This is a genomic window from Thermoproteota archaeon, from assembly GCA_030130125.1.
Lineage (GTDB): Archaea > Korarchaeota > Korarchaeia > Korarchaeales > Korarchaeaceae > Korarchaeum.
This window is the reverse complement of sequence record JARZZM010000013.1, coordinates 112,896-170,566: the sequence shown is the minus strand read 5'-3', so window position 1 is coordinate 170,566 and position 57,671 is coordinate 112,896. Positions and strand designations below refer to the sequence as shown.

Below are 57,671 nucleotides of genomic sequence, written 5' to 3'. Positions count from 1 at the left end.
ATCATCAGCTTCCTCTCGCTCTTACCCCTCTTCACTGCGTATAGATTCCCGAAAGGATCGGTGAACAGCTGATCGACGCTTTCCCTGAGTTCATCTATCAGGAGATCCCGAACCTCGTCCTCAAAGCCGGGAGGGCCAGCTGCGACCGACAGTTTCTCCAAAAGATCAATCCACTCCGACATCCTCATCACCTTAAAGGGTGCAGGACAGCAGACCCCCATCCACGGGTATAAGGGAGCCCGTTATGTAGCTCGCCCTCTCACTCACCAGAAAGGCGATCACATCGCCCAGCTCCTCAGGTCTGCCAAATCTGGCCAAAGGAATCTCCTTTGCCGCTTTAACCTCCATCTCCTCGAGTGACAGGCCCTTCTCAGCTGCCCTCGATCTGAGGAGATCCCGTTGCCTCTCCGTCATGAAATGACCGGGCATTACAGCATTAACGTTCACTTCGGGGGCTAGTTCCCTCGATAGGACCTTGACGAGACCAGCTAAGGAGAGCCTCACGCTGGTGGATAGGGGTATGTTCATGTTCACCTCCTTGATGGCCACTGAGGTGACCAGAACCATCCTGCCCCACCCCCTCTCCTTCATCCTGAAGCCGAACAGCCGGGCGAGCCTCACGACACTCATCACCAAGAGTTCGTAGGCGTGATACCAATCCCTGTCGTTTAGCTCGGGGAATCTGGCTATTCTTGGCCCTCCATAGCTGATCACAAGTATGTCAGCTCCACCCATCTCCTCGGATTTCCTGAAGAGGGACTCTATGTCATCCGGTTTTGTCAGGTCGGTCCTCAAGGCCTGCACCTCTCCCAGGCTAGATAGATCGCTCATAGCTCTCCTTAACCTCTCCTCCGTTCTTGAAGCAATCAGGACTCTTGCACCCTCCTTGAGTAGCGATACAGCGGCGGCCTTACCTAGGCCAGAGCTTCCTCCAGTTACAACAGCCAGCTTATCGGCCAATCCCAGTTCCATAGGCCATGGAGGACGGGATAAAAATAAAGAGTAGTAGGAGATCTCCCTTGAATCTCAGGATCTAGAGCGAACTCTCCAGAGGAGTAGAGCTATAATCATTATTGAGGTTACAAGCATCATAACCAAGAATCTCGCGTTAATCGAGGTGCTTTCGGCCACCAAAACGCCGTGGTTGTAAACCCTTAAAGTGTATGTAGGAAGCCACCCGGTATCCACCCGGACAGGGGGAACGTACCTCCTACCATCGACCTCAACCTCAAAGACCCCGTCTCCGGATATGCGAATATCTCCGAAGGGCGTAGCGGTCACGTTTAGCGGTCTCACTTCCACGATAAGGGAGACCTCTCCATAGAAACCCCTCAAGGTCACGTTGACGTCTCCCTCCACGGGGATCGGCACAAAGCTGTCAGAGCCGACTGGGATGGCTGTCCTGCCTTGGGGATGTTCCACCGTGAGCTCTCCGGACTTCAGCCAGCTGGGGACATCCCAGCTGATCAGCACACCACCGCTCTCCCCTCTGATATGCACCCTTCTGGCATCCACCACCACATGTATCCTCCCGTCTCCATCCCTAACAGCGACGATCTCCGGAATGGCATCTATCTCGTACCCCTCCATGCTCAGGGACTGAATCCTCCTCCCGTTCCTCGCGTTCAGTACTGCCAGCTCCTTCCCTTGGATCAGCACGAAGAGGTGATCACCGGACCTGTCGAGCTTGCCGGGGATGCAGCATTTGCATAGCTTGTTGGTCCAAGCCACGAAGGACTTGTCGTTTATCGCGTAGACCTCGCATCCCTTCATACACACGTAAGTGAGATCATCCGGCTCGGCATCGAAGAGCTGGGTGTTCATGTCCTTCCTCCATACTATAGAGCCGAAGGCATTCACGACGAGGAGCTCATCGCCGGATATTACCGAGAGTCTTGAGCCATCGTCGGACCATCTTATCGTGCCTCTCACCCTTAACCTCCTCTTCTCCCCACCCGAGATCAGCAGCAGGCCTTTGGAATCCACTATAGCGATCTTATCCCTGGAATAGGGATAGAAGGAGCATCTCTCGCATCCCATTACTCTCTCGAGGCCCTTAGCGGTGACTAGGTATAGAGCATTCCCTTCCTGAAGGAACACATCCCTCCCGGCTACGAGCTTTCCCTCACCCACCCTTATCGCCAGCCTCCCACGATCGCTCGTGATCACGAGAGTTCCGTTCTCACTAAGATATGCCATCAGTTCGCTGGATATCGCGACCTGTTTGGCCGAGGCGTCCTCGACCCACACCTCTATCAGGGGTAGAGCACCGCCGTGCAGCATCGGCAAGATGGTGAACGCAGCTAGGAGCAACAGGAGGGGGAGACCCTTCATCGCGCCCTCCGTCTGCGTAACTTTATAATGTTGAATCTATAACAATAGTTCTATAGGTGAAGGTAAAATAAGTCGCATTCGGTTAGACGGGAAGGTGTTCTGAAATGCTGAGACTTGAAGGGCTCAGGGTCCGCGTGGAGGACAGGGAGATAATCAAGGGGGCTGATCTGGAGGTTCAAGGGGGACAGGTTCATCTGATCATTGGCCCCAATGGGTCCGGGAAGTCCACCTTAGCCCTCGCTGTGGCGGGCCATCCGGCCTACGAGGTGGTGGGAGGGAAGATCCTCTTCGAGGGTAGGGACATCACATCACTCCCTCCAGACGAGAGAGCTAAGAGAGGTATCTTTCTAGCATTTCAGAATCCCGTGGAGATAGAGGGTCTAAAAATGGTCGATTACCTGGCGAAGCTCATCGAGAAGAGGACTGGAGAAAAGCCCCTGACCCCGCTGAGGGAGCATATGGTTGAGTTCGTGGTGGAGAAGATCGGACCCTACCTAGAGGCCCTCGGATTCAGTGAGGAATTCTTGGATAGGGAGATAAACGTGGGCTTCTCTGGAGGGGAGAAGAAGAAGTTTGAGATTCTGCAGATGTTCGCCCTCAGGCCCAAGCTTGCCATACTGGACGAGCCTGACTCGGGGGTTGATGTGGACTCCCTGAATGTCATTGGGAGGCTGCTCCATAGGGCACTGCAGGAGGGTATCACCCTCTTGCTCATAACCCACACGGGAGGACTGTACAGGCACTTGAAGGTGGACAGAGTCCATGTGATGTACGACGGTAGGATCGTGGCCAGTGGCGGAGGCGACCTCTTTGAGAGGATTCAGGAGAGCGGGTTCGAGGTGGTGATTAGGTGAGCCTGACGGAGGAGTTTCTGGTAAGTAAGGCTAGGCAGATATCCAAGGAGCTGGGGGAGCCTGACTGGTTGAGGGAGATGAGGGAGAGGTCGGCGAGGCTCTTCTTCAAGCTAGACATGCCAGAACACGCCAGACACGTGAAGGTGGATTTCGAGTCCTTGGAATACTTCTCCCCGGCGGAGAAGGCGGAGAAGCTGGAGGAGCTGCCGCAGGAGATCAGGGAGACTTTGGAGGCTCTGGGCATACCAGAGGAGGAAATGGAGATGTTGGCGGGGATGCAGGTTCAGGTGGACTCCTCCATCGTGTACCAGACTTTCTCCGATCAGCTAAAGTCCCTCGGTGTTATAGCCATGCCCATAGACAGGGCCATAAGGGAGCACGAGGATCTGGTGAGGAGTTACTTCGCCAGACTGGCTGGCCCTGAGGAGAACAAAATACTGGCCCTACACTACGCCCTCTGGGCCGGTGGCACATTCATATACGTGCCCGAGGGGGTTGAGGTCCCGTTTCCCGTAAGCGCCCTCTTCGTGATGAGGTCCCTTCCCATCGCCCAGGCCGATCACACGATTGTCGTGGCTGAGGAGGGAGCCAAGGTTCACTACATCGAGGGGTGCTCCGCCCCCTCCTACATAAGGGAGGCCCTGCATTACGGCGTTACTGAGGTCTGGGCCTATCCCGGCGCAGAGGTGAGGATAACGACCATGCAGAACTGGGCGAACCATGTGATCAACCTCCCCACTAAGAGGGGCGTTGCCATGAGCCGTGCGAAGATAGAGTGGGTTGAGTCGCTGATGGGGAGCAAGCACACTGCAGTAAGGCCGGTCATACACTTGAGGGGAGAGGGATCATCGGCTAGGAACGTCGGTCTCTCCTTCGTAAAGGGGGAGGAGAGGCACGATGCCGGTGTGGTGATAAGGCATCTAGCTCCAAACACCAAGAGTCAGGTCATTAGTAAAAGCGTGGCCAAGGACAGGGGCTCCACCAACTTCTATGGGAAGGTGGAGATCGTTCAGGGTGCCAAAGGATCCAGCGGATTTGTTCAATGCGACTCCCTGCTCCTGTCACCGGAAGCCTCGAGCGAGACTATACCGGCGTTGAGGAGCGATGAAATAGACTCCGAACTGGGCCACGAGGCCTACGTGGGGAAGGTGGCGGAGGACAAGCTCTTCTATCTGATGAGCAGGGGGCTCAACGAGGAGGAGGCCATCACCATGATAGTGCTGGGATTCTTCGAGCCCGTGGTGAGGGACATACCGTTCGAGTACGCCAATGAGATAAAGAGGCTCATCGAGCTGAGCATAAAGGGGATGTAGCCAAGCGACGCGTAAAGCTCTTTAAGTCGTGGCGGAGATGTGGTGGGATGAGATACGCAGCCGTCATTCTAATCGCTCTGCTTGCGCTACCAATGGCCTTGGCCTTCAACCAAGCGGTCGGTGGGAAGGCCCCTAAGGTGGCCATAATCAGCAACTATGCCGATATGCCCACCGCCCAGTTCATAGGGGAGATACTCACCAATTCGAGCGTGGAATACGAGATAATGGGGCCTAGCGACTTCAAAGAGGCACTGAAGAACTACGAGGTCATCCTGATCCTCGGCGGTCCCAAGGCGTACGATGGAGTCGGAAACATCTCCTCCAGCTATATACCCCCGCAGAACGCGACTGCCCTCATACAGGAACCTAGGACATTCTTAGTGTCCGTCTTTAAAGGTGGGAGGGACATCGTCGTTCTCGCCGGTCACACTAGGAAGGAGACCCTTGAGGCCTCGGCCTTCTTCTTCAAGGACCGAACCCTCCTAGGGATAACTCGCTTATGGATGAAGGCTGGCTACGGGATCGCTCTTAGCAATGGCTCTTTCGCTATATACTACGTCGAGAGGTATAACTACAACAAAGAGAAGAGGATATACCAGCCCATCCCTTGGGGAACTGATGAGTGGAGGGTATTAGGCCGAGTCGAGGAGAACGGAACCACCCTCTATAATGTGACTAGGACGAGGACCTACATGTATTTAGGCGTCAACTACACCACGGTGGAGGTCAACCTGCTCGATCACTTGGGAAGGCCTCATTTCTGCAGAACCGTTCAATTTATAGACGACAAAGTTAATGCGAGTATCGAGAAATGTCCTGAGCCAGGGAGAGCCAACCCTAAGGAGCCCTTAGTCTTTATTGCATTCAAGATGGAGTCGGTGGATAACAGGACCACTTGGAGGATCGGGGGTAAGGATATTCCTAGATCTATCGTCCATCCTGTAGGGAAGAGGTACGTGAAGGGCACTCTGGTCATAAAGTACGCGCTGAAGTATCCAGACTGGAAAATGGCCGTATCCGGGTTCACGGTAGAGTATGTGAATCCTGCGATACCGTTTGGTGGAGTGGTAGTGAGCGTAGATAACGAGATAATTGAGGGAGAGCCTGTAACTAGAGAGGTGGAGAAGCTCTACGCCTTCAGGCCCTGATCCCTCTCCCTATACTTCCTCTGGTTTGTGTCCGCTCTACGGCCCTTTTGACGGGGTTGGGTGATGCGACCTAATTCACAAAGTTATTAGGTGGGCATTTCACAACCTTCCGGTATGGAAGCGAGGGCCGTATCCAAGCTATCCAGCAGGATCTCTGACTATGTATGCCTGACTAAGCCCAAACAGACGTTTCTCTTGTTGCTGACCTCCGTATTCACTTACATAGGCGCTGGAGGCTACAGACTAGATATACTCACGCTTCTCACGGCAGCCATGGTCCTATCGATCTCCGGGACGACGGCTGTGAACATGGCCTTGGATGCGGACATAGACTCCATGATGGGGAGGACTAAGCAGCGACCCATCCCGGCTGGTAGGGTCGGCAGGGGCGAAGCACTGTCCTTCGGCATACTCTTGTTCCTGCTTGGAGTGGCCGTTGCGTATCTGATCAATGTCTGGACAGCCTTCTCCACCTCCCTAGGAGTCATGTTCGATCTCATCGTGTACACTCTCTGGACCAAGAGGAGGACGCCCCTATCCATAGTATTCGGTGGAGTAGCCGGTGCCGCTCCCTCTCTAGCTGGTTGGGCCGCAGCCAGAGGAATGCTGGAGCTTCCGGCTTTACTCATAGCCCTGATCACCATAACTTGGATCCCGGCACATATATGGTACATAGCCATCTATCACGTTGAGGACTACCGGGCAGCCGGAGTTCCCATGCTTCCAGTTGTGGTAGGAGTAGAGAGGACGGCTAAAATCATCGTGGCATCAGTGGTCGTCATGTTGGCCAGCGAACTGGCTCTCTTCATAGTGGGACCGTTCAGTCCGGCCTTCCTGATCATTTCCCTGCCCTCCACCCTACTGCTTCTGTACAGGTCCATCCTCTATGCCAAGAACCCGGTGATAGAGGGGGCCAAGAGAATGTACAAAACAGCCAGCCCTGTTGAGGGCATGGCGTTCCTAGGTATCGCCGTTGATGGCTTGTTCAGGATCCTCCTGTAATTTCTAGGGATCCTCAAACCTTTTATTCCTCCATAGGCCGTGATCAGCATGAGTTCAGAGGTTGAAGTAGAGGGGGAGCTCGTATTCAAGGATGAAGATCAGCTTAGGTCCTTTTTAGAGAGATTAGGTGCATCTATAGAGGAAGTAAAGGAGGGAAAGCTGGATCTGGATTTAGATGGATTCATGGTTGAGGGAGTGAAGACAGAGGATGGAAGATACCACCTCAAGTTCAGGGGGAGGGTGGACTGGCCCTCCAAGCTCGCCCCCCAAGGGGAGAACCCCCTAGACTGGCTCAAGACCCAAGTCTCTGGATTAGTTTGGGACGTTGGGGAACTCAAGACCCTAGAGATCTTCAGGTCATCTGACGATGTGAGGTTCGCCTTCTACTCGGATGAGGAGTTAGAGAGGAAGAAGGATGAGTATAACAGGTGGTGGATGGACTCCGCTAGCAACATTGTTGGTCTCTTCTGATCCGGCAATTCTCGAATCAAAAAGGACCCTCCCACCCCGACCATATGTTTTTATATATCACCCAGCGACGGAATAGCTTGGAATGGTTGCGTTCGACGAGAGATTGAGGGATCCCGTAACCGGCCTCCCGATCGAGCTTTTCTCTTGGGAGGAGGTCGAGAAGGAACTCAGACCCGTGAGAATAAGGACTGAGAGAAGGAGGGGAAGGGACGTCACCATAATCGAGAACCTACCTTTCTCCAAGGAGACCATGAAATCTTTCCTGAAGGAAATGAAGCGAATACTGGCGTGCGGCGGCACCTATAAGGATGGATACGTGCTGCTGCAGGGAGATCACAGGTACAAGGTGGCCAAGCTACTGAAGGAGAAGTGGGGGATACCTGAGGAACAGATAGAAGTGGAGTGAGACCTGCTTCGATCGATCCCGTGCGAAAGGGAGCCAAAGGACTCCCTCATTTTTGCAATAGCCAGTGCAGGATCGCTCTAGAAGGGAACAGAGGAAAAGGAGAATAGGGGAGGTTAAAAAGAGGTCACGGCGGGAAGAAAGCCACGAAAGTCAGAGCGACTATCGTGACTAGCTTGACGAATATGTGCAGCGACGGGCCAGCAGTATCCTTGAGCGGATCTCCCACTGTATCTCCGACCACAGCGGCCTTGTGAGCATCGGATCCCTTTCCTCCGAATAACCCTGATTCTATCAGCTTCTTTGCATTGTCCAAGGCTCCTCCGGCGTTTATCATGAAGATCGCTAGAAGTCCTCCTGCTATCGTCGCTCCAACGACGAAAGAACCTAACGGCTTCCTTCCGAAGAGGAGACCTATTACTATGGGAGCCAAGAATGTTATCAGTGTCGGGAAGATCATCTCCTTCAGTGCGTGCTTGGTGGATATGTCCACGGCCCTAGCATAGTCGGGCTTGGCCTTACCCTCCAGCAATCCGGGTATCTCCCTGAACTGCCTCCTGACCTCATCGACCATCTTATTAGCGGTCTTACCAACGGCCTGCATAGCCAGTGCGGAGAAGAGGTAGGCCAGCGTAGATCCAAGGATCACACCTACAAGTATGAGGGGATCCGCGAGCTCAACGCCGGTCTTAGCTGCGTTTATCACTTTATCGTGGAAGAGGTACGTCTTGAGTCCGGCAGCCGTTAGGTAGGCAGCAAACAGTACGAACGCGGAGAGAAGAGCACATGCCATCGCGTATCCCTTGGTTATGGCCTTAGTGGTGTTACCGACGGCATCCAGTAGGTCCAATCCCTCTCTTACCTCTTTGCTCAGACCTGACATCTCTGCTATTCCCGCAGCGTTATCAGAGATGGGCCCGAAGGTGTCAGCCGCCATTATTATCCCGGTGGTGGAGAGTATGCCGGCAGTGGCTGCTGCTATACCGTACAGTCCATCTATCACGAAGGCTAGGGATACAACAGCGCCTATCACTATCAGGGGTAGGAATGCGCTCTCCAGACCCACTGCAAGTCCAGCTATCACGTCCAAGGCTGGACCGAACTTGGCAGACTCCGCTATATATTTGACCGGTCTATATTCGGTTCCCGTGTAGTACTGGATCAGCACGCCCACCACCAAGCTGGCCACCAAGCCCAGTACTGCCGCGTAGAATACCTCTATCCTGCCCAAGTAGTTCACGGCCAGTACGTAGAAGAATAGGAGGTTAAGTACGCCGGCCACGAGTAGAGAGAAGTTTATGGCGGTTATCGGGTTCTTCACATTCTCCCTTATGAGGAATATCGCCACTATGGTTGAGATGACCCCCAAGGATTCCGCCAGCAGGGGGAACATTATCCCCTTGAACCCGTATAGGGCGTAGAAAGCCACTCCCAAGATCATCATGCCGATTATGTTGTCGGAGAAGGACTCGAAGAGATCCGCACCTCTGCCGGCGCAGTCTCCCACGTTGTCACCCACCTGATCCGCGATGACGGCCGGGTTCCTAGGATCGTCCTCCGGAATCCCGGCCTCGACCTTGCCCACCAAGTCAGCAGCTATGTCGGCGGCCTTGGTGTAGATACCTCCCCCCAGTTGCGCGAACAGGGCGGCCAAACTGGCTCCCATGCCGAAGGGAACTATCGTGTGGAGGGCCGCTTCCAGCTGCTCGGGAGCTGTGGTGGGGAAGAAGGCCCTTATCGCCAAGTAGAGGAGGCCTATTCCAAGGACGCTCAGACTCACCACGGACAGTCCCATGATTGAGCCGCCCCAGAAGGCTATCTTCAGCGCTTTCTTGGGGGATGTCCTCGCTGCATTCGTGGTCCTCACGTTAGCCCTCACCGCAGCGTTCATCCCTATGTACGCGGCTATGAGGGAGAGCACTGCTCCAGCTATGAACGAGGCCGCGGGTACTGCTCCCTGCAAAATTCCCAAGATGGCAGCTATTATCACTATGAACACTATTATCGTGTAGAACTGCCTCTTAAGGTAGGCGTTCGCACCCTCCTGTATGTAGGAAGCTAGGGCAACCATCTCAGGGGTTCCCGGATCCTCTTTCGTGACTAGATAGTAAATCAAGGCAACAAAGACCATTCCCACTATGCCTATGACGGAGGGGACGAGTTCTACGACCTCCACTTGATCACCTCCGTTGAGCATCACAAATTCGTTGGAAGATTTTGAGGTTCCCTCGAATGGAACTTAAAAAGATACTTCAGAGATGCGAGGCACTCCATCGACAATCTGGCATATTTAGTGGATGGTAACACCCTGATCTCCAAGTGCTACTGGAATCCACGGGTCTCAGCGTCCATCCCCTCCAGTTTATCTCCTCTAGAGAGAGAATATCAGAGTCATGCGTGTATATGACCGGTATGCGATTGGAAATGAAATTGGCCAAGATGAGCGAGTCTCTACCCCCCAGTCCATACTTGACAGCTAACCTCAAACCTATTGAAGTAATTTCCTTTGTTTGATTCAGGAATTTCACGTATGGATGCTTTAGCAGTAGGCCGAGCCTCCTAGAGGCCTCCCTTGGAACCCATTTCTGACCGAAGACTAAGGCATGATAAGTCTCGTGAATCACCGTAGGGTTCACAGCTACTAGATTATCTGGAGAGAGATTCAGCAGCAGGTCCTTAACGAAACTATGCTCGGGATATGCGGGATCTAGGGAGTAGCATAGGATGTTCGAATCCAGCCCCACGATCACTCGCTCACCCATATACCCTTAATCTTGGAGGGTGGCCAGTTCTCGGGTTTTCCCTCACGTGGAGGCTCCGATGAAATCACCTCTTTGAACTCTTCTAAGAAGGATCCCTTACCCTTCCTGAGGATGTACCCTTCATCCGTTTTCTCGATCACAATAACATCTCCCAGCTCCTCTCTGACTTCCTTGGGGAGGAGGATCCTCCCTTTGGAGTCCACCCTTACCTCCACCTTCATCCCACTGTGCTAGGTGGGAAAGATAGATAAAGTTTCTCGGGAGTCAGCAGGGCTCTATCGTGCTTGGAGGTTTGGTCGTGATCGCGTAAGTCACCATGGTGACTTCCGATATCTCCGAGGTTATCCTCCTAGCTATCTCGTTTAAAACATCGGGAGGCAACTTCAGCCAGTCAGCGGTCATCGCGTCCTCGCTCTCCACGATTCTCACTGTGACGATGTAACCCTCTACCCTAGCGTCTCCCTTCACCCCAACCCACCTATCATCTCCTACTACAGCGAACGCCTGCCAGGCCTTTGAGTAGAGCTCCCTCTCCCTCAAGACATCCTCCACTATGACTGAAGCCTCCCTAACAACCCTCAACTTGTCCTCGGTCACCTCGCCAATTATTCTTACCCCCAAACCTGGTCCGGGGAACGGATGCCTCTCGGCGATCCAATCAGGTAATCCAAGGTGCCTAGAGAGAGATCGAACCTCGTCCTTGTAGAGGTACCTCAGGGGTTCCACCACCTTAGCTTCGAGCCACTCCGGTAGGGCTGCAACGTTATGATGGCTCTTTATCCTATCAGCTCCTACCTCTCCACCGCTCTCTATGACGTCGGGATAGAGGGTCCCCTGCACCAAGCAATCAAATCTCCTACCCTCAAGCGCCCTAGAGAAGACCTCCACGAATTTCTCCCCGATTATCCTCCTCTTCGTCTCGCAGTCCTCTACACCCCTCAGGGCAGAGAGGAACTCTTGGGATGCATCCACGTATATAGGATTTATTCCAAGATCCCTTAGCAGGTTGAGGACCTCTTTCTCCTCGTTTTTCCGCAAAAGCCCGTGATTCACGAATATGGAGGTCAGACGATCACCTGCTATTCTACTGACTAGTACCGTGGCCACGGTGGAGTCAACCCCACCGCTCACGGCAGAGAGAATGTTATTACAATCAGCTAGCTCTCTCCTCAGGTACTCATCTATCAGCTGAATCATCCTCTCGGGACTCCAGTTCTTCTCGGCCCTCGACATTGCCGCGAAGTTCTCGAGGAGGAGTTTACCCTTGGGAGTGTGCTTGACCTCCGGGTGAAACTGGACCCCATATATGGGCTTTTCCTCGTGCCTGAAGGCCGCCACGTATCCGTTCTCAGACAATGCGGTCACCACAAATCCCTCAGGAACTCTAGCAACGTGATCAGAGTGACTCATCCAGACAAGCTCCTCCTCTCCCCAGCCAGCGAACAGCCCTCCCCTCTCCAGAACCTTCACCTTGGTGGGGCCGTACTCGCCCGTGGAGCGCCTCACTTCTCCCCCCATCATGTGGGCTATCAGCTGGAACCCGTAGCATATCCCTAAGACCGGGATATCCATCTCCAAGACCCAGCTCCCTATCCTAGGAGCTGAAGGCCCGTAAACGCTGCTAGGACCCCCTGACAGGATGAGAGCCTTTGGTTTCTTCTCCTCTATGGTGGATGGGGAGATCTCCGTGTAGGGAATTATCTCGGCGTAGACGCCTATGTCCCTTATCCTCCGGGTGATTAGGTGGGCGTACTGCCCACCGAAGTTCACCACCAGAATCATCAGGCACCCGGACCCGCTACCTTGATCTTCACCCTGACGGAGCCGCCCTTGAATCCCATTAAAGTCTCCACATCATCACCTACAGCGTCCATGGTCTTCAGGAAGTCCTCGATCCGGAAGCCCATGCTGGTCTGCCTCAGTGACTTTGTCACCTCCCCGTTCTCTATGAGGAAGGCCGTCTCCGCCATCCCGCTGAACTCCCCGGTGGACAGGTTGGGAGTGTCCATGGTGTAGACCACTAGTACCCCTCTCTTTACGTCAAGCAACTCATCCTTCTTCATCTGCAGGGACGGGGCCTCGATACTTACCGTGTGGGATGAGATCGCCGGTGGCCTAGTGTGATCTCTGGAAGCGTTGCCCGTGCTCTCCACACCCTCCTTCATAGCTGTGTACCAGTTGTGTATCGGCGACTTGAAGACACCATTCTCTATGACGTAAGTCCTTCCGGTGGGGATCCCCTCCGCGTCGAAGCTCGAGCTGCCGGGGAGCCAAGGGATGCGCCCGTCGTCGACTATGCTTACCTCCTCCCTTGCTATCTGATCTCCTATCCTGTTGGTTAAGAAGCTCCTGCCGTACTGCAGGTTCTCGGCGTTAGCCGCCTGACCCACCAAGAAGGGGATCAGGGTGAACTGGGCCTTTGGCTGGAATACCACAGGCAGCTCCTCCACTCCTATGGTGGTGGCATCCAGAGTCCTGATGGCCAGATCTCCGGCCTCCGTACCCACCTTCTCGGGATCGAACATGTCCAACCTCCTTCCATCGGCGAAGCCGAAGCCTGATCCCCTCCTATCACCGTCCTTGCTGGCTGCTTCGATGTAGGCGGTTAGGTATGTCCTCTCCTCGGAGACATCGATGCCCTTGGAGCTGAACACCGCCACCTTGGAGAAGGACACCTCCAGTTTGCCGGAGACTGAGATCACCTTGTCCGAGAGACGAGCTGACTCCACAGCCGCGAGGAACAGGTCAGCGGCGTCGTTCAGATCCAAGTCCCTGAGCTTCGGATCCATGATCTCGCTGAGGTAGTCCACCTTCCTGGCATCTGGGAGTCCCCTGAAATCCGGATCCTCTGGAGCTGCTTTAGCGCTCTCGGCCGCCTCCCTCCCAACCTCCCCGCCTGAAGCGGGGTTCGTGGCGAATGCAAAGCCCAGCTTCTGCCCCATGGCTGCCCTCACTCCTAGACCCACCATCCTGACCGAACTGGCCGTCTTGACCTTCCCCTTTTCCACGTGTATGGAGATCTCGCGAGTAAAGAGCTCGAAAGCCTCCGCCTCCTCAGCTCCGGAGGAGAGAGCGGCCTTAACTGCTTCTTCCCTCAGCATCTTACCTCCCCCCGAACACCAGGTTGCTCACCCTAACATGGGGCGCTCCAGTGGTTACGGGAACCCACTGGCCCATCTTCCCGCACATCCCTGGATCGTGAGATAAGTCCTTCCCGACCGCATCTATGTTGTTCAGGACCTCGAGGGTCATACCGGTTATGGCCACCTCCCTCAACCTCTGCTTGAGCTCTCCGTTCTCAATCAGCCAGCCTCCCTCGGCCTTGAACATGAACTGTCCCTTAGCCGGATCGGTGTATCCGTAAAGGGACCCGAACGCGTATATTCCTTGCTTCATATCGGACACCATCTCCTCGAACGTCCAATCCCCCCTGTCTATGAACGTGTTGGACATCCTCACAATAGGTGGATTGCTGTAATCCATCGAGCGAGCGTTTCCGGTAGGTTCGAGCCCGAGCTTGGAAGCGGTCTCCAAGTTGGTCATGTAGCCGGAAAGTATGCCTCCCTTGACTATGTACTTGCGCCTGGACTCGGTCCCCTCGTCATCGTACCTGTAGAACCCGTATAACCCTTCTATGGTGGGATCGTCGACGACGCTGACCACCTCGGAGCCCACCCTTTCACCCAGCTTTCCTGTGAGGATGCTCTCGTTGTTAACTACCGCGTCTCCCTCGGCCGCGTGACCGAAAGCCTCGTGTATGAACACACCAGCCAGCTTCGGATCCAGTATCGCGGGATGGGGCCCAGGAGGGGCTGGTTTGGCCGATAGAGCTTCCACGGCCCTTTTGGCTGCCTCCTCCGCGATCCCAGTCCCCTCAATCACCTCCAGTCCTCCTATCCCTCCCCTCGATTCGAACGCGCTTTCCGTCACTCCCGCCTCGTGAGCAAATATGTAGGCGGCCAGCCTGACCCTAGGCAGTGTCTGCCTGATGTCAGTTCCCAAGGAGTTGATTACTCTGGTCTCCCTGAGCGTGTCTCCCATCATTATGTTCCTGTTGGTCACCTTATCAATTGATTTGGCGAGTCGATCCTGCTCATCGACTATCCCTATCTTCTCCTCTATCGGAATCTGCCACGCGGGCTTCCTCCCTTTAACCTCGTAGCTTCCCTTGAAGGAGGGCCAATTCACTTCTATCGGCTCTGCCCACCTAGATGAGAGTTTAGCTAGGCTCACTGCATCTTTAACCGCGTCGGCTATCTCATTAGGGGAGTTAGCTATGCCGAAGCCCCATCCACCTCTGTATAGGGCCCGGACACTTATCCTGAACTCCCTTCCCCTAGTCAACTCCCTCACTACTCCATCGATCATCCTGATCATGGTCATGTAGGTTCTCTCTTCCCTGACCTCGATGAAGTCAGCCCCTTCATCGAGACCTAGGGATACTGCGTCCTCCAAATCCATACGGAATTTTAATGGAGAGACCGATATAACCCTGATGATATGTCCCGAGGGGTGCCACCTCTGCTGCCTTGAGACCGAGATGATCCTCACTGAAAGCGACATAAGGAGACTTGAGTCCCTAGGATATAGAAGAGGGGATTTCTCCGAGCTTAGAGGAGGATTCATCAGGCTCAAGAACGTTGATGGAAAGTGCTACTTCCTAAAGAACGGGATGTGTTCCGTCTACGAGCATAGGCCTCTGGGATGCAGGGCCTATCCCGTGATCTACGATCTCGACGCTGGGAAGTGCGTACTGGATGAGTACTGTCCTGCCACTCATACTGTGAGCGAGCAGGAGTTCAGGGAAAAGTGCAATCTAGCTGTTAAGGTGGTTGGGGAGTTAGGGCTCATCTAGAGTGCATGCACTTAATATTGAGCACCAAGGGTGTCTCCTAAATGCAAGATGAACTGAGGAGGGTGTGTGAAAGGTCCGTCGTCCGCTGGAGAGGTACGCAGATGGCTGCCGACTTCAGGTACGAGGTGGAGTGGGTGGATGGCCGAAAGGTAGGGAGCTTCTTCGCTAGCCCAAATATGATCGAGGAGGCAGTAATAGGTTACTTGCTGATGAAGGGGATTACAAGGGATGTCAGGGTGGAGGAAATAAGACTGAGCGACCTAGAGTATCTGCTGAGGATCACTGACGAGGGGGAATTGAGTCCCCCTAGATGGAGGGACGAGCCAGTCGAATGGAGCACGATCCTGAGCCTGATGTCCGATGCATCCAAATCCATTCCCAAGAGCATATGCCCCTTCGCCTTTCACGTCACCGGGCTATACGCCCTAAAGGGATCCTCCGTAGTTCAAAAGATGCTGCTTGTCGATATAAGTAGGCACACCGCTGCGATGAAGATTGCTGGTTGGATAATGAAGCGCAGTGACGATCTCAAGGAGCTTACACCAGTTATGATTAGCACCGGGAGGATCTCGGGCGACATCATAAAGCTCCTGTCTCTGACGGGGATAAGGATCGTTGCTAGCATGAGGCACGTTTTAGTTAGTGGAGCGGCATCAGCAGATCAGAGGGGGATAACCCTCATATCAAAAGACTTCACTAGGGAGTTGAAAGTCTTCACTTATCCGGAGAGGGTGAGGGGAGGTCCCATGGTGTCCAAGGGGGGACCCCTAGTGAGATGGCATGGGAAGGAGGCAGACAGCCCTCTCTGCTGACCTCAGCTCTTTATGTCACCTTCCTCGTCTTCTGATGATCTCTCCTTGCTGAGCTTGGAGGCCAGCTCATCTAGTTCAAAGGTCCATACTGGATAGAGTTCCCTAGGAACGTTCTTACCAGCTAGTTCCTCGTCGACCACCTTCCAGTATTCTCCGCAACTTTCGCATACGTAAAGGCGGAACTTATTGTCGTTTAGAGAGTAGAAACCCAACTTCTTCTCATCTTCGTTACCACAGAAGGGACATTTCAACCTGAGGAAGGGCCACTCCATCCCGCATATCTCGCATTTGAGGTGTAGCTTCCTACCCTCCCCTTCCATGAATCCGGTCCTCGTGTAGCTTCCGCAGACCGGACAATAGCCTCTCAACCAGTTGTTAGCATCTATCTTCCTTTCGGCGATCCTCCTCAGGGCAATGAGGAGGGGCTGTATTGTCCATAGGGCAATTGCGTTCACTAAGTCCAAGTCCACATCAAGTCCGGCAGCCACCCCCCTAGCGTAATTCGGATCCCCTTTTAGGGAGTAGGTGGCTAGGTCGCGTATACTAAAGGAACCACCTTCCGACGCCTCTAATAGCTTATTTAGATCTTCCGTTAGCTCCTCCCGGTGATCTCTCACTATTGATACAACTGATTCGAGTATCCTTTGCCATATCCCTGCGGATACGGGTATTGTACCGAGTAAATTCAGGAGCGGAGATCCCTCCTCGCTGACCCTCTTGGCGAGCTCTTCAATAAGCTCCCTTCTATCCTCCAGCTCCAATACAACCTCATCGGATAACTCGTTCAATAGAGAGATCATATCAGCGTAGAATAGGAGGGAAGGCCTCAGCTCGGGGGTTTCAATCGAAATCAGGTCCACTGCCCGCTTGAACTTGCTCGACGCGTCCGACACTATGAACTCACCTATCCGAGAGACATCGGAGGGCATAAAAAAGTGGGGTGGGGATCAGCCTTCCTTCTCGATCTTCTCGTGCCACTTGGGATGGTGCTCCTTAACGTACTCCTCAGTCAATCTACCCGTTCTGAACATGGCCCTGACGAAAGGCCTATGTTCTGGAATCAACAGGGCCATGTACACGTGAATTATGAGGCCTATGGCTGCTATGAAGAACCCTATATCGTGGAGGAGATGGGCCACCTCCCAAGCGCTGGGCGGGAAGAGGTCCCTCAGCCACATCACGGTTCCAGTTACGTACATTATCACCATCCCTACTATTACGGTCCAGATCCATCCCTTCTGTCCCACATTATACTTGGGGAATGTCACCTTCTTCCTGTGCACGTAGAAATCTATCATGTCCTCGAAACCTTTCTTGAAGCAGGAAAAGCTCCAGCATTCGGGCCATATCTCCATACGCCTGAGCTCTCCCAGCATTTTGAGGAGGAAAGGTACCAGCACTAGAGCCAGCCCTATGGCCGAGATCCTGTGTATGAACCTGGCCACCTGTATGCCGAGGCTGTAGGGATCGTAGCTCCCTATCACAGTGGAAAGCGGATAGCCGAAGACGAAAGCAAGCCAGCCGAACCACTCTCTGCTAATTAAGGGTAAGCCTGTGATGAGGAAGAACAGGGTGAAGTGTATCAGATGCTTGTGTACCCATATCTGGGCCTCGCTGAACGCCTTCACTGCCTCGCACTTGCTCCTCCACTCCGCAAGGCTCACATACTCCTCGGCCATTCACTCACCTCCCTTCTCACCTTCAGATTCGGACTTCTCCTCGATCCTCTTGGTCCTCCAGTAGATGAAGTGGCCGGCTGCGGCCAGTAAAGTGAGACCAATAAGGCCCCAGCCGACAGGTTCTACCACGTTGGTTCCGACCTGTACTGACGCCTTTCTCGGATCCTTCTTCAGCCTCTCACCGAAGTACTTGGGGTCGGTCAGCTTGCCCTTGAATTTCCTAGTGACGTAGATGTAGTGGGTCCTACCCACGTAGTCGTTGACCGAGTCACCATACACCTCAAAGCCCTGAGACCTGTACCTGTTGACCAGTTCATCGTAATCGCCGAATACCAAGGCATCAGTGGGGCATGCAGCGACGCAAGCGGGCTCCAAGCCGTTCTGTATCCTGTCTATGCAGAAAGTACACTTGTACACCTTCTCACTACTCTCATCGTACTTGGGGACATCGTAGGGACATGCCTCTATGCAGAACCTGCATCCGGTACACTTGTCCTCTCTTATTACGACAGCCCCCTCCGGATGGATCTCTATGGCATTTACTGGACAAGCTTTAGCGCAGGGGGCCTCGCTGCAGTGCATGCATTGCCTCTTGAGGAATAGCCAGTGGAATTCATCTCCCTCCACTACCTCCTTAGCCTCCATCACCATCCAGACGTTAGGCAGAAGATCTGGGGGATTCGTCAATGTAGGGGAAAATTCAGTTACTTGGGGTCTAGTGTTGTTCCACACGTGGCAGGCAACCTGACATGCCCTGCAGAAGATACAGTTATCCACATTGAAGGCTATTGCCATCTCTCCCATAACATCACCCCCATCACGGCCTTATCCCCGGTAAATTCTCCTCCTTTGCCCTGTAGTCGTATTTCTCGATGGGAGCCTTCCTAACGTAGGCCAGGAACGCCTTGGTCTCCTGCATAGTGGTGACCACGTCCATGTACACGTCCGTTATCGTATTCACCACCGCATAGGTGCTGTGAGCCCCGGCCCATCCCCAGTGCCATGGCAGGTTTATCACGTAGACCTCCTTACCATTGACTGATAGCTTGGGGACCCTGTGGGTAACCATCGCCCTCACGTAAATCACGTTCCTCTTGTTTCCCACCTCGACGATATCTCCGGGCTTTATTCCGAGCTTATCCGCTAGGGGCTTAGGTATCTCAGCGAACGGCTCCGGGACGAGCTCCGCTAGGAGAGGGACATTCCTAGTGAGCTGACCGGTGTGGAAATGCTCCGTCATCCTGTTCGTGGTCACCACAACTACCTCAGCACCCTCGGGCGGTGACATATCCTCCGGGATCATGGTGACCGTATCCTTGAGGTGCTCGAATCCCTTAGGTGGTTCCAAGAATCTGTAATTCTCTGCTCTCCTCCAAGCCATCGCTGGATACTTGGTGGCCAGCTCGAAGTCTGGAGACTCCACAGGTTCGTAGTGGATCGGGTACCTCATATCCCAAGCTAGGATCTCACCGGAATTGCTCGGATTAGGATAGGCGTACCACTCGCCGTACTTCTCCTTCATGCTCTTGACCGCTTCTCTTATGCCCAAGGACTTGGCTAGACTCCTAAACTCCTCGGAGAACTTGTCTCTCACCTTCTTCCAGTCATAGAATCCCACGTACTTTATCTTCTTCCCTTTGTAGTCCTTCGTCCCCTTGAAATAGGGCTTCTTGTAGTTCGCCTTACCGACATTTATCACGTCCTCATCGTAGTAGAAGCTCTCGCAGAGGGGACACTTGATGCCCAGATCCTCGTAGGTGGTCACGGTGTGGGATTCCCCGCTGAATATCACGAACTTCCCCATCACCTTCCCATACCATAGGAGGTCCTTCGCCGTAACGGCGCCGGTCAGCAGGTCGGTCATGCCGGACCACAGCCTCTTGTACATCTTGCCGACCACGAAGTTATGGCCGGGTATGAAAGCTGGCCTCCACTTACCGCTCTTTGCGTCCCTGATCTCTCCGGTTTCTCCAGTTATGGACACAGTCTTACCATTAAGCGTGTCCCCAACGGAATATTCGCCGGGAGTGAAGGTGAACTGGAAGGTCCTCCCCAAGGTCTTGGAGAGAGTCCAGAGGTCATAGAGTATCCTCACATTCTTGGGCCATGTCCACGCCCAGTCCTTGTACATCAGGAACTCCCTGTCCAGAATGCCATCTATGTCTGACTCAGTCCTCAGCAGGGGCTTCCTCCTCTTCGCCAGTATCTTCCCGTCAACCCAATCATACATCCCGTTGTACAGATCAACTGCCAAGTCTATCTCCTTGTATATCAGCTCGGGATCAGCATATGCGTAGTCAGGATCAGCGAATCTGCCGGTCGCGTAGTCCATGAAGGGCTCTATCTTCCTCTCGTAAAGCTCGACCATCTCTCCTGTATTGGGATTCTTTATGGAGACCTTCTCCTCCCTCTTGCCGTATATCTGGCTTGGAAGCCTCACAATCCCGTAGCTCTTGAAGTAGTCCCAGAGTTTGAGCATTATCCAGAGATCGGGTTTGGCATCGCCTGCTGGTGGCACGACCCTGTCCTGCCACTGGACCCAGCGGTTGCTGTTCGTTATCGACCCGTACTTCTCGTACTGGAATGCGCCAGGTAGGAGGACATCAGCGAAAGTTGCTGTCTCAGTCTCCCACAGGTCAACCACAACAAGCAGCTTGAGCGATGCTAGGGCTATATAGGTAGTTATCGCATCCCCGTCGCTGACAGCTATGTTCTCCGCCATTATGATCGCGGCCTTCAGCACATCGTCGAAGAGGACTCCCTGCCACCAGGTGTTCTCTGTGTATCCCTTTCCGAATGGGAAGTCGCTTATCACGGTCCCGTTCTTCGGATCCGATTCAGGATCTGTACCGACGAAGATGCCCCAAGTCAACTCGAACCTCCTCCAGTTCTGGAACCACCACGACCAGAGCACCTTGGTCGAGTTCACCTTACCCCTCTCATTGGGACCGAAGCTGCTGCCAGCCCAATCGGGGATCTCCCAGTGCCAGGCGTCGGGGAAGCCCTGATTCTTCCAGTCCTGATAAACCCTTATCTGGAGAGGGCTGGAGGGTTGCTTTATGTAACCCGGCAGTATGTGCGAGAGTATGCACATGTCGGTGGTCCCCTGCACGTTGCTGTGGCCCCTGTACGGATTCAGGCCTCCGCCCGGGAATCCCATGTTTCCCAAGGTCAGCTGCACGAGGGTGCTGAGCCTCGTGATCTGGGTCCCCACATGGTGCTGGGTCTGCCCCATTGCCCACTGGATGGAACCGAACCTCTTGAAGTTGGTAGTCACTCCACTGTTTTCCACGTAGAGTTCTGCTATCTTCCTGAGTTTGTCCACCGGTATTCCCGTTATCCTCGAAACCTCCTCAGCCGTGTAATCCTTGGTTATCTCCTTGAACTCCTTTATCTCCTCCAGATCCACGTTAAACCTGGTGACGAACTCCTTGAAAGTGTCCAGTTGATCCACCGGTGGATTCCTCTCCCAGAAGGCGTAGTGAAGGATGTATAGGAGGAACGCTAGGTCCGAGCCCGGTCTGAAGAAGGCGAACACGTCAGCCTGGGAGGCGGTCCTATTGTATCTGGGATCAACGACCACCAGCTTGAGGGTCCCCCTCTCCTTACCTTTGAGGGTATGCCTCATGCTGACCGGATGATTCTCCGCGGGATTGCCGCCGAAGATCAGATAAGTGGAGATGAACTGGGTATCTATGAAGCTCTGAGTCTGGGCCCCGAAGCCAACCGTCCCGGCCAAACCGGCCACGGTGGTGGAGTGGCACCTCCTAGCGTCGTGGTCTATGTTGTAGCTTCCCAGCATGGTGGCGATCTTCTTTATTATGTAGGCCTCCTCGTTGGTGAGCTTGGCGCCCGCCTCTATCCACAACGGGAACTTCTTGCCTAAGTGGTAGTAGCCGTCCTCCTTCCTCGGATCCCATCCTACCTCATCAAGGATCTCCCTCATCCTCTCGGCTATGTACCTGAAGGCCTCATCCCAAGTGGCGGGTCTCCATATCGGCTTGTATTTATCCAAGATGGCCCTGAGTTCATCTTGCGTTTTAACCTTCTTGAGCTCTTCGGCTGGAGGCTTGGGGTTAACCCTTATAAGCGGCGTCCTAAGTCTCCTCGGATTATGCTGCCCGAACAGCTCCAGAGAGGCCTCTCCCTTAGAACAGAGCTTGCCCTCGTTCAACGGATTGTCCGGGTCGCCCTCTAGGTGGATCACCTTGTCGCCTGTCCTATAGAAGATTATGCCGCAGCCCACAGAGCAGTAGCCGCAGACCCCCCTGACTTCCCTAGTGAGCTGCAGATCCTTGCCTCCTATCTCCCCCAGCCTGTATCTCTTGGGCTTGGGCACTCCCAAGACCTTTCGGATTGAGCCGGAGAAGAGTAGTGAGAAGGTGCCTAGGCCCGCCATCTTTAGAAAGGTTCTTCTCGATATTCTGGGACTTTGCATCAAAAATATCACCCCCTAGGGGGGAACGGAGCACTAGCTCCAGCAGAAATGCATCAGGGTTATTTTATAAGGAATGCTGTTTATTATCTTAATTATCAATGAATTGTATAACGAAGATCCATTTTCGTTATATTTAACGGAGATAACCTCAACTTATTTTAGTATGATCCTAACATATGATACAGTATAAATATTTAAAGATTTCTGGGAGGAGCCTAGCGACCGCGATCTTTTATAAGCTTTCCCGTTGAGTTGAGATCGATGAAAGAATCGGATGAGGACCTTGAGAATGGAGATGAGAGCTTCGTAGAAGAGATCCCAGAGGACGAGTTCGCTTACGAAGAAATGCTATACCCGGTGAGGTCCAAATGCAGGAAGAGAGGGGCCAAAAAGAGGGATAAATTCGTAAGTAGGTAGAGTTCAGCATATTCTGGGAACGATAACACCTGATGGAGGTTCTAATATCCTCAATCCGCCTGTAATTGCTTTAATGACTACCATCCCGCCGTACCTCTCGGACTCCCTAACCTCACCTATGATAGATGCTTCCTCAAAACTCAAGTCCCTCACCATGCTGAGGATGTCCTCGGCCTCGTCCCCGGACACCCCCAAGACGGCCTTCCCCTCGCACGCTAAGGTAAGAGGATCCACACCGAGCATTTCTGTGAAGGCTCTCACCTTCTCCCTCACCGGTATTTTATCCTCCTCCACTGTGATCAGGTAGCCGGTTTTGGATGCCCATTCATTGAGGGCCTGAGCCAATCCCCCTCTGGTGGGATCTTGGGCGGCGTGTATGGCGGGGCCGTATTCCTCTATAAGGGGCATCATGAGATCGTGCAGGGGTGCCACATCACTCTCTATCCCTCCCTCCACCTCCAGACCCTCCTGAGCCGCTAGTATAGCGGCGCCATGATCTCCTACCGTACCGCTGACTATGATCTTGTCCCCCGGCTTGAGATTGGAGTCCACTATTATCCTCTCGGCTAAACCGAGACCAGCAGTTGTGATCACTATACCGTCGAGTCCACCCTTGGGGATTACCTTCAAATCACCGCCCACGAGCTTGACGCCGACTCGCTTAAGCGTGTCCACCATGCTCCCCGTTATCCTCCTCAAATCTTCTAGGGGGAATCCCTCCTCAACGACTATCGAGTCGAGTATCGCCAAGGGCTTGGCGCCCATCATCAGCAGATCGTTTATCGTGCCCGAGGCAGCCAACTCACCTATATCGCCTCCCGGGAAGAAGTATGGTTTCACGGTGTAGGAATCTACCGTGATGACTGCGTATCCGCCCGGGATGGGTATCGCGGCTCCGTCATCCAGCTCGTCGGTGCCGACGCCTCCTTTCACCTTCTTCATATCCTCCCCCAATAAAGAGAGGATCACCTCGTTCAGGAGCCCCTGCGTCTCTTTACCACCGGATCCGTGGGCTAGCCTGACCTCTTCCGTCACTGGGATCCCTCTAGCGCCTTTATCATCTCTTCCCAAGCTTCTATCGTCTCCCTAGCCGTTTCGGGATCCATCCTCGAGATTATCACTCCCACGTGGACTATCACATAGTCTCCCGGATTCACCTCCTCTAGAGTCGCGTCTACCTCCCTGAGCACCCCGCCGAAGTCCACTATGGCGGTCCTCTCCCTGATCTCAACCACCTTCCCCGGTATTCCCAAGCACATCACATCATCACCTCTATCTTCGAGGCTATAGCCGAGATGGACTCCATTACCTCCCTAGAGGCCTTGTGCAGTGGTCTTCCTGAGGCAAGCGCTTCCTCAACAGCTGGATCCAAGGGGAGACTTCCCAACACCTCAGTACCGAGTGAGGAGTAGTCTAAGGAACCGAAGGGCCTCACAACGTCCTCACCGCATCTGATGTAGGCCATATTTTCTATTATCCCCAAGACCCTCACGCCCTCGTCCCTCAGCAGGTCCAGAGCCCGTTTGACGACGGAGAGCGAGAGCCTCGAGGGAAGCGTGATGAGGACCGTGCCAGACCTAGGATGCTTCTTGAGGGCTCTGATCGCCAGTGTCATTTCATCCCCGGTTCCCGGAGGTAGATCGACCACTAAATAGTCCAGGGGGCTCCAATTGGTCAGGGCTATCATCATCTTCAGGAGAGACATCTTGTCCTCGCCCCTGAGCGGGACGGGAGAGTCCCCAACTATGTAGCCCAGTGACATGAGCTCGAGTCCATCTATCCTCAGGGGCTCGAGCCCATGCCTCGTCGCCTTAATGAGGAGCTCGGATCGGAATATTTGGGGAATCGAGGGCCCGTGCACGTCCAAATCCAGCAGGCCCACCTTCCTCCCCATCTCCGACAGAGTGGAGGCGAGTGCCATGGATATAAGGCTCTTACCAACGCCTCCTTTTCCTGAGGCCACCATGAGAAGCCTCTTCGCCCTTGAGACCCTCCTAAGGGCCTCGTCCTGTAGTACATCGGGGATCCGCATCATGCCACCACCTTGGACACCCTAAGGTCCTTGCCGCTGATCAGGTCGAAATCCCTGCTGCCGCACTTGGGGCACTTTAGAAGAGTCCTAGCCAGATCCGGAAGAAAGTGAAGCGGGCTTTCCTTCACACCTGCCGGTTCCTCCAATATCTCGAACTCCCTCGAGAGTATTTCGTCAGCGGTCTTGAAGTCCCACTCCGCACCGCAGGAGTTGCACCTGAAGTACGCCTTTTCCTCCATGAGAACCAGTTTCGCTCCCTCCAGCGGAGTCCCCTTGGATAACTCGTAGAAGGCCTGCTCGAATATACCGGTATCGAGCTCCAATATCTCCCCCCAGGTGACCTCTACCTCCTTAATCGAGCTCAGTCCCTCCGAGGCCATAAATCCCAAGAGCGATCTGACGACGGCATCCGCCAGCGACCACTCGTGCATGCGATCACCTCAACAGTTGATCTCAGGACATATCTCCCTTAACCTTTCCTTAAAACGGTGATCGTCAACCGGGAGATGGAAATCCCTACCGAGGAGCGTTTCCCTGAGTATGTGGAGGGCTTTTAAACAACCTCGGGCCGCTGGTACGGTTATCCCCTCCCCCAGATCGATGAGGCAGGGTACTATTCCGAGCACATACGACTCCTCGGGAAGGTAGCCCATGGCATCTGCAGCTGCCACGAGCAGCTCCGGAACTACTCCGTGGCTCCCAGCCTCAACCAGCATTCTAACCGCTTCAGTCGGCTCGACTGCCTTGGGATTCACTTTAAAGAGCCTCACCTCACCCGGTTCTCCATCTCGTGGGTCGAGGGCATCTACTAAGAAGAGGATCTCCTTCCCCTCCATGTAGTCTATCAAATTTAGCCCCCCCAAGCCCCCGTCGACCACCTCTATCCACTTGGGGAGATCGAAGGTAGATAGAGCCTCGGCGAAGCAGGATCCCACGCCTTCATCGGTGAGGAGCCTGTTCCCTATTCCCAAGATTAGAATCCTAGCTCCCTTATTAGCTTCTCCAGACTCCTCTGCAGATCCTCCGAGCACTTCCTGCCCACCTCTGAGACACCATCACCCTCCACGTGAGGTGATAAGCACACGACCTTCCAGATCTCCCTAGATCCCATCATAGCGATGAGAGCGGAGGCGAGGGACTCGGGATCGTTGACTCCCAACAGGGGAGGGGCAATCATATCACTAGCTTTTAAGCGATCTGTTGGGACCTCCAATTCCATGCGCTCCATCACGAGCGACATCCCCTCGCCGCGCTCGACCGAGACTATCACCACCACGTCAGGATCGAACTCCACGACCTCTTGGATAGTGGCTAAAGGATAGGAGCTCGCGTCGAATTTCTTGGCATTTCCCCTCACCTCCAGCCTCTCCATTATCTTCAGGGGTATCGACCTGTCGCCCTCAAATTCGTTACCCGAGAAAATGACCGCTAACCTCCTCCCGCCCATTCTGATCCTGCGCCTCTTCTCCGCACTAAAGGCATTTCTTATAGCTTCTTCCAGCGAATCTCCACCTAAAGCCCTCTTGACCTCCTCCTCCAATTCGTTGACGTCCTCTCTCTCGGCATCTGGCATGTTGTAGAGGAGGAGCTTATCAACCTCCAGCCTCCTCATGAGGGCCTGCTTCACCGATTCTTCCAGCTCGTTCACTTGACCTACCAGACCTCCCAAGAACCTTGCCAAGCCCTTCAGATCCATACAGATCACTAAAAATGGGGGGAGGGGGGTCAGGTCACCTCGATTTTATCTAGGAGGTACTGAACGATGTGAACGGCCTGGAAGTCCCTGTCGTAAAGGGTCGCTCCCTTGTTTATGTTGTATATGCAGGTCGAGCACCCGGTAACCACGATGTTGGCGTTTATCTCGGAGATCTCGTCTACCTTCTGCTTTATGGCCTTCTTGTAGTCCTCCTCAAGTGGAGGACAGAATCTCTCCTCCCATTCAGCCGGTTTTATCTTCTCCCCTGTGAACTCTTCCACCAGCTTCCTACCATCGCAAGTTATGAGGGCGATGCCCGTGCCACCTCCACAGCAGTGTGAGTACATTCCCGTGCCACGGGGCAGGTCCTCGTAGTTCGAGGTGGACGCCTTGACCAATATCCTAGGCTGCTCTACCACACCACTTCCCCTAGCCAGCTTGCAAGGATCGTGCCACGTCACCTTTCCGTTCTCCTCCCTTCTTATCCTGATCTTCCCCTTCTCGTACAGGTCAGCTAGGTACTCGGTCACATGGATCACATCGTAAGAAGGCCTCTCATTCATCACGAAGGGCATTTCGAACCTCATTTCCATGTACGGCGTCCCACCATGTGATATGAGCGCCTTCTTCCCACTCACCTTAGCCATGTAGGAGTTGATCCTCCTGAACACCTTCCTCTCGGACTCCCTGTCCCCTACGATCACGCCCATCGGGGGTTCGAATCCGAGGGGCTCGGAGGGCATGGTCCAGTTCTCGCCGACCATGTCCAAGATTTTTATCGTGGAAACTATCACTTCAGGGGTGAGTAAAGCCTCCACGAGCCACGGGAGATAGACTATCTCAGCCCCCTGCTTATCGAGGGGAAGATCCTTTCCTATCGCCTCCTTAGCCTCCTTCAATATTCCCTCCCACTTCTCTCTGACCTTATCATTGATCAGTACACTATCAGAGAGCTCGATGGACTGGAGGTACTTGAGGGTTGAGGGGGTCCTGCCCACCTTGTCAAGGATCCTCCTCAGCATTATGACCAGTTTGCCGCTGTATATCCCGAAGGCGCAGGTCTGGTAGCAGTACCTGCAGTTGACGCATCTGTAGGCCATGTTAATCATTCTATCCAAGTCCTTCTCGTCTTTGGGGTACTTAGCCCCCACTAGAGGACCTAGGACCTTGCCAGCTATCGTCATCTTCTTCCTGTATATATACCTCATCTCCTCCGCCTTGTCCGCTGGCTCATAAATCGGGCCAGCTATTGTGTAGGGACAGAACGGTGCGCAGATGCCGCAGGAGACACATGACTCCAAGAAGTGTAACGTGACCGAGTCCAGATCGGAGAGCACAGTATCAATGGCCTTCTCAATTCCCTCTATCATAACCCTCTCCTCCACAGATCATAAGCCTCGTGGAGCTTCCCGTACCAGAAGCTGAACACGAAGTGGAAGAACTTTGTGAATGGCAGCAGTAACACGAGGATCTCGGCGGTGAGGATGTGCAGGCCCAGCATGAACTTGTAGGTCTCTATATCTCCAGAGGGGAGGTGATGGGTCGCCATGTACCCGCTTATCAATATGGCCAGCAGGAGCAGGAGGGCGACGAAGTCCCCCAGCCTCACCCTAGCGAGCTTCTCCTTGAACTTCTCGGGTATCTTCTCCAATAGCTTGAAGGTCGTCCCTATAATTGCCAAGATCGCCAAGACGTCCCCGTTGAGTACCACAGTCAACGGGCCCCAAATGGTGTTGACGAAGCCATGGGACATCCCCGTCACAGGCGAGAACGGTGCAGTGACCGTCAGGGCCGAGGAGGTTGCGCTCGTGGGTATCGCGAGGGGATTCAGGATGCTGTACGGCGGGAAGTAGTAGGACCACCAGACGATGTGATGGGAGAGCAGGAAGAGGATTGGAATGACTCCAAAGAAGTGTAAGAGGAAGATTCCAGAGACGAAGGTCACCTTAGATCTCTTTATTGCGGCCACTATCGCGTGTACGAAGGCGTCTATGAGCAGATAGATCTTGTGAGATATGGATGTCTTCCTCCACATCGGCTGAGCTGCCCTCTTGTATAGGAACACGTACCTAGATAGTCTGTAGACCATGCCGAACGCGAAGATAGCTACGGTCGGTACGAACATATCGTAGACCGCGAACTCATAGAGTCCCATTCCTACCCCCTCATACGCTGCAGACGGGGGTGATGAGCTTCTCTATTCTCCTGTTTCCAACGAATACGTGCACTGAGCACGCTATGCACGGGTCGAAGCTCCTTATGGCCCTGACCAAGTCTAATCCGGTCCACTGATCCTCGGGTACTTCCTCAGTTATTGCGGTACCTATCACCGACTCCTCGTAGGGTCCGGTCTTGCCCCACCTGCCCTTGGGTGATAGGTTCGCCGTCGTGGGAGCGTGTATCTGGTAGTTCTTTATCCTATAGTTCTCCACGACCATCCAGTGCCTCACGCTTCCCCTCGGTGCCTCGTCGAATCCGAAGGCCACGGAGAACGAGGGCTTCTTCCAAGGCCTTGACGTCTCTGTCTTACCGGCCTTAGCTAGCTCTAAGCCCATCAGGAGGTTGTGCCATGCTGCTGCCACATCGAGGGCGACGTTGTAGGCCCTAGCCCTCATCCTCTCTATGGTCGTGGAGGCACCGACCTTCGGAAGGTTCCACTCAAAGGTGATAGCATCCCAAGTGCCCGAGGGCAGCTCGAGAACGCCGTTCGTGCGTGGGAGTTCTATCTTGACCTTCCCGCCGTTGTGGAGGGCGTGAGCCCACATCCTAGCAATGGGACCGACCTCTATCGGGTAGATATTCCCCCTCCAGACGAACCTGACCGTCCCGGTCCAAGTGTACTTGGACTGCCAGTCCTGAGCCTTCGGGTTGGGGATAGTGGTCTTGTTCCACGGGTGGTACTTCGCCAGTTCGGCGTTGCCCCAGACGACTGGATTGCCCATCGGATCCTTGTCCACGAAGGTCGTGTCCCAGTCCTTGTAGAAGCCCCTATCAACCAGCTCGATCGTGCCCAAGTTCATGTCGGTCAGCTTGTCCGTGACTAGCTCTCCGTCCAGTATGAGACCCGGTTTTATGAACCTCTTCCTTCCGGCCTCATCTATATTAGCGTATATCTCGTCCGGGCTCTCTCCAAGTGACGAGTAGACCTCTGGATCCTCGAATATTCCGACGCTGAGGAGGTTGGGCTTCTCATAGGTCATTCCCTGCTTCTCGTACCCTATGGAGTTGTAGAAGTTCGCTATATCCTCCCAGACCGCAACTACCATCTTGACCCACGCTGTGAGCTTGGTAAGGCGGTAAGAGTACTCGATCAGGTTCTCGGTAGTAACGGTAGCCCCTATGCCTCCAGGAATGAGGGTTCTCGGGTGCGGGTGGGTGCCATAAAATAGGACTCCAGCTTGCCTGGCTATCCTCTGCATCTTCAAAGCAAGGATGTAGATCTTCCCTTGGAGGGGATTCAGGCCATCCAGCAGGTCAGCAATAGTGGAGAAACCGTGTATGTCGGAGTTCTCGGCCTTCGTGGCCTTGGCCTCCTCGTAAACGGAGGGCGTCAACTTGGAAACTACCATCCCGCTGTAGTCGGGACCAGCCAGTATGTTCAGGTGAGTCGGGTGGTCGTACATGTGGTCTGTGGCAGCCCAAGCGAGGTTCCTGATCACCACGCCGAAGGGCTTGGGCACAGCCCCAAGCGCCATGTCGTTGGCCCTCACCGACGCGTTGGCGTGAGAAGCCGCGCAGACCCCGCATATCCTGCTGGTCAGGTGAACCGCATCTGGCGGCTCCCTGCCCCTGAGGAAGACCTCGAACCCCCTGAACATAGCGGAAAAGGCCCAAGCTTCCTTCACCACCTTGGTGGCTGTATCGACCACAGCATTCAAACCCAGATGACCCTCAATCCTAGTTATGGGGTCTATGAATATGGTCCTCTCCCCCATCTAACCACCTCCCCCCTCTTTCTCCCCCTTTCCACCCTTCCTAGCCGGTTCGCTCATTATGTAGCCAGCAGCCAGCCCCACCGCAGCAGCTCCAGCGGTTATGCCGGTCAGAGTTACTGTGTCAGGCATGGAGGGAGCCTGCAGAGGTTTGTAGAAGGGTTCGAACCTGTCTGGGAACCCTGGCATGGTGCATCCAATGCAGACGCCTCCCGTTCTGGTAGGGCCACCGATCCCGTCTATCCATCCAACTCTGTTCCACGGGCAGTTGCTCACCGGTCCCTTGCATCCCACTTGGAAGAGACACTTGAAATCGTTGTCTCCAGGGTTCTCCCTGAAGTCTCCGGCAGCATAGAAGCCTGCCCTAGGACATTGCTCGTGCGTGGTCCTCCCAAATATGTAAACGGGCCTCCAGTACTCGTCCAGCTCTGGCAAGGGGAGCAGGCCGTCAACCGCGAGGATCAAGTGTCCCAGCACCCTGAGTATCGCGTTGCCATTAGCTGGGCATCCGGGGATGGCAACGGCAGGTCTCGCCTCCCCGGTAGGAGATACCTCAAGCTTGCCCTTTCCCTCTATGAAGTTTAAGAAGGGCCTAGCTTCTGGCCACCTGCTCACCGCCCCCTTTATTCCCTTAAGCGGATCATCAAAGAAACCGAAAGCTCCCGTGGGGCTCCACCCATCGGCGGAATAGCTGGTGCTATCCAGCACCTGACTGGCGACGATGCCGCCGTAACACGCGCAATTGCCTACTGCGACCACGGCCACAGCCCTCTTGAGGAGGCGTCTGACCCATTCATTCCCCGTGATGGGTCTCCCGTCCTCCTCCCCAAGAACGAACCACCAGCCACCCGTCTTAGCGGCGGCGTCCTCATCCGGGAAGGAACCCTCCAAGACGAGCACGTAGGGATCGAGTTCCCCGGCTTCTGCCTTGTGGAGATATTCTATAGCTGCTTCACCCCACTCGGGCATTATGGTCTCATGGAACACTACTCTGACCTTCCCGGGACCTATCGCTGGGTTCTCCCCGACCAGCACTTGTATCAGATCGGGAGCGCTACCCTCAATCATCGAGATCGTGTTACCAGCGCAGTCCTGGGACTCAAACCAGATCAGATTAACGGATCCCTGTTTAAGCGTCTCAGCAGCTGCCTTTTGGAGTTTCTGAAAGTCTGCTAAAAGTAGTGAAGCGGCTGCAGAGAGTTTCAGAAAGTCCCTTCTAGTAAGGGAGATAGAAGCTAGTGAACCTCCCTCTCGATGCTTCATCCCAAAAACACCTCGCATGTACATGTGCGCCACTGTAGTAGTGAACCGGTATACCTATAAATTTTGTTAAATGTTCAGCTATAAGTCTGGAAATATGATTGTATTTTAAGATAAAAAAGGCGAATTGGGAGAATAGGACGTTATATTCACTTATTTTGATACTTAACGTGGGGTTCAAATTAAAAGATTAAAAAAATCAAAAAATTTAATATAATGTATAACGGCAACATATTTCAAGATTAACTGAGGTAATTCACCGTTATTCATTCAAATATTTGTAAAAATGGTCCTGCTAGGAAGCCGTCGTCCCGCTTATTAGATTCCACTGGGGTTACCTCCTTGGTGCATTCGAGGGGTTCACGGACTGCTGCGATGCTCAGAGTGAGTGGCATAGTGCAAGGAGTCGGTTTCAGGCCTTTCATATACAGGATCGCTACGAGAACAGGGTTGATGGGCCATATAAGGAACATGGGTGGGAGCGAGGTGGAGATTTTCATTGAGGGCAGTTATGAGAGCATTGCTGACTTTCTCAAGCTTATATTCGTTGAGAAACCGCCTCCAGCCAAGATAGAAGAGTTGGAGTTCAGAGTAGTCCCTCCTGCTGGCTACTCGGATTTCCGCATACTTCCAAGTGGTGAGGAGAAGCACGTTTACTCAATGATACCTCCAGACATAGCTGTTTGTGACCATTGCCTTGAGGAAGTGTACGATCCCACGGATAGGCACTACAGGTACGCCTTCAACAGCTGCGCCTGGTGCGGCCCTAGGTTCTCCATGATGATGGACGTGCCCTACGATAGACACAACACTACAATGGTTGATTTCCCACTATGCAATGATTGTAGGGAGGAGTACGGGGATCCTTCCAACCTGAGAAGGTTCCACGCTCAGGGAATCTCGTGCCCGCGATGCGGTCCAGGCCTCTGGCTTGAGGACTCCGATGGGAGAAGGATAGAAGCGGAGGATCCCATAGAAGAGGCTGCAAGGATCATAGACGAGGGAGGGATAGTTGCAATAAAGGGGTTGGGGGGCTATCACATCGCTTGCCTAGCCACGGACGACGATACTGTTTCGGAACTCAGGAGGAGGAAGAGGCGGAAGGAGAAGCCCTTCGCTCTCATGGCTCTAGACTTGAATATCGCTCGCTCACACTTTTACCTAGATCGAATCGCTGAGAGTATCCTCACAAGTCCGGAGAGGCCTATCTTACTTGTTCCCAAGAAAAAAGGAAGCCTCATATCGGAACAGGTGGCTCCCGGACTGGCGACGATAGGTGTGATGCTCCCCTACACACCTCTCCACCACATGTTGCTCAATAGCACGAGAGACAAGATCTTGGTGATGACGAGCGGAAACGAGCACAATAAACCAATGTGCACCACAATCGAGTGCGCTAGGAAGCGGTTGAGGGGCATTGCTGATTACTTCCTGCATCACAACAGGCGCATAGTTAACAGGGTGGACGATAGCGTCGTCAGGTTCACGGCCGGAAGGGTAACCATGCTGAGGAGGGGAAGGGGGTACGCTCCCGCTTGGATAAGGCTTCCCTCTCAGCTGGATCGGCCTGTCATAGCGTTCGGGGCCGAGTTGCAGACCAGCGGTGCCGTGGGATTCTCCGATAAAGTTGTGCTCACCCAGTACATAGGGGATACAGATGAATTGGAGAACCTAGAGTTTCTAGAGAGGATGCTCAGGTTCTTCACGGGAATTTACGGGATAGATCCGGAGGAGGCGATACTGGTAGCGGATATGCATCCCAGCTACACCACGAGAAAGTTGGCTGAGAGATGGGCTAACCTCTACCGGTCCGAACTCAAGCTCGTGCAGCATCATCATGCTCATATAACCTCTGTGATGTCCGAGATGAGGGTCAGACCTGGAGAGGAGGTCGTAGGGATAGCGATCGATGGGCTGGGTTACGGAGATGACGGTACGCTTTGGGGGGGAGAGGTTCTCGTTGCGAGCTATGAAGGATATAGGAGGATCGGACATCTCAGACCCCAGCCCATGCCCGGAGGAGACAGGGCTTCCAAGTACCCGGTCAGGATGCTGGTAGGAATGTTGAGCACGTTCCTCTCTGAGTCAGAGATACGGGAGGTCCTGAGAGAAAAACACTTGATGGATAAGCTTCCTGGTGGAGAGATGGAGGTGGAATTGGCACTGAGACAGTGTTCCAAGGCTCCTCTCATATCGAGCGTCGGGAGGGTCTTGGATTCTGTGTCGGCTCTGCTTGGAGTTTGCTTTGAGAGGACTTATGAGGGAGAGCCAGCAATGAAACTCGAGGCCTTCGCTGAAAAGGGATCTCTCGTTCGGAACTTGGATATCCCCGTGGAAGGAGGTGTAGTGGACACCAGCGAGCTTCTGAAGCGGATCCTCTACAACGAGGATGGAAGCAGGAGGGATCTGGCGTACACATCGATTTACCTGCTAGGAAGGGCCTTAGGTGAGGTTGCCCTTAGAGCTCTGAATAGGACGGATTCCGAGATAGTGATGGTATCCGGAGGGGCGGCCGTCAACACCTTACTGATCAGGGGTATAGAAGATGCGCTTGGTAGGGAGGGAGTTCAACTCGTTCTGAACTCTAAGGTACCTCCAGGTGATGGTGGAATCGCCTTGGGTCAGGTTGCAGCTCAATTGGGTGATGGATGATGGAGATCTCCAGCCCCTATAGGGATCCTAAGATCTCCCGATTGATCGTGGGTGAGATTGCCAAGATAGCTAGCGAGCTGGAAGATCATGTTAAGATAATGGACTTCTGCGGAACTCACGAGTGGACCATCACCCATTACGGTATAAGGTCCCTGATGCCCCAGAACGTTGAGCTCGTCGCTGGCCCCGGATGCCCGGTTTGCATCACACCGGGATACTATGTGGACATCGCCGTCAAGTTTGCCATGGAGGGAGTGAGGGTTTTCACATTCGGAGACGTATACAGGTTACCGGGAAGCTCTAGAGGCGCTCCTAAGAACTTAGAGGAGGCTAGATCGGAGGGAGCTGACGTTAAAATAGTTTACAGTGTGACTGATGCAATAAAGCTGTCTGGAGACGGTAAGGAATCCGTTTTCCTCGCCGTCGGTTTCGAGACCACAGCTCCTGCTACTTTAGGCCCCATCCACAGAGGAGTTATTCCGGATAACCTGAGCTTCATCATCGTCCATAGGCTGACCCCGCCCATAACCAAGTACGTCCTAGAGAACTATCCTCAATCGCCTATAAGGGGGATAATAGCTCCCGGGCATGTTTCGGCCATAACTGGTGCATCAGAGTGGGAGTTCGTGGCCAAGGACTACGGAATTCCAGTTGTAGTGTCAGGTTTTGAGCCGGTGGATGTGCTCCTCTCTATACTGGAGATATTGAGGCAGATAAGGGAAGGTCGCGCTGAGTTGGTCAACGAGTACTCGAGAGTGGTTAGGTGGGAAGGGAACCTGAGGGCTAAGGAGGTCATGAAATCTACCTGCGAGGTGGTCGACGCTGGATGGAGGGGGATAGGCTTTGTTCCCGATAGCGGCCTCCAATTGAAGGATGCTTACAAGAGGTACGATGCTCTACTCAAGTACGGTATACCAGAGCTATCTGAGGAGAGGTGGATGGAGGACCTCCCACCCGGGTGCAGGTGTGCTGAGGTCACTCTAGGCATGGCCAAACCCACCGATTGTCCTCTATTCAAGAAAATATGCACTCCTGAGAGGCCTTATGGTCCCTGCATGGTCTCATCGGAGGGTACGTGTCTCATATGGGCAAAGTACGGTGGTGATGAGCTGCTCAGGGGGCTCAGGGAAGAGTTCTCTCAACCTTAAAGTAACACTATAACATCCGTTTAGTAATACTTATGAGTGATCCTTGGAGCTGTACGGGGGATGCGCCGTGCACATACCTGACGGATTCCTGAGCCCCCTAGTAGCCCTGTCCTTCTACATCATCTCCCTACTTGTGGTCGCGTACTCGGGAAGGAGGTATTTCAATGAGGGAGGTGATATCTACTACTTATCGGTGATGGCAGCAGGCATCTTCGCTGCCCAGATGCTGAACTGGCCGATACCCGGAGGAACCTCCGCGCACCTAGTGGGAGGAGCTCTTGCTGGCATTCTATTGGGCCCATTCGGTGGATGTTTGGCCATGTTCATGAACCTACTTGTCCAGTGCATCCTCATGGGTGATGGGGGGATCACCGCGCTGGGCGCGAACGCATTCAACATGGCCGTGGTGGATGTATTCCTAGGCTACCTCATTTACAGGATGGTGATGCGCATATCTGGTGGGAAGAAATTCGTAGCCGGTTTCCTCGCGGGTTGGCTGGCCATAGCCGCAGCTGCCGTCGTCTGTGGGGTGGAGATAGGGCTCTCTCCTCAGTTCGGCTATCCGCTGAGCGTGACCGTTCCCGTTATGGGGACTTGGCACCTCCTCCTAGGACTGGTGGAGGGGGTGGCCACTGGGTTCATCGTCAGCCGGGTGGAGGTGATCGGTAAGTGAGCAGATCCTATCTCTTGATACTTATATTGGTCCTCGTGAGCCCCATCTTCGGGGTAATCGGGGCAGAGATTGTAGGATACCATGAGCCACTGGATGTAGCCGCGGAACTGATCGGACTTGGCGAGAGTGAACCTATCTGGACGGGGATCTTCCCGGACTACACGGTACCTGGCGTACCGGATGTGATAGGATATGTGATATCGGGGTTTGTTGGTGTAGGGGTCCTCCTCCTGCCCGCCTTGCTGAGGGGTAGAAGAGATTGATGTGGTTGGAAAAGACCTTCACCGATTTGACGAGGGGGCTGGGAGACTGGGTAACCTCCTTCGAACTGCTTATAGGAAAGGCACACGTCTCCCCAATTCTATCCCTCCTCATAACCGTTTTTCTGGTGTCCATCCCCTCATTCTCCTCCGATGCGATCCAGCTCGCGTACCTCTCCATTGTATCCACCCTATGGGGATTCTGGTTCGTTGGCCGCGCGTGGACGAGGTTCCTGAAGATCTCGATGATGTGGGCGATCTTCACCTCGGTGATAATGCTCCCCAAGGTGTACCTGTCCGGGTCCCTAGACCCCCTAATGACGCCTCTCAGGGTCCTGTCCAGTCTACTAGTCCTAGAAGCTTCCGCGACCCTCTTCGGTACCAAGTCGATATTTGAGGGGCTTGCATTGATAGCTCCCCAGCTCCCCGAATCTTTAGACATAATGCTCGGGCAGATCTCGTACTACTTGAGGAATATAGGCTGGCTGATAATTGCAAAGGGATCTAGGAACTTCGATGAGAGTCCTTCCATGAGGTATGAGGTTATATCACTCGCGGCCTCTGAACTGCTCAACCGCGGGAGGGAGAGAGCTTTCTCCATCTCCTTGGCCAAGAGATCGAGAACATGGAACTCCATACCCGATAGTTCCCTTGAGAAGAGGGATATCATTCTGATGTTGGTATTCCTCCTGTCTATGTCCCTGTCCTGCGCGAGGTGGGTCCTGTGATACTCTCCCTTAGGAATGTCAGCTACTCCTATCCAGACGGAACGCCTGCTCTAAGGGATGTGAACTTAGAGGTCAGGTCGGGAGAGATAGCATTCGTTATGGGACCTAACGGCTCGGGAAAGACCACTCTGCTCCTCTTGATGGCTGGCCTCCTGACTCCAACCGAAGGGGGGGTGACCTTCTATGGAAAGCCCCTAGGAAATTGGTTCAGAAAACACTGCGGAATACTGTTTCAAGATCCTAGAGATCAGCTCCTAGCTCCAACTGTGTGGGAGGATGTAGCTCTGGCGCCCAAGCAGCTTGGATTGGATGAGGGAGAGGTGATGAGCAGGGTCGAGGAGGCCCTCCGGTACTTCGGGATAGAGGACCTAGCGTCCAGATCTCCACTGAGATTGAGCAGGGGACAGGCCGCCAAGGTGATCTTAGCGGGGCTCCTCGCCCACGATCCCGAGGTCCTTCTTCTGGATGAACCTTGGTCTTCTCTCGATGCAGAAGGAACGGAGCATCTCCTCGAGCTTATAAAGCTCTTCAAGGAGAGGAATAGAATCGTAGTAATCAGTTCCCAGAACTCCGACATGGCCGCCGAGATCTCCGATACAGTCCACATTCTGAAGAATGGCGAGCTGGTCATGAGTGGCTTAGCTTCCGACCTGCTGGTGAGAGTGGAAGAGCTTCGTGAGATTGGGATAAGGCCTCCACTGGTCCCTTCAGTTTCTAGGATGATCTTCCCCGCCGATCCTCCCGTGCTGAGGTTTGAGGATCTCCTAGATAGACTCGAACGTACGAATTCTAGGAGCAGTCGTCCCTAGCTTAGAGATCCCGTGGTTATTGGTAGCGTGAATAGTGTTTCACGCGTGTCATTATCCTCACCACTAGAATTATTAGAAATCCCTGTAGGCTGTCCCGAATAATGATGGAAACGGAACTGAGAAAGAAGCTGAGGGAGATAAGGGTTCGCAAAGATGTGATGCTGCTATATAGAGGACATGTAATTTTGGATGCGAGACTCGCCAAGATACTCGAAGAGGTCGAGAGGAGGGGATCCCTTCTCGCTGCCGCTAGATCCCAAGGTATATCCTATTCTTGGGTCTGGAGCAAAATCAATAGGGTAGAGGAACTGTTGGGGGAGAAGCTAATATCAGTGAGGCGAGGAGGATCGAAGGGTGGCGGCGCAGTCCTGACAGATGTAGGAAAGGAGCTCCTCAACCTCTACATGGAGAATCTAATCGAAGGCAGGACGGAACCTAGGAAGGAGTCCACCTTAGCTGGAGGGTACGATCCTCTGTTGGAAAAGGTCGTGGAAACCCTCAGGGATAGAATAGATCTCACATGGAGCGGTTCTCTCGGAGGAATAGCTAAACTCATCACGGGCGAGGCAGACATAGCGGCCGTTCACCTTTACGACCCCGAAAGTGGTGACTTCAACAAACCGTTCATAGGCAGGTTCTGGCTGTCAAAAACGGTGGCATTAATCAGGGGGTACGACAGGGAGCTAGGGATCATGTTCAGGAAGGATGCAGGACTGGAGTGCATATCTGACATCATAAAGAGGGGGTTAAGGTACATCAACATGTCTCCCGGATCAGCCACTAGGTTGCTGGCAGACAGGATATTGATAATGGAGATGAGGAGGATGGGTCTCGAGGAGACCGACCTGTCTAAGTTCGTGAAGGGATACAATGTTCAGGTCAGAACTCACGTGGGAGTGGCCAAGAAAATAGTCAAGGGTGAGGCTGACGTTGGGTTCGGCATAAGGGAGGTGGCGGAATCTTTCGGTTTGGGATTCCTGCGGGTCATGTGGGAGAGTTACGATTTCGTCGTACGGAAAGAATCGTTCAAGAAACCCTCTATAAAGAAGTTCATCGACAAACTCAAATCGGAAGATGTGAGGAGGTCCTCCTCTGAGCTGAGGGGTTACCGGATCCCCGATAACGTGGGAGAGGTCATCTCATGACCGCCCCCCGGTTTGTAAAAGATTTTAGCTATGAACAGAGTATTTCTAGCGGAGGTGGGATATTGCCGCTCTTGAGGAGAAAGAGGCACCTCCCCCTGAGGGTGGAGGATGTGATGAGCACCCCTCCCATAACGGTGGATAAGGAAACCCCTATAGAGCAGGCCGCCAAGGTGATGGACGACAACAGGATCAGCAGCGTGATGGTCGTGGATAAGGACGGTAAGCTTGTGGGCATATTCACCGACAGGGATCTGAGGTTCGCCGTGGCTGAGGGCAAGGTGGGGAAGGGACTTCCAATTCATATGCTCATGACCGAGAATCCAATAACCATCTCGCCCAGCGATCTGGTGATCGATGCCATGAAGAAGATGAGAGATGCTGACATTAAGCACCTACCGGTGGTGGACGGGGAAGGCAAGCCTATCGGCATGATCACGATGAGAGACATAATAGACGTTGCTTGGTTGCTGCTGGAGGTGCTCGCTCCCTCCTAATTCTCTATTTTTACTCGGGAAACATGTCCTCGATTTGATTCGTCTTGGGGTTCCAAACCTTCAGCTTCATACCTTTCTTCTCCTTGGGCTCTATCAGGAGTTGACGGTGTGGCGTCCTAGTTGGGATTACGAAGTACTCATCTACTCTTCCGTCGTCGTGGTAGAGGACCAGTTTGTACTTGTCCTCCGTTCTCTCCTTGGTTATCGGATCCCTGTACTCTATCAGAGCGAACCTTCCCCTAGAAACGATTGTCCTAATCTCCCTCCTACCCTTTTTGCTTACGGTTATAGCTTCCTCTATCGACATCGATTAGATTGGACGGTGATCCGTTAAAACAGTTCCCTTTAATCAGTACTCCATGCCGCTGTCCGGGGAGAATGTCCTGACCTCCCCTTTCTTCATGGTGAGCTTCAACATATCTCCTACGGTAGGTCTGCCGAGAGTCTCGTACTCGTCTATCGTGAGGGTTATTGTAACGGTGGGCATCTGCACTTGGCCCATGGGCAGGGGGATTTTCATGTACTTCTCCATGGCCCTGACTACCTGGAACATCATAGCCTCCTCCTCGCTCTCCGGAGGTGGGACCTCCTCCACGCCTCGAGGCCTGCTGAGGGAGAGGACTATCCCAGAGGGAGTCTTCCTGACCTCGGTCACCTCCAAGTAGAGTTCCAGCATGGTTTATCATACAACCCCCTAGCTCAAAATACTTAAGGTTTGCAGTTGTGGGAAAAGTCTGAAGGCGACTGCGGCGAAGAAGGCCATGATGGAGTAGAATAGAAGTCCATCTACCAATCCGCCCGTTTTTAAGGGCCTTTCGCCCTCCTGCCTAGGAGAAGCACGTCAACACCGGACCTAGTTACCGAATCCGAGAGCCTGTACAGGTGGAGCATATACATCGTGATCAATAGGGCCCAAATGTTGCGGAGGGTCTTCCTATGCTCAACTATGGGGAGGCTCCTCAAGTAGTAATCCAGATCTGGGAAGAGGGACGCAACTAGACAGGCTGTGAATGGAAGCGGATCCGGTCTCCACTTGAGTAGCAGCGAGGCCCAATGGAGAACGAATGCTGTGAAAGATTATATGGATCCTCATCAAGGGGGTTCCCCTGCTCGGTGCTCAGGCCTTCCTCACTCTAGGCTGGATGAGCCTCCTCCTCATTCCCTCCTCTACTATAGCATTTGCCAGCTCATCCGGTGTGGAGTACCCCCCAAGATAGTCCCTTCTCTCGGAGTACACTCCTACTACTGGAGGGGCGATCTCGGCAAGTAGGGACTCGGCTTCCTTGGTGCTCCAAACAGCTAAGGCTTTTAGAACCCTCTCATCGTCTCGCACCAACTTCTGGAATCCGAGTAGGATGAGGACATCGGGATCCACAGGTGCAAGGCAGCCCACCATCTTGCTGATCTCATCCAAGGCGTCTGGCACGTACGTCGTCGATAGGACCACCCTGTTGGTTGAATGTGCCACTATCAGACCGGCTCCTGCTTCAGCCAGCTCCCTCATCTCCTTGGCGAGTTCGACCTTCCTCAGCTGAACGGCCGCAGCGACCCTGTATCCGGAGCTGGCCAGCATGTTAACCAGCGGTTTATAGAGTAGATCCCTCCTACCTCCTAAGAGAGCCACGATCATCATGCTATCATCCCGGCCACCTGTCACCTGCGATGAACTTCGCTAGGGCCATCAGCACGCCGTGTGTGTACAGATCGGTCCTGCTCACCACGCCCCTGGTGAAGTAGCCTATCGCCCCCTCCTCCCTCTTTATCTCGGCCTTCCCGCTTATCCTTGCCATGAGGTCCCCGAGCTCCACTCCGGTGAGCAAGCTAGCTGTGAAACTCTTTGGGCATTCGAACCACCCGCTGGTGCCTGTGCCGTAAGCGCCATCCTTCCTCTCCACCCAGACGAAGCCGGCGCAGTAGTACCGGCCACCCAAGTGAAAGACGCCTCCCTCTATGCCCACGCCGAAATCCGCGTTCAGAGTGGCCATCGCTTTTCTAGCTCTGTTCATTGCACCTATAATGGCCTCCTGACCTATTGGCTCTGGAGAGACACCGCTGTTCACTTCCACGCCCCTCACTTTGACCTCCCAGACCGAGGAGAAGGCCCTCCTAACTGCTTCGATCTTCACGGGATTGGTCGAGCCCACTGCCACGAGCATCTCTATCGCCCCGACAGTATAGGCATACTTATTATTGCTCACTGTGGGTCATAGTGGTGATCTTCTGTCTGTAGAAGTGGAATCTCAGATAGAGGAATTCCTCAACGGAATGGGTGTGAAGTATCAGAAGGAGGGGGGTGTCATAGCCTCCCTCTGGAAGGTCGGGGACGGTGAGTACTGGGTGTTCGTCCTCGTAGGTGACGACTGGGTGGCTATAAGGACCACCATACTGGAGAGTGAGAAGGTACCGGAAAGCGCGGAGTTCTACAGGGCCCTGCTCAACGCCCACTATACGCTAGCGGAAGTAAGGTACGATGTGGATGAGGAGGGCAACTTGGGATCCAGCAAGACCATTCCTGTCTCGGGAATGAACAAAGAAATTTTCGCCAGCGAGTTCAACTCGGTTGTCTTCGCGATAGACTACTTCAGACAGGAAATAGCTCCTAAGTTCGGGATAGAGCCCTGAGCGGTGTTAATCTAGTCAGCTCCTCTTAAGCCCCTCGTTTCTCTTTACCTCTCTTCTATGAACTCGTTCACTGCCATCCCAAAGTGCCTCGCCTTCTTCTCCTCCACGTACGCTAAGACCTGATCCCCTGGCTTCACCTCACTGACCGGTATGGGGGTCCCGTCAGGTTTCATGAGGGGTACCGTTTCAGCAAGCTGCAGCACTGCCCATCCCTCGGCATCCTGAGACCTAGCTCGCACCAGCACCAAGGGCCTCCTCTCCACCTTGGCCCTTCCGACGCTCACCGCCCTCCTCTTACCGTCCTTCGTGACGGCAAGCACTTCAGTCCCGGACTTGACCTCCGACAGGTACTTGGTCCTACCGCCGGGCACCAAGATGTAGTTGGAGACCGCTCCCGCGTTCACCCTGAATTCTCTAGGTGAGGTGAACGGGGATTCTACGTTCTCACTGTGGACCAGCAGGAAGAAGGAGGCTGACCCCCCTACAAGCATCCCTTCGCCCTTGGAGAGGATTGATGTGGTATCCACGCAAACTCTATCTCCCATCCCGACCTCTTTGACCTCTGTGACCTCGGCCACGACCAGTTGAAGGGGAGAGGCTTCCTCCAACATTCTCCTTACGTCTTTCAACTCGCTGGGATCCTTCAGCGGCATCACAACGCCTTTTATTCCCACTTCCAGCACTCCCAGCAGGGATCTGGCCTCATCCAATGTTTCAGCAATCGCGTATATCCTGTCGCCTCCCCCCAGACTAGCTATCAGGTTCTCTAGGGGGATTATCTTCCACCCCTCGCTATCTATAAGCACCTTGCCTGTAGAGGCTGTCTCCTCGACCACCGACATGTCTTCGGGCCCCTTTATCCTCACTAGGGTGATCTCTCCCTTAGAGGGCCACTCCTCAACTCTCACGATGTGCGCCGGATCCACGAGGTCTTTGACCTTCTCCTTAGCTCCCGAGGATAGAGCAACTATCTTAAAGCCCATCTCACTAGCTTTCCTGATCACGTCATCCGGAGAACCATCAGCCAATAGGAAGAACTCCTTGGAGCTCGCTGGCATTGCTCTAGGGGGCTATCCAACTAATTTAAGTTAAAGTGCGATTCGCTCCGCACATCATGGAGTAGGAGCTACAGTCTCAGTGCAGCCTTCTCGTAAACGGGATCCAAGAACTCATAGTCCTTGATGAGGCTTAGCCTCTCCAGCCTCTTGATTGTTCTGGACAGGGAGGATTTAGGTATTACGGCTCCTTCCTTCTCCTCTATCAGCTCTCTTACTTGGCTCCAGCCCCTCGCCCCCCTGGCAACGGCCTTGAGGACGAGTTTCTCCCTAGGATCGAGTTTCATCAATTCGGTGATGGCCATCCCAATGGCCATCTCCGCTATGGCCTCGAAGCCCCCTTTACCCTCTGAGTAGGATTTACCGAAAATGACGAGCCACCCCACTATCCCGTCGAAGAATTCCACGGCCTTCTCCACTTCCTCCATCGGCGGTTCCATTCCTACTTCTCTGAATCCCCTCACCAAGAACTCCTTAGATTGCTCCTTGGTGAACCTTCTCACCTCGACCTCATATGCGTACCTCCCATAGAGGGGGGAAGATGGATCTTCGAGTCTGAGGAACCTTCTGAGCATGCCTATCTCCGAGCCCGTGAGGATGAGGGTCACATTGTCCAGATTGTCGTAGGCGTAGGCTATCATCTCCCTCACCTCGGACATGAGGGGTTGCCTCAGATGCTGGACCTCGTCCAAGATCACAACGAACTCGTCCAGCTTGTTCAATTCTGTCAGAAGACCTGCGAGGCTCAGGGAATCCATTCCTCTCCACTGGATCTCAACCTCAGCGCCTGCTATCTTAATGCCCCTTATACCCCTCAGGAACCTTCTCATCTTGCTTAATGATTCCTCAAGTCCCCTAGCCACCCTCTCGTAGAGATCAGCCCGCCGGACGACACCTCTCATGTCAACTAAGAATCCCCTCTTCCCCTCTAAGAAGCACCAAGCCACACTGGTCTTACCTATCCTCCTAATACCCAGTAGTAGGATGAGAGGATATCTGCCAGAGGCTCTTTCCAGCTCCTCTAGCTCCCATTCCCTATCGAAGAGGTCTTTCCTAGATTTCTTGGGCCTCAGGTCGAATAGCATCAGTCCCCCCCCGGAACTTAGTTCCGCCCCGGAACTATTAAAGGCTGCCGGATGAAGGATCAGGAGGGGGCCCCCTCAGGTACGTTCCCTCTATGAAGGCTTCACTAAATTCAGGGTCTCTGGCCAGATCCACATAAGTGACCATGGAGTACAGCTCGTTGAACTTAGTGAACGCATCCTCACTCAGTATTAAGAGTTTAGCCCCTGATAACGCTGTGTTACCTAGGGAGACTACCGTTTCCGGATCAACTGGTGGGATGAGGCCTATCTCGATGGCATCCGACGGATCCACGTGACTCCCGAAGGTACCGGCGAGGTAGACCCCTTTTAAGTCCTCATGGCTCAAGCCTTTCCTCCGCATGAGGATCCTCCAAGCCGAGTACACCGCAGCCACCGCCTTCTGGACCTCTCTCACATCCCTCTGCGTCACCTCTATCCTCGGGGAGTCCACTAGCCTGAGCTTCCCCCCAAGCTCCCTAGACATCCTCCCGTTCTCTGAGAGGAGACCCCATCTCAGCATCTCAGCCACGGCTGAGATGAGTCCTGAGCCGCTCAGGCCCACGGGTCTACCCTCTACCTCCACCTCGATTCCCTCCTCGGTGATTCTCACCCTGTTTATTGTCCCCCGAACGCCACCCACCCCCGACGGGACGTTAGATTCAAAGGCAGAGCCTGCTGGTGCGCTGGTCGCCAGCACATCGTCCGTCACTAGCATCACCTCCGTGTTCGTTCCCAAGTCGATCAGGAGGTAGGGCCTCTCCAGCTCAAGCATCTCCGCAACTACAAGGTCGGATAAGGCGTCGGAGCCAACGAAGCCTGCCAAGGGCGGGGGAACCAAGAGCCAGCTCTCGGAGAGCCTCTCAAATCCGGCCTCATCCGCTGGCCCTGAGACCCACATCTTGAGGGGGGGCTCGAACGGCGCTGCAGATAGGGAATCGACGGGCAATCCAAGAAGGAGAGCATGCATCACCGAGTTTCCGACTACCGAGACTATGGATACATCCTCCTCCCTGACATCTACAGCTTTGCAGAGTTTCGAGGACAGATCCTCTATGCCTTGAATCGCCATGTTCCTCAACGCCTCCCTCTCACCTTCCAAGGCCTTCTCCATCCTAGTGATCACATCAGCTCCCCTCGACACTTGGGGGTTCCTCACGAAACCCTCGACCAGAGGTCTCCCGTTCCTCAGGTCGAGCAGCGATCCGGATATGTTGGTAGTCCCAAGATCCACCGCAAGTCCGATTTCTCCCCCTCCGGAGCGGAAGGCGATTCCTTTGAAGCTGAATGAGGGTTGAGGGAGAGATCTGGGGAGGGCCATATCTCCAAGTCCGGATTTCCTGATCAGAGGGCTCAGCTCGAATCGGGGCATCATTCCCGAGACTGTGGCCACAGGGGCTATTCTGGGGACCTCGACAGCTACATTCCCCATCACTTTAGTCCTGCAAGCTAGCCTCATCTCCCTCTCTATCACACCGGTCAGTCGCTCTTCCCTAGTAGGAGGGGTCACCTTTCCCTCGAGCACTCTCACGGCGCATCCTCCGCAGTACCCAGCGCCTCCACACGGCAGGGGGAATGATACGGTTCTGCTGAGTATATCGGATAGTAGCTCGCCCTTGTCCGCCTCGACCTCCACGCCAGCGGGTAGGATCTTCACCCGCACTCGCTCTGTAGGGATGTGACCACCTCCACTATTACTCTGAGCTTACTTATGGCCACTTCATACGCTCGGGGTCCAGCGGCCTTCAATCCACCGAACCCACAATCCCCGCTGATCAAGTCTATTCTCTCAGCCCCGAACCTCTCCATCAACTCCTTGAGGAGCCCGCTTACCACCTCTCTCCTCTCCACCTCCATGCTCTGCGCGCTCACCACACCGGGGGAGATAACCTTGTCAGCATCCTCCAGCTTCTGTCGGGAGAACCTCTCGAGATTAGATCTGGAGTCGAAGAACTCGTGGCTCAGATACCTCACGGGAACCTTCATCAGCAATTCCGAGAGCTTGGGAGATAATTTCCCGCATATATGGGTGCCTTTCTCGGCCTTTACGCTGGAGAAGACCCGCTCATATGATTCTATTATGTCCTCCTCCCTGTAATCGAAGAGGATCCTCCTCCCCACCAAGAGCCCTATGACCGGCTCATCGACGAAGATGTATCCGAACCCAACGGAATCCATTCTCTCGGCTATCTTTGACACGTAGGGGACGAAGAAGTCGAATAGAGCTTTCTTGTCCGCCAAGAGTGAGTTAAAGACCCCGCCATCCCCTACCTCTACCCTGCTCGCCAGTGTGAAGGGGCCCGTTAGGGGGAGCCTGACTGTGGACAAGTCGAAGTTCATCTCGTTGGCAAGTTCGAGGAACCATTCTACCTCATCCAACTTGGGTAGTTCAGGCTCGCCGTGAAGGTCGATGGGCCTATACTTGCCGCCCCCTATGGGCTCGAGTTGACCCATCTCCGCCAAAGGTTCCAAGTACATGTCCGTGAAAGGTCTGAGCTGGGGAACTGGTGGGACAGTAATTCCTGCATCTACCGTGTCGAGGAACGCCCTTCTCAGATTATCCGGGGAGTGGTCCAAGGGGTAGCTGCCCACGTGGGAGGTCCTCATAGACACCCAGCCAGTGAGTGAGTTGAGGAATTAAGTCTTCTCATCTGCTGGCAGGGACGCACTCATCCCTTAAAAGGAGGGACGGATTCTATGATGGGATGAGGATAGACTCGAGTACGAGGCTCACATGCCTTCTCGGGCATCCGGTGCACCACTCGATCTCACCGGCCATCCACAACGCCTCCTATGAGAGGATGGGGATAAATGCCATCTACTTGGCCTTCGATGTGCTCGATTTCCCTAAGGCCTTGGATGGGTTGAGGGCTCTGGGGACCGTTGGCTGTAATGTGACGATCCCGTATAAGGAGATGGCTCACGACTCCGTTGACTGGTTGAGCGATGAGGCCAAACTAGTAGGTGCTGTGAACACGATAAGATTCGAGGAGAAGGCATTGGGCTATAACACGGATGTCAGCGGCGTCCTCCATAGCCTAGAAATTCTAGGGATACGCAGCATTGAGAACGCGCTGCTTCTAGGTGCCGGTGGCGCCGCCCGTTCCGTCCTCGTGGGGCTTTCTGGAAGGGTTGAAAGGGTCTACGTAACCTCTAGGAGGATCGAGCGGGTGAAGAGGGTCCTCCCTCTATGCGATAAGCTTGGGTTCGATGCTGTGGCCGTGGAATGGGAAGAGAGATCTCGAGTCGCTGAAAAAGCTGACCTCCTGATCAACGCCACCCCTCTAGGCACGCTAGGTGAGGGGATTCCATTGGATCCCGGCTACTTGAAGCCGAGTTGTTACGTGTTCGATCTCGTGTACAACCCTCCTGAGACTGTACTTGTGAGGGAGGCCAAGAGGAGGGGTTGCAAGGCTGTCGGTGGTCTCCCCATGCTCGTGAGACAGGCGGCCGAGGCTGAGAGGATATGGTTCGGCATCGATCCAGATGAGAATCTGATGATGGAGGTGGCTGAGTCTCTCCTAGGTGGTGGAAATGGTTGAGGTTCGGGTGAATGGAGCTATAACCGTCGTTAATGCGATAGCCAGCTGGAAGGGGGCAGCTATCTCGATTGATTTCGAAGTGAGGGCTCGAGCCGAACCTTCCAACGAATTGGAGGTGGAACCCGGGGACCCTCTCGTCAGGGAAGCAGCACTTCTAGCCCTGAAAGAGGTGGGTGGTGATGGGGTAAGGGTTCGGGTGGACTCGGAGATCCCAGCGGGCTGGGGTTTGAAGAGCAGTAGTGCCGTGGCCAACGCTGTTGTACTATCCGTCATGGCTCTTCACGGCAGGAGGGACCTCTTTGAGGCCTTGAAAATTTCAGTTAAAGCTGCTAGGTCGGCGGGAGTTACCATCACCGGTGCTCTAGATGACGCGGCCGCTTCCATGCTGGGAGGATTCGTTATGACCGATAACTCGAGGGATGAGCTGGTCATGAGGGCTCCCATAAAAGAGATGGAAGTTCTAGTGCTCCTGCCCGAGAGTCACGCTCCAAAGTCCACTATCGAGGTCGACACGGATCTCCTGAGGTCCTACGCTGGGACTGTTGATTCCATATTCTCTCTTCTCCCGAGAAGGATATGGGATGCCATGACGCTGAACGGCCTACTTTACTCACTACTGTTAGGTTACGACCCTTCTCCAGCTCTGGAGGCGGTGAGACTCGGAGCATTGGGAGCGGGCCTGTCCGGTACAGGTCCGGCTGTGGCGGCCGTATGTGAGAGCTGTGAGGAGATAGAAGAAGCATGGTTCGCCTTGGGAAGAGTCATTAAGAGGAGGATCACGAATAGGAGGGCGAGAATTAGGGAGTAGGAATGAGAAGGCCGGACCAGAGGATAGAGATCAGTGGAGCCATTAGAAGACTGGGGAGCATGTTTCCCATCTTTATCCTCCTGACCTTGAGGAGGTTGAGAGCCAATCCCAGTAATATCACCCCACCGGCTCCGGTAAGATCACCTACGGCCGCTTCGGGGAGAGAAGCGCCTATTAGAGAGCCCACGATGGACAGAGACCCTTGGAACAGGAAGAGCGGGATGGAGGAGAACACTACACCAGGACCGAGGGCTGTCGCGTAGGCCATGGAGGCGAAGCCGTCCATCACGGATTTGGCCATTATTATGGATGGATCGCCCATTCCATCCCTTATGGAGCCGATAATAGTCATGGGACCTACGCAAAACGTGAGGAAAGCTGTCATGAGTCCTTCCACGAAGTTTGAGTCCCCTCCTATCCTTTGTCTCAGGCGCTCCGCCGCACCCTCCAAGATCTCCTCCAGTCCGAGACTTTCACCGAGCAGAGTTCCTGTAAGCAGCCCCAAGATCAGACCAATGGGGTTCCTCGTTTCCAGCGCCATGCTTGTCCCTAGATAGAACGTGAAAAGACCTACGACCTGAAATACCGTCTCCTTCCCCGAATCTCCCATCCTCTTACCTAGGAGGAGACCAGCAGACGATCCAACCAGCACAGTGACCGTGTTAATGATGGTTCCGAGCATCCAAGGTTACGGCTGCCCGCAATAATAACTTTTGAGTTCGATCCAGATAATACAAGCAGTCTCAGGATGGGAGAGGACCACGATCGATCCTTCCCTAGAGTTTCCATGTTCGACCTCAGTATGGGGGTTTTATCTCATCCCACCTGGCCAAGCTCACATTTTGTTTGACGAAGTCCGGGAGTAGTTTGAAGTAAGTGCGCCTCATATATCTTTCATCCGCCAGAACGAAGATTCCTTCGTCCTCTTCCGATCTGATGACCCTTCCCAACGCTTGGGAAGCTCTTCTGAGGGCCGGAACCACGTATGACAGGTATCTTCCCCTCTTCTTCCCGTAGATCCTCTGATTGTACTCGATGAAGAGTCTGGTCTTTGTGGTGAGGCGGTCGAATGGTATTCCCAAGAGCATCACCCCCTCCAACTCCTCTCCGGGGAAATCGGCTCCCTCCGCGAATCTACCCCCGGCAGGCGCCACCAGAAGGCCTTCCTTCCCTAGTTTAGGTAGAGACTTGAACTCCCTGAGTATCCAGCTCGCCTCATCACCGGGCATATCCCTCCTCTCTACGAACATGTGCCTCCCGTGGTCCTCTGCGAGCTCCTTTATTCCGGGGAGTACCTCCTCTTGAATCCTGTAGCTGGCCGTGAATATAGCTAAGTTTCCTGGGAGCGATAGAAACGCGTCTACGACTCTGAGGTACCTCCTGACCATCTCAGCCGAGAGTTCCTCTCCCTTGGTGCTCACTCCGCTCACTATAAGGCTCCTCACTTTCTCAGGATCGGCCATCGAGGGTATGCTCATCCTGGCGCAATTCTCGACGCCCGCGGTTTCGGCGAATGCGTCTATTGGCTCGAGCGTGCCTGACATGAAGACGACGCTGTAGAAGTCATTCCATACCGGGGCCAAGGACTCCTTGGTCCTCATGTCCCACACCTCCAGCTTAATACCCGACCTCTCCTTGGAGTAGAGGTAAGCTACTCCCTCCTGCCCTCTCTTCTCCAAGGCCACGATGAGGAACTCCGCCATGGAGTTGAGGTAGGAGCGCGGTTCCTTGCTTCTCCTCATCTGGTCCCGATACACCTCCTCCGCTATCGCGTACATGGCCTTTATGTCGTCCGGACCCAGATCCGTCTCCCCGAGAAAGGAATCCAGGTCGAACACTCCGTCCTCCGAGACCGCTACTTGGGACATGAATGTGAGGGTTGAGGAGAGCTTCTCTCCTAAACCGGTCTCGTCATCCGGATCGTGCCTCTTAACCTCCTTCAGGGCCCTCTCCACGGTTGTCGAGGTCACACTCTTGCTATTCAACTCCATTGCGGCCCTCTCTATGTTATGGGCCTCATCGACGACGAGTACGGACTCCCTGAAGGGTACCTTGTGCCTGATGACCCATCCCAAGGGAGAGAGGACGTAGTTGTAGCTGAGTGAGATAACGTGGGAGTACTCTAGAAAGGCAATCTGGAGGAAGTAGGGGCATACCTTCATCTCCCTCGCGAGTTCGAAAGTCTCAGAGAACGTGAGGGGATTAGGAGGGGGGACTACTTCCTCGCCCTTTAACCTCTTCAGGTTCCTGTGGTAGGGGCACTTGTCCCTCCTCATCCTGCAGAGGGTCCCCACTCCCTCGTAGCTGGTGACTCCTAGATCTCTAGCGAGGGGACACATGTCCCTCTTACCCCTGAAGGAGAGGCCGAAAACGGACTTCCTCCTGCTAATCAGTTTCAGCTCCTCTATGGGTCTGTCTGTCTCGTTCCCAGTCCTGACAGCCCATATAATGGCTCCATCCATCTCCTCTATTATCGGAAGCAATGCCGCGAGGACCACTGGTGTCTTCCCAAATCCAGTTGGGGCGTGGAGACAGAACCCCCTGCCTTCCTCCACTGCCGACCTTATGGAGACTATAGCCTCCCTCTGAAATCTACGTGGCTTATAGGGGAAGTACTCCATGGCATCTTCCCAATACATCAACCACAACCTCTACTCTCAGTAAAAGTGGTTCCCCTATGAGGAACGCGATGCACTAGGGATCGGTAGCGGCGTTCATGAGGTCCCTCGCCATTTCCCTGAGATCCTCCAACTCTCTCATCCAAAACTCAAAAACTCTATCTGGGTCTATTGATACGTACGCGTGAACTAGGACATTTCGGAACCTAGCAATCCTCCTATAAGTGTCTGCTCTCTCAGGAGGTACAAGTCCGGCTTCCTCGAGCACTGTGATAGTATCAGCATAACTCTCAGGAGGCCTATGCCCCTTAGCCGCAGCTATGTGCTGCGGTATGTCTAAAAGACATTCAATGGACAGATGCAAAAGTCTTTCCACCGCCATTCGGTATACCAAGGATTTGTAAAATTCTTCCTCGTTCGATTTCAGTTCCTCTAAGGAGGATAAATATCCCCTCAGTAGCTCTATTCTGGACTTGACCGCTTCCATGTCAACCTCCAACGGTCAGCCACCTCTCCGTGTAATTCCAGATCACTCTCCTGAGATACTCCAAATCAGCCCACTCGTCGTAAACCTTAGTCATGAAGTGGATTAGTTCTCTCTCGTCTCCAACGTAAAGCAGTTCACCTTTCAAGGCAGAAAATCTTATTCTGGGAGGAGCCTTATTGAGGATGATGAGATCTACTTCTCTCCTGAGATATCTTTGAAGCTCCAGATATAACCATTCGATATCACGCTCTAGCGGTTCATCTTTGAAGAGAACGGCAATGTCCACATCGCTAAGTGGATGGATTCTTCCTTTTAGCGAGGAACCGAAGAGTATAATCGCTACTATACCTCTCCTCTTTAATTCTCGCTCTACTAACTTAAGTCTATTTCTGAGGGTGGACATATGCACTCTTCTCCTTTCCATTTTCCTAGTATCTACACTGGCATCAAATATTCAAATGTATCTAAAGAGATCTCTAACCTTTTCTCCTTATTGCATATTGACTCTTTCTTTTGCGCCTAGCTGTCTTTGTTGTTCGATTTAAAGTTCGTTTCCCGTATTAAAAAGAAAGAGGAATTATTAATTATTGAGATAAGAGAAGAATTAATCGGAAAGGGTAGGGAGTGTAGTATCAAATTTACTTGGCAAGCCTGGGTGGCTGAGCCTCTTAAGTGGAGGTAACCACTCACCACTCAATAAAAGTAGCATATGGTACATTAAAGTTGGTAAAAAAAATAGGTACTTCCACAAATTCTGGAGATCTATAGACTATGGTATTCTTATCACGTTTACGATAAACACCTGAGGGTAATTACACGAACCCATGCAGCCGCAATATGAATAATACGGGCATCCGTATGTGCTGTGATAGGTCAGTGTATAATCAGCTATCATATAATAAGAGTAAAACCTTATGTAAGGGCTCATTTTCGCGTATGTAACGGCGCAAAAACCATGAAATTTAGTATTAGCTGACCCGCAGGTTCCTCCACAGTTACTTGCGTATTCTCACCCCGGAGAGTCTATAAGGCCGAAGATATAATCTCCTTCCATAAGAAAATGCATCCAGCGATTGTAATGAATGTCACACCATCGCTCTCCTCAGGTGCGTACATCTTACAGCCTGATTCACCCCAACCTCCGCAGAAATGCCAGAACCACCACTTCCAGTGAAAATTCGTGTTATAGACCGTTACAGGTCCCTGATACCATTGCCCACATTCCCAAGCTGACTTATAGTCGGTAAGCTTTAGGTTTCTCGCCCTTTGCCGTTTCCTCGGTCGCATCCAATGCCTTTTCCAGATACTGTGGTGTGAGCTTGTCCAGATCTGCTGGCGTGATTTCCACGCTTCCTATTCCGTATGGCTCAATGGTCTTCACTCTAATACTGAGGTTCCTCTGGAGGAACGCCCTGATGATGCTCAGGTACAGATCCATGGACCCTTCCTTGTACTTCACCTTGTACCTGTCTATGCTATAGAGGACCTGCACCTTGACCGCCTTGAAGTTTGGGGCATATTTGGAGATGAGATCCGCCATCATATTAGCATATGACAGGTTAGTACCCGGCGGCAGGGTAAAGGCCACGATGAGGGTTGCGTTCACCTGTTTGAGCCAGTCGGCGGCCTCCTCGTCTAATTGCTTGGCCTTCTCCATTATCTTGACAAGCTCTTCCCTGGTCCAGAAAAGTTCATCGTAAGCGAGGCCGTATGTTTCGCCTAACCATCGCGTGAAATTCAGATACTTTAAACTATATTCCCTGTCTTCCTTTAATTTCTCTAAAGTGACATTCATGAAGCTGTCCAATAGATCCTTCTTGACCTTTGAGATGGGAGGGGAGTAGACGGGTCCCATCGAAAGGCTCATAGACTCCGGAGGGTTAAGCGCGAACGATAGGATAACTGACAAAATAATTAACAAAGAGGCGGATATTACCAAGGCAGTTATTCTACTTTTCGAGATCATTGATGTCTACCAAAAATATTTGGATTGATACATATTTAAATATTCTTCAATTTTTGACGAAAGATGGAATAGATATACTTTGGAACATCATATTATTGGACATCATTAGATCGAGAACAGGGACATTTCCACATAATTCGCCGTGCTTTTCTGTGTGTTAAGATATTATATTTATAAGATATTATATTTATTTATTACTTAATCCATTTTCGCTCTACCTTCATTCCACAGCATTTACTAGTGTGGCGCCCTACATCTACTCCATTCAAGAAAGTGTTTCGCCTTTCCCTTGCCAACAAGACAAGAAGGAAAGTTCGGTCTCAATCCATTTTCGGTTAGAGCTTATTAACCAGTCTCCTAGACTATCCCGTGATGAGGAAATACCTGCTCGCGAACAGTATCGAAGTGTTCCCCTACGGAGCCATGGTGAACAGCACGCTGGTAGTGGCGGACCTCCACTTGGGCTATGAGGATGCGTTGAGGGAGAAAGGAGTGGAACTCCCTTATGAGCAGTACCCGTGGATAAAAGGGGAAATTCTGAGGTATATTAGTGAGAGAGATCCGGAAACGGTGGTCCTCAACGGTGACATAAAGCACGAGTTCGGAGGGGCCCTCAGTCAAGAGTGGAGGGAGGTCCTAGATCTGATAAGGTCTCTGAGGGAGGAGGGTGTGAGGATCGAGGTGGTCAGGGGGAACCACGATAACTACCTGATCCCCATCCTCCTCAGAGAGGGCATTGAGATAAGGGATCCTTACCTCATCCTTGGTAACATTATGTACTTTCACGGGCATAAGGAACTGCTAGCGATTCCAGAAGGGGTGGATCTCATAGTGATGGGGCATGAGCATCCAGCAATATCGCTCAGGGACGATTTGGGTGGAGGACACAAGCTCAAGGTGTTCCTCAGGGGAAACTACATGGGGGCCGAGGTCCTCGTCCTGCCCGCCCTTTCCCCACTAGCTCCAGGGACGGATATACTGAGGGTGGGGAGCAACGGTCTGCTCTCACCCCTATTGAGGCGAGTGAATCTGGATAATTTCATCGTTTATATTGTGGACGAGGAGGTGGGTGTAGAGGAGCTGGGTCCCCTCGGCGTGGTGAAGAGGGCTGCTAGGGTGCTCTAATGAGATGCGCGGTGTTCGATATAGATAACACGCTATTCGACGCCAGGAACAGGTTCGAGGTGGCCATAAGCCGATTCGGAGTGAGGTCTCCGAGGGAGCTGCCGTTCGAACTTCAGAAGGAATTTTGGAGAGATTTCATGGATCCCAGCCTCCTGAAACTGGATAGACCGTTATACAGGGCTATAGAGATGGTCCACGATGCAAAGAAGAGAGGTTTGAGGGTCGTTTTGATTACAGGGAGATACGAGTGGCTCAGAAGGGATACCATCCTCCAGCTCATGGCCGCTGGCATTCCCTTCGACGAGCTGGTCATGAGGCCCAACGACAACTATCAAGTGGATAGGGAACTGAAACCCTCCTTAGTTAGGAAACTGGGCTGCGAGGTGGTCGAGTATCACGATGACGATTTGGAGACGCTGTTGGAGGTCAGAAAGATCTTTCCCGAAGCTCTTCTCTTCCTGCACAGGCCCGATGGAACCTTCGAAATGCTAGTTGGGAAAGAGTAGATCCCATCGAGCTTGCAACGCTAAGTGGTCATTTGCAGGGGGACTCCTCCACCTTTCCTCACCGATACCATGCGATGGCCTGCCTTTCCGGAACAATGTTACCAATTTAGGTAATTATACGATATTAGCATGTCGTTTAAGGAAGCTAAAATAAGTATCATTAAATTGTTTACCATTTAATTTTCTACATTTTCGTTTAAGATCGGAAGCGGTGCCCACCAAGGTTATCAAACCCTCCCTGTATGAAGCGCGGTATTCATGATAGCTAGGGCCCTCAGGGAGTACACTAAAGCGGAAGTGCTTGAGGTGCTCCACCCGGCTGTAGCCCTCTGGTTCGACTCCAAGTTCGTCGATCTAAGTCCTCCACAGAGATACGCTGTGGTTCCGATCCATGAGGGTAGGAATGTCTTGGTCACCAGCCCCACGGGCACGGGCAAGACCCTGACGGCCTTCCTGTCCATAATAAGTGAGCTCTTGGAGATGGGTGAGAGGGGGGAGCTCCAGGACTCGGTTTACGCCATATACATTTCCCCGCTGAGGGCGCTGAACAACGACATATACAGGAACCTAGAGGTCCCTCTCAGAGAGATAAGGGAGCTTTCGCCTAATCTACCGGAGATAAGACATGCAGTAAGGACTGGTGATACTCCTTCCAGTGAAAAAGCCAAGCAGCTTAGAAAGCCGCCTCACATACTCATAACGACTCCCGAGACGCTGGGCATCATTCTAACGGCTCCCAAGTTCAGGGAGAAGCTGAAGACCGTTAAGTGGGTCATAGTGGATGAGATCCACAGCTTAGTGGAGAACAAGAGGGGTACCCATCTCTCCCTCTCTCTAGAGAGGTTGAGGTGGCTGGTAGGCAGGAACTTCATCAGGATAGGTCTATCGGCCACGATAAATCCCCTCGATGAGGTCGCCAAGTTCTTGGTGGGCTACGAGAATGGCAGGGCTAGGGACTGCTTGATAGTCGAGACCAACTGGGCCAAGGCCCTCGACCTAGCTCTGCTATCACCGGTGAGCGATCTGGTGAACACGCCCACGGAAGTGGTCTCGGCTAGGATGTACAAGCTCATTTCCAAGCTCATAAAGGAGCATACCACTACCCTCATATTCACCAACACGAGGAGCGGAACCGAGAGGGTCGTCTTCCACCTGAAGAAGGTCCTGAAGGATAGTGTGGAGGACATAGACGAGAAGATAGCTGCTCACCACAGCTCCCTCTCTAGGGATGTGAGGGGTGAGGTGGAGGAAAGGCTGAAGAGAGGGGAGCTCAAGGCGATAGTGAGCTCCACTAGCTTGGAGCTGGGCATCGACATAGGCTACATAGATCTGGTGGTGCAGATAGGCAGTCCCAAATCAGTGACTAGGGCATTGCAGAGGATCGGTAGGGCCGGTCACAGGCTCCACGAGGTCTCTAAGGGCAGGTTCATTGTCGCGGATAGAGATGATGCTGTCGAGGTTGCGGTCATGCTCCGTGAAGCGTTAGCGGGCAGGCTGGACAGGGTGCACATTCCTAGGAGGCCCCTCGACGTGCTGGCGCAGCATATAGTGGGAATGGCCGTCGAGAGTAAGTGGAGGGTCGAGGACGCCTATAATCTCGTGAGGTCGGCCTATCCCTACGTGGACCTGAGCTGGGAGGATTTCGAGTCCATCCTCAGGTACCTAGCCGGGGAGTACACCCAGCTGGAGAGCAGGAAGGTATACGGGAAGATATGGTACGACCCGGAGGAGGGGGTATTCGGTAGGAGGGGGAAGTACGCTAGGGTGATCTACGCCACCAACATAGGGACGATACCCGACGAGGTCGCCGCCAAGGTGTACACCACGGAGGGCAGGTACGTGGGGAACTTGGAAGAGGGCTTTCTAGAGAGGCTCATGCCTGGGGACAGGTTCGTGCTGGGCGGAAAGGTCTATGAGTTCGTGTCGGCGAGAGGGCTGAGGGTCAAGGTCAGGCCAGCCTTCGATCAGAAGCCGACAGTGCCTGCGTGGTTCTCGGAGATGCTTCCTCTCAGCTACGAGCTCGCCTTGGAGATTGGGAAGTTCAGGGGCGAGTTCTTCAAGATGCTCGAGGAGGGGGCCACTAAGAGGGAGCTTGTTAGCATGATAATGAGGATGAGCAATGCGAACAGGATGGCGGCCCTCGCCATATACAACTACCTGAGACAGCAGTACCTCTACCTGAAGTCTCTCGGCGTGAGCGTGGAGGATATGCCGTCCCACGAGGTCATCTTGGTTGAGAGCTACGTAGATGAGGAGGGGAGGATACACCAAGTGACCCACTCCCTCTACGGCCGGAGGACCAATGACGCCCTCTCAAGGGCCCTAGCCTATATAGCTGGGAGGAAGGTGAGGAGGAACCTGGGGATAGCGGTTAAAGATACTGGATTCGCGATTATATATCCTAGGGGAGTTAAGCCTGTCGCAACGATAGAGGATTTGGTGGGATGGGACCTCAGGGATGTACTAGAGAAGGCTCTGGCGAAGACGGAGCTCCTCAGGAGGAGGTTCAGGCACGTAGCTGCTAGGGGATTGATGGTCCTCAG

Annotated in this window: 59 protein-coding genes (2 of these 59 cut by a window edge); 23 read left to right on the top strand and 36 right to left on the bottom strand. The window is 53.5% G+C overall.

The window, feature by feature from the left end; all coding sequences use genetic code 11:
- From QI197_02840 to QI197_02830, 3 genes are all read right to left on the bottom strand, one after another.
- Positions 1-182: the 5' portion of a M42 family metallopeptidase gene (locus QI197_02840; protein MDK2372296.1), read on the bottom strand. The gene continues 853 nt to the left of window position 1, outside the view; 182 of the gene's 1,035 nt are visible here — the first part of the coding sequence; its start codon is at positions 180-182; its stop codon lies off the left edge, out of view.
- Positions 183-192: 10 nt separating this feature from the next.
- The gene (locus QI197_02835) at positions 193-960 is read right to left on the bottom strand and encodes an SDR family oxidoreductase (GenBank protein ID MDK2372295.1); all 768 of its coding nucleotides are present in this window, start codon (positions 958-960) and stop codon (positions 193-195) included.
- 66 nt (positions 961-1,026) lie between these two features.
- Positions 1,027-2,334: a hypothetical protein gene (locus QI197_02830; GenBank protein ID MDK2372294.1), complete on the bottom strand. Its 1,308-nt coding sequence runs from the start codon at positions 2,332-2,334 to the stop codon at positions 1,027-1,029.
- A gap of 104 nt (positions 2,335-2,438) precedes the next feature.
- On the opposite strand from QI197_02830, the gene sufC reads away from it, so the two are divergent.
- From sufC to QI197_02800, 6 genes are all read left to right on the top strand, one after another.
- Positions 2,439-3,188, top strand: coding sequence for a Fe-S cluster assembly ATPase SufC (sufC, locus tag QI197_02825; protein ID MDK2372293.1), 750 nt, complete (start codon positions 2,439-2,441; stop codon positions 3,186-3,188).
- Complete coding sequence (gene sufB / locus QI197_02820) at positions 3,185-4,501, top strand: Fe-S cluster assembly protein SufB (GenBank protein MDK2372292.1); 1,317 nt, start codon at positions 3,185-3,187, stop codon at positions 4,499-4,501. Before sufC ends, sufB begins: the two co-directional genes overlap by 4 nt.
- 47 nt (positions 4,502-4,548) lie before the next feature.
- A complete protein-coding gene (locus QI197_02815) occupies positions 4,549-5,649 on the top strand; it encodes a hypothetical protein (GenBank protein ID MDK2372291.1) in 1,101 nt (366 codons plus the stop codon).
- A 114-nt stretch (positions 5,650-5,763) separates the two neighbouring features.
- Positions 5,764-6,651: a heme o synthase gene (gene cyoE, locus QI197_02810; protein ID MDK2372290.1), complete on the top strand. Its 888-nt coding sequence runs from the start codon at positions 5,764-5,766 to the stop codon at positions 6,649-6,651.
- Positions 6,652-6,699: 48 nt separating this feature from the next.
- Positions 6,700-7,122 (top strand): hypothetical protein, encoded by a 423-nt coding sequence (locus QI197_02805; protein MDK2372289.1) that lies wholly within the window; start codon positions 6,700-6,702, stop codon positions 7,120-7,122.
- Between the two features lie 82 nt (positions 7,123-7,204).
- Positions 7,205-7,528 carry a stress response translation initiation inhibitor YciH gene (locus tag QI197_02800; GenBank protein MDK2372288.1) on the top strand — a complete coding sequence of 108 codons (324 nt, stop codon included), beginning with the start codon at positions 7,205-7,207 and terminating at the stop codon, positions 7,526-7,528.
- 124 nt (positions 7,529-7,652) lie between these two features.
- Here QI197_02800 and QI197_02795 read toward each other — a convergent pair whose 3' ends face one another.
- From QI197_02795 to QI197_02770, 6 genes are all read right to left on the bottom strand, one after another.
- Positions 7,653-9,701 (bottom strand): sodium-translocating pyrophosphatase, encoded by a 2,049-nt coding sequence (locus QI197_02795; protein MDK2372287.1) that lies wholly within the window; start codon positions 9,699-9,701, stop codon positions 7,653-7,655.
- Between the two features lie 76 nt (positions 9,702-9,777).
- Positions 9,778-10,275 carry a PIN domain-containing protein gene (locus QI197_02790; GenBank protein MDK2372286.1) on the bottom strand — a complete coding sequence of 166 codons (498 nt, stop codon included), beginning with the start codon at positions 10,273-10,275 and terminating at the stop codon, positions 9,778-9,780.
- Complete coding sequence (locus QI197_02785) at positions 10,272-10,508, bottom strand: AbrB/MazE/SpoVT family DNA-binding domain-containing protein (GenBank protein MDK2372285.1); 237 nt, start codon at positions 10,506-10,508, stop codon at positions 10,272-10,274. Before QI197_02785 ends, QI197_02790 begins: the two co-directional genes overlap by 4 nt.
- Positions 10,509-10,551: 43 nt before the next feature.
- Entirely contained in the window at positions 10,552-12,069 is a 1,518-nt protein-coding gene (gene guaA, locus QI197_02780) for a glutamine-hydrolyzing GMP synthase (GenBank protein MDK2372284.1), read from the bottom strand.
- Entirely contained in the window at positions 12,069-13,388 is a 1,320-nt protein-coding gene (locus tag QI197_02775; GenBank protein ID MDK2372283.1) for a TldD/PmbA family protein, read from the bottom strand. The genes guaA and QI197_02775 overlap by 1 nt, the downstream gene beginning before the upstream one ends.
- 1 nt (position 13,389) lies before the next feature.
- The gene (locus QI197_02770; protein MDK2372282.1) at positions 13,390-14,748 is read right to left on the bottom strand and encodes a TldD/PmbA family protein; all 1,359 of its coding nucleotides are present in this window, start codon (positions 14,746-14,748) and stop codon (positions 13,390-13,392) included.
- Between the two features lie 34 nt (positions 14,749-14,782).
- Here QI197_02770 and QI197_02765 point away from each other — a divergent pair, with 34 nt between their 5' ends.
- Positions 14,783-15,142, top strand: a complete 360-nt coding sequence (locus QI197_02765) for a YkgJ family cysteine cluster protein (protein ID MDK2372281.1) — start codon at positions 14,783-14,785, stop codon at positions 15,140-15,142.
- A gap of 41 nt (positions 15,143-15,183) precedes the next feature.
- Complete coding sequence (locus tag QI197_02760) at positions 15,184-15,954, top strand: formate dehydrogenase accessory sulfurtransferase FdhD (GenBank protein ID MDK2372280.1); 771 nt, start codon at positions 15,184-15,186, stop codon at positions 15,952-15,954.
- A 2-nt stretch (positions 15,955-15,956) separates the two neighbouring features.
- On the opposite strand, the gene QI197_02755 is transcribed toward QI197_02760, so the two are convergent.
- The 4 genes from QI197_02755 to QI197_02740 are packed head-to-tail and all read right to left on the bottom strand — an operon-like array spanning position 15,957 to position 22,071.
- Entirely contained in the window at positions 15,957-16,847 is an 891-nt protein-coding gene (locus tag QI197_02755; protein ID MDK2372279.1) for a formate dehydrogenase accessory protein FdhE, read from the bottom strand.
- A gap of 54 nt (positions 16,848-16,901) precedes the next feature.
- Positions 16,902-17,633, bottom strand: coding sequence for a cytochrome b/b6 domain-containing protein (locus QI197_02750; GenBank protein MDK2372278.1), 732 nt, complete (start codon positions 17,631-17,633; stop codon positions 16,902-16,904).
- On the bottom strand, positions 17,634-18,437 hold the full coding sequence (locus QI197_02745) for a 4Fe-4S dicluster domain-containing protein (protein MDK2372277.1): 804 nt from the start codon (positions 18,435-18,437) through the stop codon (positions 17,634-17,636).
- 13 nt (positions 18,438-18,450) lie between these two features.
- Positions 18,451-22,071, bottom strand: a complete 3,621-nt coding sequence (locus QI197_02740) for a molybdopterin-dependent oxidoreductase (protein MDK2372276.1) — start codon at positions 22,069-22,071, stop codon at positions 18,451-18,453.
- 261 nt (positions 22,072-22,332) lie between these two features.
- Between QI197_02740 and QI197_02735 the strand changes: the two genes are divergently transcribed.
- Complete coding sequence (locus QI197_02735; GenBank protein MDK2372275.1) at positions 22,333-22,488, top strand: hypothetical protein; 156 nt, start codon at positions 22,333-22,335, stop codon at positions 22,486-22,488.
- 3 nt (positions 22,489-22,491) lie between these two features.
- Here QI197_02735 and hypE read toward each other — a convergent pair whose 3' ends face one another.
- The 10 genes from hypE to QI197_02685 are packed head-to-tail and all read right to left on the bottom strand — an operon-like array spanning position 22,492 to position 31,411.
- Positions 22,492-23,523: a hydrogenase expression/formation protein HypE gene (gene hypE / locus QI197_02730; GenBank protein MDK2372274.1), complete on the bottom strand. Its 1,032-nt coding sequence runs from the start codon at positions 23,521-23,523 to the stop codon at positions 22,492-22,494.
- Positions 23,520-23,747, bottom strand: coding sequence for a HypC/HybG/HupF family hydrogenase formation chaperone (locus QI197_02725; GenBank protein ID MDK2372273.1), 228 nt, complete (start codon positions 23,745-23,747; stop codon positions 23,520-23,522). The genes hypE and QI197_02725 overlap by 4 nt, the downstream gene beginning before the upstream one ends.
- The gene (locus QI197_02720) at positions 23,747-24,523 is read right to left on the bottom strand and encodes a P-loop NTPase (protein MDK2372272.1); all 777 of its coding nucleotides are present in this window, start codon (positions 24,521-24,523) and stop codon (positions 23,747-23,749) included. The genes QI197_02725 and QI197_02720 overlap by 1 nt, the downstream gene beginning before the upstream one ends.
- Positions 24,520-24,951 (bottom strand): hydrogenase/urease maturation nickel metallochaperone HypA, encoded by a 432-nt coding sequence (locus QI197_02715; protein MDK2372271.1) that lies wholly within the window; start codon positions 24,949-24,951, stop codon positions 24,520-24,522. The genes QI197_02720 and QI197_02715 overlap by 4 nt, the downstream gene beginning before the upstream one ends.
- A gap of 9 nt (positions 24,952-24,960) precedes the next feature.
- Positions 24,961-25,551 carry a hydrogenase maturation protease gene (locus QI197_02710; protein MDK2372270.1) on the bottom strand — a complete coding sequence of 197 codons (591 nt, stop codon included), beginning with the start codon at positions 25,549-25,551 and terminating at the stop codon, positions 24,961-24,963.
- Positions 25,494-26,216, bottom strand: a complete 723-nt coding sequence (locus tag QI197_02705; protein MDK2372269.1) for a hypothetical protein — start codon at positions 26,214-26,216, stop codon at positions 25,494-25,496. The genes QI197_02710 and QI197_02705 overlap by 58 nt, the downstream gene beginning before the upstream one ends.
- A gap of 29 nt (positions 26,217-26,245) precedes the next feature.
- Positions 26,246-27,586, bottom strand: a complete 1,341-nt coding sequence (locus QI197_02700; GenBank protein ID MDK2372268.1) for a (Fe-S)-binding protein — start codon at positions 27,584-27,586, stop codon at positions 26,246-26,248.
- A complete protein-coding gene (locus QI197_02695) occupies positions 27,583-28,371 on the bottom strand; it encodes a hypothetical protein (GenBank protein MDK2372267.1) in 789 nt (262 codons plus the stop codon). The genes QI197_02700 and QI197_02695 overlap by 4 nt, the downstream gene beginning before the upstream one ends.
- Before the next feature lie 10 nt (positions 28,372-28,381).
- The gene (locus tag QI197_02690) at positions 28,382-30,151 is read right to left on the bottom strand and encodes a nickel-dependent hydrogenase large subunit (protein MDK2372266.1); all 1,770 of its coding nucleotides are present in this window, start codon (positions 30,149-30,151) and stop codon (positions 28,382-28,384) included.
- Positions 30,152-31,411 (bottom strand): twin-arginine translocation signal domain-containing protein, encoded by a 1,260-nt coding sequence (locus tag QI197_02685; GenBank protein ID MDK2372265.1) that lies wholly within the window; start codon positions 31,409-31,411, stop codon positions 30,152-30,154.
- Between the two features lie 372 nt (positions 31,412-31,783).
- Between QI197_02685 and hypF the strand changes: the two genes are divergently transcribed.
- The 8 genes from hypF to QI197_02645 all read left to right on the top strand — a co-directional run bounded on the left by hypF (position 31,784) and on the right by QI197_02645 (position 39,317).
- Positions 31,784-34,060, top strand: coding sequence for a carbamoyltransferase HypF (gene hypF / locus QI197_02680; GenBank protein MDK2372264.1), 2,277 nt, complete (start codon positions 31,784-31,786; stop codon positions 34,058-34,060).
- Positions 34,057-35,208 carry a hydrogenase formation protein HypD gene (gene hypD / locus QI197_02675; GenBank protein ID MDK2372263.1) on the top strand — a complete coding sequence of 384 codons (1,152 nt, stop codon included), beginning with the start codon at positions 34,057-34,059 and terminating at the stop codon, positions 35,206-35,208. The genes hypF and hypD overlap by 4 nt, the downstream gene beginning before the upstream one ends.
- Positions 35,209-35,251: 43 nt before the next feature.
- The gene (locus QI197_02670) at positions 35,252-35,881 is read left to right on the top strand and encodes an energy-coupling factor ABC transporter permease (protein ID MDK2372262.1); all 630 of its coding nucleotides are present in this window, start codon (positions 35,252-35,254) and stop codon (positions 35,879-35,881) included.
- The gene (locus tag QI197_02665; GenBank protein MDK2372261.1) at positions 35,878-36,144 is read left to right on the top strand and encodes a PDGLE domain-containing protein; all 267 of its coding nucleotides are present in this window, start codon (positions 35,878-35,880) and stop codon (positions 36,142-36,144) included. The genes QI197_02670 and QI197_02665 overlap by 4 nt, the downstream gene beginning before the upstream one ends.
- Positions 36,144-36,869: a hypothetical protein gene (locus QI197_02660; GenBank protein MDK2372260.1), complete on the top strand. Its 726-nt coding sequence runs from the start codon at positions 36,144-36,146 to the stop codon at positions 36,867-36,869. The genes QI197_02665 and QI197_02660 overlap by 1 nt, the downstream gene beginning before the upstream one ends.
- Entirely contained in the window at positions 36,866-37,678 is an 813-nt protein-coding gene (locus QI197_02655; protein MDK2372259.1) for an ABC transporter ATP-binding protein, read from the top strand. Before QI197_02660 ends, QI197_02655 begins: the two co-directional genes overlap by 4 nt.
- Positions 37,679-37,782: 104 nt before the next feature.
- Positions 37,783-38,823, top strand: coding sequence for a substrate-binding domain-containing protein (locus tag QI197_02650; protein MDK2372258.1), 1,041 nt, complete (start codon positions 37,783-37,785; stop codon positions 38,821-38,823).
- A 62-nt stretch (positions 38,824-38,885) separates the two neighbouring features.
- Positions 38,886-39,317: a CBS domain-containing protein gene (locus tag QI197_02645; protein MDK2372257.1), complete on the top strand. Its 432-nt coding sequence runs from the start codon at positions 38,886-38,888 to the stop codon at positions 39,315-39,317.
- Positions 39,318-39,327: 10 nt separating this feature from the next.
- Here QI197_02645 and QI197_02640 read toward each other — a convergent pair whose 3' ends face one another.
- The 4 genes from QI197_02640 to yjjX all read right to left on the bottom strand — a co-directional run bounded on the left by QI197_02640 (position 39,328) and on the right by yjjX (position 41,515).
- Positions 39,328-39,624 carry a hypothetical protein gene (locus tag QI197_02640; GenBank protein MDK2372256.1) on the bottom strand — a complete coding sequence of 99 codons (297 nt, stop codon included), beginning with the start codon at positions 39,622-39,624 and terminating at the stop codon, positions 39,328-39,330.
- A gap of 42 nt (positions 39,625-39,666) precedes the next feature.
- Entirely contained in the window at positions 39,667-39,993 is a 327-nt protein-coding gene (locus tag QI197_02635; GenBank protein MDK2372255.1) for an arcadin 1, read from the bottom strand.
- Between the two features lie 441 nt (positions 39,994-40,434).
- Complete coding sequence (locus tag QI197_02630; protein ID MDK2372254.1) at positions 40,435-40,950, bottom strand: hypothetical protein; 516 nt, start codon at positions 40,948-40,950, stop codon at positions 40,435-40,437.
- A gap of 4 nt (positions 40,951-40,954) precedes the next feature.
- Entirely contained in the window at positions 40,955-41,515 is a 561-nt protein-coding gene (gene yjjX, locus QI197_02625; GenBank protein MDK2372253.1) for an inosine/xanthosine triphosphatase, read from the bottom strand.
- A 34-nt stretch (positions 41,516-41,549) separates the two neighbouring features.
- On the opposite strand from yjjX, the gene QI197_02620 reads away from it, so the two are divergent.
- Positions 41,550-41,939: a hypothetical protein gene (locus QI197_02620; protein MDK2372252.1), complete on the top strand. Its 390-nt coding sequence runs from the start codon at positions 41,550-41,552 to the stop codon at positions 41,937-41,939.
- Between the two features lie 44 nt (positions 41,940-41,983).
- Here QI197_02620 and QI197_02615 read toward each other — a convergent pair whose 3' ends face one another.
- The 4 genes from QI197_02615 to QI197_02600 form a co-directional block, all read right to left on the bottom strand.
- Entirely contained in the window at positions 41,984-42,967 is a 984-nt protein-coding gene (locus QI197_02615; protein ID MDK2372251.1) for a 3-dehydroquinate synthase II, read from the bottom strand.
- A gap of 98 nt (positions 42,968-43,065) precedes the next feature.
- A complete protein-coding gene (locus QI197_02610) occupies positions 43,066-44,079 on the bottom strand; it encodes an ATP-binding protein (GenBank protein ID MDK2372250.1) in 1,014 nt (337 codons plus the stop codon).
- Positions 44,080-44,116: 37 nt separating this feature from the next.
- Complete coding sequence (locus QI197_02605) at positions 44,117-45,739, bottom strand: ASKHA domain-containing protein (GenBank protein MDK2372249.1); 1,623 nt, start codon at positions 45,737-45,739, stop codon at positions 44,117-44,119.
- Positions 45,730-46,683, bottom strand: coding sequence for a methionine synthase (locus tag QI197_02600; protein ID MDK2372248.1), 954 nt, complete (start codon positions 46,681-46,683; stop codon positions 45,730-45,732). Before QI197_02600 ends, QI197_02605 begins: the two co-directional genes overlap by 10 nt.
- Positions 46,684-46,781: 98 nt before the next feature.
- Here QI197_02600 and aroE point away from each other — a divergent pair, with 98 nt between their 5' ends.
- Entirely contained in the window at positions 46,782-47,618 is an 837-nt protein-coding gene (gene aroE, locus QI197_02595; GenBank protein MDK2372247.1) for a shikimate dehydrogenase, read from the top strand.
- Positions 47,611-48,426 carry a shikimate kinase gene (locus tag QI197_02590; GenBank protein MDK2372246.1) on the top strand — a complete coding sequence of 272 codons (816 nt, stop codon included), beginning with the start codon at positions 47,611-47,613 and terminating at the stop codon, positions 48,424-48,426. The genes aroE and QI197_02590 overlap by 8 nt, the downstream gene beginning before the upstream one ends.
- Here the strand turns inward: QI197_02590 and QI197_02585 are convergent.
- The 5 genes from QI197_02585 to QI197_02565 form a co-directional block, all read right to left on the bottom strand.
- Positions 48,416-49,108 (bottom strand): DUF554 domain-containing protein, encoded by a 693-nt coding sequence (locus tag QI197_02585; protein MDK2372245.1) that lies wholly within the window; start codon positions 49,106-49,108, stop codon positions 48,416-48,418. The genes QI197_02590 and QI197_02585 overlap by 11 nt on opposite strands.
- A gap of 115 nt (positions 49,109-49,223) precedes the next feature.
- The gene (locus QI197_02580; GenBank protein MDK2372244.1) at positions 49,224-51,065 is read right to left on the bottom strand and encodes a helicase C-terminal domain-containing protein; all 1,842 of its coding nucleotides are present in this window, start codon (positions 51,063-51,065) and stop codon (positions 49,224-49,226) included.
- Positions 51,066-51,120: 55 nt separating this feature from the next.
- Positions 51,121-51,543, bottom strand: a complete 423-nt coding sequence (locus QI197_02575; GenBank protein ID MDK2372243.1) for a DUF86 domain-containing protein — start codon at positions 51,541-51,543, stop codon at positions 51,121-51,123.
- Positions 51,533-51,955, bottom strand: coding sequence for a nucleotidyltransferase domain-containing protein (locus tag QI197_02570; protein MDK2372242.1), 423 nt, complete (start codon positions 51,953-51,955; stop codon positions 51,533-51,535). The genes QI197_02575 and QI197_02570 overlap by 11 nt, the downstream gene beginning before the upstream one ends.
- A gap of 810 nt (positions 51,956-52,765) precedes the next feature.
- Positions 52,766-53,386: a hypothetical protein gene (locus QI197_02565; protein MDK2372241.1), complete on the bottom strand. Its 621-nt coding sequence runs from the start codon at positions 53,384-53,386 to the stop codon at positions 52,766-52,768.
- A 483-nt stretch (positions 53,387-53,869) separates the two neighbouring features.
- On the opposite strand from QI197_02565, the gene QI197_02560 reads away from it, so the two are divergent.
- From QI197_02560 to QI197_02550, 3 genes are all read left to right on the top strand, one after another.
- A complete protein-coding gene (locus QI197_02560) occupies positions 53,870-54,622 on the top strand; it encodes a metallophosphoesterase (GenBank protein MDK2372240.1) in 753 nt (250 codons plus the stop codon).
- Positions 54,622-55,128 carry an HAD family acid phosphatase gene (locus tag QI197_02555; protein ID MDK2372239.1) on the top strand — a complete coding sequence of 169 codons (507 nt, stop codon included), beginning with the start codon at positions 54,622-54,624 and terminating at the stop codon, positions 55,126-55,128. The genes QI197_02560 and QI197_02555 overlap by 1 nt, the downstream gene beginning before the upstream one ends.
- A 258-nt stretch (positions 55,129-55,386) precedes the next feature.
- Positions 55,387-57,671 carry the 5' portion of an ATP-dependent helicase gene (locus QI197_02550; protein ID MDK2372238.1) on the top strand. It continues 343 nt past the right edge of the window, so only the first 2,285 of its 2,628 coding nucleotides appear in the window; it begins with the start codon at positions 55,387-55,389; its stop codon lies off the right edge, out of view.

Excerpts from the sequence above, each read along its gene's own strand:
- QI197_02565 (MDK2372241.1), bottom strand. The coding sequence starts at position 53,386 with ATGGGACCCGTCTACTCCCCTCCCATCTCAAAGGTCAAGAAGGATCTA.
- QI197_02660 (MDK2372260.1), top strand. The coding sequence starts at position 36,144 with ATGTGGTTGGAAAAGACCTTCACCGATTTGACGAGGGGGCTGGGAGAC.
- QI197_02800 (MDK2372288.1), top strand. The coding sequence starts at position 7,205 with ATGGTTGCGTTCGACGAGAGATTGAGGGATCCCGTAACCGGCCTCCCG.
- QI197_02610 (MDK2372250.1), bottom strand. The coding sequence starts at position 44,079 with ATGCTATTCGACCTGAGGCCCAAGAAATCTAGGAAAGACCTCTTCGAT.
- QI197_02830 (MDK2372294.1), bottom strand. The coding sequence starts at position 2,334 with ATGAAGGGTCTCCCCCTCCTGTTGCTCCTAGCTGCGTTCACCATCTTG.
- QI197_02600 (MDK2372248.1), bottom strand. The coding sequence starts at position 46,683 with ATGAGGACCTCCCACGTGGGCAGCTACCCCTTGGACCACTCCCCGGAT.
- QI197_02765 (MDK2372281.1), top strand. The coding sequence starts at position 14,783 with ATGATATGTCCCGAGGGGTGCCACCTCTGCTGCCTTGAGACCGAGATG.
- cyoE (MDK2372290.1), top strand. The coding sequence starts at position 5,764 with ATGGAAGCGAGGGCCGTATCCAAGCTATCCAGCAGGATCTCTGACTAT.
- QI197_02735 (MDK2372275.1), top strand. The coding sequence starts at position 22,333 with ATGAAAGAATCGGATGAGGACCTTGAGAATGGAGATGAGAGCTTCGTA.
- QI197_02585 (MDK2372245.1), bottom strand. The coding sequence starts at position 49,108 with ATGCTCGGAACCATCATTAACACGGTCACTGTGCTGGTTGGATCGTCT.
- QI197_02635 (MDK2372255.1), bottom strand. The coding sequence starts at position 39,993 with ATGCTGGAACTCTACTTGGAGGTGACCGAGGTCAGGAAGACTCCCTCT.
- QI197_02690 (MDK2372266.1), bottom strand. The coding sequence starts at position 30,151 with ATGGGGGAGAGGACCATATTCATAGACCCCATAACTAGGATTGAGGGT.
- QI197_02775 (MDK2372283.1), bottom strand. The coding sequence starts at position 13,388 with ATGCTGAGGGAAGAAGCAGTTAAGGCCGCTCTCTCCTCCGGAGCTGAG.
- QI197_02640 (MDK2372256.1), bottom strand. The coding sequence starts at position 39,624 with ATGTCGATAGAGGAAGCTATAACCGTAAGCAAAAAGGGTAGGAGGGAG.
- aroE (MDK2372247.1), top strand. The coding sequence starts at position 46,782 with ATGAGGATAGACTCGAGTACGAGGCTCACATGCCTTCTCGGGCATCCG.
- QI197_02700 (MDK2372268.1), bottom strand. The coding sequence starts at position 27,586 with ATGATAGAGGGAATTGAGAAGGCCATTGATACTGTGCTCTCCGATCTG.
- QI197_02580 (MDK2372244.1), bottom strand. The coding sequence starts at position 51,065 with ATGTATTGGGAAGATGCCATGGAGTACTTCCCCTATAAGCCACGTAGA.
- hypF (MDK2372264.1), top strand. The coding sequence starts at position 31,784 with ATGCTCAGAGTGAGTGGCATAGTGCAAGGAGTCGGTTTCAGGCCTTTC.
- QI197_02770 (MDK2372282.1), bottom strand. The coding sequence starts at position 14,748 with ATGGATTTGGAGGACGCAGTATCCCTAGGTCTCGATGAAGGGGCTGAC.
- QI197_02650 (MDK2372258.1), top strand. The coding sequence starts at position 37,783 with ATGGAAACGGAACTGAGAAAGAAGCTGAGGGAGATAAGGGTTCGCAAA.
- guaA (MDK2372284.1), bottom strand. The coding sequence starts at position 12,069 with ATGATTCTGGTGGTGAACTTCGGTGGGCAGTACGCCCACCTAATCACC.
- QI197_02695 (MDK2372267.1), bottom strand. The coding sequence starts at position 28,371 with ATGGGACTCTATGAGTTCGCGGTCTACGATATGTTCGTACCGACCGTA.
- QI197_02555 (MDK2372239.1), top strand. The coding sequence starts at position 54,622 with ATGAGATGCGCGGTGTTCGATATAGATAACACGCTATTCGACGCCAGG.
- QI197_02570 (MDK2372242.1), bottom strand. The coding sequence starts at position 51,955 with ATGGAAAGGAGAAGAGTGCATATGTCCACCCTCAGAAATAGACTTAAG.
- QI197_02805 (MDK2372289.1), top strand. The coding sequence starts at position 6,700 with ATGAGTTCAGAGGTTGAAGTAGAGGGGGAGCTCGTATTCAAGGATGAA.
- QI197_02750 (MDK2372278.1), bottom strand. The coding sequence starts at position 17,633 with ATGGCCGAGGAGTATGTGAGCCTTGCGGAGTGGAGGAGCAAGTGCGAG.
- QI197_02725 (MDK2372273.1), bottom strand. The coding sequence starts at position 23,747 with ATGTGCTTGGGAATACCGGGGAAGGTGGTTGAGATCAGGGAGAGGACC.
- QI197_02715 (MDK2372271.1), bottom strand. The coding sequence starts at position 24,951 with ATGCACGAGTGGTCGCTGGCGGATGCCGTCGTCAGATCGCTCTTGGGA.
- hypD (MDK2372263.1), top strand. The coding sequence starts at position 34,057 with ATGATGGAGATCTCCAGCCCCTATAGGGATCCTAAGATCTCCCGATTG.
- QI197_02785 (MDK2372285.1), bottom strand. The coding sequence starts at position 10,508 with ATGAAGGTGGAGGTAAGGGTGGACTCCAAAGGGAGGATCCTCCTCCCC.
- QI197_02760 (MDK2372280.1), top strand. The coding sequence starts at position 15,184 with ATGCAAGATGAACTGAGGAGGGTGTGTGAAAGGTCCGTCGTCCGCTGG.
- QI197_02685 (MDK2372265.1), bottom strand. The coding sequence starts at position 31,411 with ATGAAGCATCGAGAGGGAGGTTCACTAGCTTCTATCTCCCTTACTAGA.
- QI197_02815 (MDK2372291.1), top strand. The coding sequence starts at position 4,549 with ATGAGATACGCAGCCGTCATTCTAATCGCTCTGCTTGCGCTACCAATG.
- sufC (MDK2372293.1), top strand. The coding sequence starts at position 2,439 with ATGCTGAGACTTGAAGGGCTCAGGGTCCGCGTGGAGGACAGGGAGATA.
- QI197_02630 (MDK2372254.1), bottom strand. The coding sequence starts at position 40,950 with ATGATGATCGTGGCTCTCTTAGGAGGTAGGAGGGATCTACTCTATAAA.
- QI197_02745 (MDK2372277.1), bottom strand. The coding sequence starts at position 18,437 with ATGGGAGAGATGGCAATAGCCTTCAATGTGGATAACTGTATCTTCTGC.
- QI197_02705 (MDK2372269.1), bottom strand. The coding sequence starts at position 26,216 with ATGGATCTGAAGGGCTTGGCAAGGTTCTTGGGAGGTCTGGTAGGTCAA.
- QI197_02590 (MDK2372246.1), top strand. The coding sequence starts at position 47,611 with ATGGTTGAGGTTCGGGTGAATGGAGCTATAACCGTCGTTAATGCGATA.
- QI197_02740 (MDK2372276.1), bottom strand. The coding sequence starts at position 22,071 with ATGCAAAGTCCCAGAATATCGAGAAGAACCTTTCTAAAGATGGCGGGC.
- QI197_02560 (MDK2372240.1), top strand. The coding sequence starts at position 53,870 with ATGAGGAAATACCTGCTCGCGAACAGTATCGAAGTGTTCCCCTACGGA.
- QI197_02720 (MDK2372272.1), bottom strand. The coding sequence starts at position 24,523 with ATGATGCGGATCCCCGATGTACTACAGGACGAGGCCCTTAGGAGGGTC.